This is a genomic window from Roseomonas sp. E05, from assembly GCF_030063475.1.
In the GTDB taxonomy this organism is placed as follows: Bacteria; Pseudomonadota; Alphaproteobacteria; order Acetobacterales; family Acetobacteraceae; genus Pseudoroseomonas.
The window spans coordinates 1-45,624 of the sequence record NZ_JASIRT010000039.1; the positions used below are offsets into that span (position 1 = coordinate 1).

At 71.9% G+C, this 45,624-nt stretch carries 42 protein-coding genes; 18 read left to right on the forward strand and 24 right to left on the reverse strand.

Annotated elements, in window-relative coordinates; translation table 11 throughout:
* Positions 1 to 997: 997 nt before the first annotated feature.
* Positions 998 to 1,507, reverse strand: coding sequence for a DUF6496 domain-containing protein (locus QMO56_RS23520; RefSeq protein WP_283529694.1), 510 nt, complete (start codon positions 1,505 to 1,507; stop codon positions 998 to 1,000).
* Positions 1,508 to 1,540: 33 nt separating this feature from the next.
* On the opposite strand from QMO56_RS23520, the gene QMO56_RS23525 reads away from it, so the two are divergent.
* From QMO56_RS23525 to QMO56_RS23565, 9 genes are all read left to right on the forward strand, one after another.
* Positions 1,541 to 2,083 (forward strand): (2Fe-2S)-binding protein, encoded by a 543-nt coding sequence (locus QMO56_RS23525; RefSeq protein WP_283529695.1) that lies wholly within the window; start codon positions 1,541 to 1,543, stop codon positions 2,081 to 2,083.
* Positions 2,080 to 3,096, forward strand: coding sequence for a xanthine dehydrogenase family protein subunit M (locus tag QMO56_RS23530; RefSeq protein ID WP_283529696.1), 1,017 nt, complete (start codon positions 2,080 to 2,082; stop codon positions 3,094 to 3,096). The genes QMO56_RS23525 and QMO56_RS23530 overlap by 4 nt, the downstream gene beginning before the upstream one ends.
* 10 nt (positions 3,097 to 3,106) lie before the next feature.
* Positions 3,107 to 5,344 (forward strand): xanthine dehydrogenase family protein molybdopterin-binding subunit, encoded by a 2,238-nt coding sequence (locus tag QMO56_RS23535; protein ID WP_283529697.1) that lies wholly within the window; start codon positions 3,107 to 3,109, stop codon positions 5,342 to 5,344.
* Between the two features lie 300 nt (positions 5,345 to 5,644).
* Positions 5,645 to 6,628, forward strand: a complete 984-nt coding sequence (gene hpnA / locus QMO56_RS23540; RefSeq protein WP_283529698.1) for a hopanoid-associated sugar epimerase — start codon at positions 5,645 to 5,647, stop codon at positions 6,626 to 6,628.
* Positions 6,625 to 7,788, forward strand: a complete 1,164-nt coding sequence (locus QMO56_RS23545) for a glycosyltransferase (RefSeq protein ID WP_283529699.1) — start codon at positions 6,625 to 6,627, stop codon at positions 7,786 to 7,788. Before hpnA ends, QMO56_RS23545 begins: the two co-directional genes overlap by 4 nt.
* The gene (hpnD, locus tag QMO56_RS23550) at positions 7,785 to 8,660 is read left to right on the forward strand and encodes a presqualene diphosphate synthase HpnD (protein WP_283529700.1); all 876 of its coding nucleotides are present in this window, start codon (positions 7,785 to 7,787) and stop codon (positions 8,658 to 8,660) included. The genes QMO56_RS23545 and hpnD overlap by 4 nt, the downstream gene beginning before the upstream one ends.
* 2 nt (positions 8,661 to 8,662) lie before the next feature.
* Complete coding sequence (gene hpnE, locus QMO56_RS23555; protein ID WP_283529701.1) at positions 8,663 to 9,931, forward strand: hydroxysqualene dehydroxylase HpnE; 1,269 nt, start codon at positions 8,663 to 8,665, stop codon at positions 9,929 to 9,931.
* Entirely contained in the window at positions 9,928 to 11,901 is a 1,974-nt protein-coding gene (gene shc, locus QMO56_RS23560; protein WP_283529702.1) for a squalene--hopene cyclase, read from the forward strand. The genes hpnE and shc overlap by 4 nt, the downstream gene beginning before the upstream one ends.
* Positions 11,898 to 12,584 carry a hopanoid-associated phosphorylase gene (locus QMO56_RS23565; protein ID WP_283529703.1) on the forward strand — a complete coding sequence of 229 codons (687 nt, stop codon included), beginning with the start codon at positions 11,898 to 11,900 and terminating at the stop codon, positions 12,582 to 12,584. Before shc ends, QMO56_RS23565 begins: the two co-directional genes overlap by 4 nt.
* Here the strand turns inward: QMO56_RS23565 and hpnH are convergent.
* A complete protein-coding gene (gene hpnH / locus QMO56_RS23570) occupies positions 12,507 to 13,655 on the reverse strand; it encodes an adenosyl-hopene transferase HpnH (protein WP_283529704.1) in 1,149 nt (382 codons plus the stop codon). The two genes, QMO56_RS23565 and hpnH, sit on opposite strands and share 78 nt — an antisense overlap.
* 16 nt (positions 13,656 to 13,671) lie before the next feature.
* Entirely contained in the window at positions 13,672 to 14,643 is a 972-nt protein-coding gene (gene ispH, locus QMO56_RS23575) for a 4-hydroxy-3-methylbut-2-enyl diphosphate reductase (RefSeq protein ID WP_283529705.1), read from the reverse strand.
* 309 nt (positions 14,644 to 14,952) lie between these two features.
* Between ispH and QMO56_RS23580 the strand changes: the two genes are divergently transcribed.
* Positions 14,953 to 15,555, forward strand: a complete 603-nt coding sequence (locus QMO56_RS23580; RefSeq protein ID WP_283529706.1) for an ABC transporter substrate-binding protein — start codon at positions 14,953 to 14,955, stop codon at positions 15,553 to 15,555.
* Positions 15,556 to 15,579: 24 nt separating this feature from the next.
* On the opposite strand, the gene QMO56_RS23585 is transcribed toward QMO56_RS23580, so the two are convergent.
* On the reverse strand, positions 15,580 to 18,174 hold the full coding sequence (locus QMO56_RS23585; RefSeq protein ID WP_283529707.1) for an MMPL family transporter: 2,595 nt from the start codon (positions 18,172 to 18,174) through the stop codon (positions 15,580 to 15,582).
* Between the two features lie 156 nt (positions 18,175 to 18,330).
* Between QMO56_RS23585 and QMO56_RS23590 the strand changes: the two genes are divergently transcribed.
* The 3 genes from QMO56_RS23590 (at position 18,331) to QMO56_RS23600 (ending at position 20,460) form a co-directional block, all read left to right on the forward strand.
* Positions 18,331 to 19,263, forward strand: a complete 933-nt coding sequence (locus QMO56_RS23590; RefSeq protein WP_283529708.1) for a ferritin-like domain-containing protein — start codon at positions 18,331 to 18,333, stop codon at positions 19,261 to 19,263.
* A 7-nt stretch (positions 19,264 to 19,270) separates the two neighbouring features.
* Positions 19,271 to 19,861, forward strand: a complete 591-nt coding sequence (locus tag QMO56_RS23595; protein WP_283529709.1) for a CDP-alcohol phosphatidyltransferase family protein — start codon at positions 19,271 to 19,273, stop codon at positions 19,859 to 19,861.
* A 395-nt stretch (positions 19,862 to 20,256) separates the two neighbouring features.
* Complete coding sequence (locus QMO56_RS23600) at positions 20,257 to 20,460, forward strand: cold-shock protein (RefSeq protein ID WP_283529738.1); 204 nt, start codon at positions 20,257 to 20,259, stop codon at positions 20,458 to 20,460.
* Between the two features lie 121 nt (positions 20,461 to 20,581).
* On the opposite strand, the gene QMO56_RS23605 is transcribed toward QMO56_RS23600, so the two are convergent.
* The 5 genes from QMO56_RS23605 to aepX form a co-directional block, all read right to left on the reverse strand.
* Entirely contained in the window at positions 20,582 to 20,893 is a 312-nt protein-coding gene (locus tag QMO56_RS23605; RefSeq protein WP_283529710.1) for a hypothetical protein, read from the reverse strand.
* Positions 20,894 to 21,079: 186 nt separating this feature from the next.
* Entirely contained in the window at positions 21,080 to 22,171 is a 1,092-nt protein-coding gene (locus QMO56_RS23610; protein ID WP_283529712.1) for a 2-aminoethylphosphonate--pyruvate transaminase, read from the reverse strand.
* Positions 22,161 to 23,165: a lysylphosphatidylglycerol synthase domain-containing protein gene (locus QMO56_RS23615; protein ID WP_283529713.1), complete on the reverse strand. Its 1,005-nt coding sequence runs from the start codon at positions 23,163 to 23,165 to the stop codon at positions 22,161 to 22,163. Before QMO56_RS23615 ends, QMO56_RS23610 begins: the two co-directional genes overlap by 11 nt.
* The gene (gene aepY, locus QMO56_RS23620) at positions 23,162 to 24,328 is read right to left on the reverse strand and encodes a phosphonopyruvate decarboxylase (protein WP_283529714.1); all 1,167 of its coding nucleotides are present in this window, start codon (positions 24,326 to 24,328) and stop codon (positions 23,162 to 23,164) included. The genes QMO56_RS23615 and aepY overlap by 4 nt, the downstream gene beginning before the upstream one ends.
* 10 nt (positions 24,329 to 24,338) lie before the next feature.
* Positions 24,339 to 25,991, reverse strand: coding sequence for a phosphoenolpyruvate mutase (gene aepX / locus QMO56_RS23625; RefSeq protein WP_283529715.1), 1,653 nt, complete (start codon positions 25,989 to 25,991; stop codon positions 24,339 to 24,341).
* Between the two features lie 121 nt (positions 25,992 to 26,112).
* On the opposite strand from aepX, the gene QMO56_RS23630 reads away from it, so the two are divergent.
* Both QMO56_RS23630 and QMO56_RS23635 read left to right on the forward strand, forming a co-directional pair.
* Complete coding sequence (locus tag QMO56_RS23630) at positions 26,113 to 26,877, forward strand: phosphocholine cytidylyltransferase family protein (protein WP_283529716.1); 765 nt, start codon at positions 26,113 to 26,115, stop codon at positions 26,875 to 26,877.
* A 113-nt stretch (positions 26,878 to 26,990) separates the two neighbouring features.
* A complete protein-coding gene (locus QMO56_RS23635; RefSeq protein WP_283529717.1) occupies positions 26,991 to 27,962 on the forward strand; it encodes a pirin family protein in 972 nt (323 codons plus the stop codon).
* Positions 27,963 to 28,211: 249 nt separating this feature from the next.
* Here the strand turns inward: QMO56_RS23635 and pcaD are convergent, their stop codons facing one another.
* The 9 genes from pcaD to QMO56_RS23680 form a co-directional block, all read right to left on the reverse strand.
* Positions 28,212 to 28,991 carry a 3-oxoadipate enol-lactonase gene (pcaD, locus tag QMO56_RS23640; RefSeq protein ID WP_283529718.1) on the reverse strand — a complete coding sequence of 260 codons (780 nt, stop codon included), beginning with the start codon at positions 28,989 to 28,991 and terminating at the stop codon, positions 28,212 to 28,214.
* A gap of 14 nt (positions 28,992 to 29,005) precedes the next feature.
* Positions 29,006 to 29,791, reverse strand: coding sequence for an ABC transporter ATP-binding protein (locus tag QMO56_RS23645; protein WP_283529719.1), 786 nt, complete (start codon positions 29,789 to 29,791; stop codon positions 29,006 to 29,008).
* A gap of 17 nt (positions 29,792 to 29,808) precedes the next feature.
* Entirely contained in the window at positions 29,809 to 30,621 is an 813-nt protein-coding gene (locus QMO56_RS23650; protein ID WP_283529720.1) for an ABC transporter permease, read from the reverse strand.
* Between the two features lie 4 nt (positions 30,622 to 30,625).
* Positions 30,626 to 31,648, reverse strand: a complete 1,023-nt coding sequence (locus QMO56_RS23655; protein ID WP_283529722.1) for an ABC transporter substrate-binding protein — start codon at positions 31,646 to 31,648, stop codon at positions 30,626 to 30,628.
* A 75-nt stretch (positions 31,649 to 31,723) separates the two neighbouring features.
* Complete coding sequence (locus tag QMO56_RS23660) at positions 31,724 to 32,701, reverse strand: amidohydrolase family protein (protein ID WP_283529723.1); 978 nt, start codon at positions 32,699 to 32,701, stop codon at positions 31,724 to 31,726.
* Positions 32,698 to 35,115, reverse strand: a complete 2,418-nt coding sequence (locus QMO56_RS23665) for a xanthine dehydrogenase family protein molybdopterin-binding subunit (RefSeq protein WP_283529724.1) — start codon at positions 35,113 to 35,115, stop codon at positions 32,698 to 32,700. Before QMO56_RS23665 ends, QMO56_RS23660 begins: the two co-directional genes overlap by 4 nt.
* A complete protein-coding gene (locus QMO56_RS23670) occupies positions 35,112 to 35,621 on the reverse strand; it encodes a (2Fe-2S)-binding protein (protein ID WP_283529725.1) in 510 nt (169 codons plus the stop codon). The genes QMO56_RS23665 and QMO56_RS23670 overlap by 4 nt, the downstream gene beginning before the upstream one ends.
* Positions 35,612 to 36,520 carry a xanthine dehydrogenase family protein subunit M gene (locus tag QMO56_RS23675; protein WP_283529726.1) on the reverse strand — a complete coding sequence of 303 codons (909 nt, stop codon included), beginning with the start codon at positions 36,518 to 36,520 and terminating at the stop codon, positions 35,612 to 35,614. The genes QMO56_RS23670 and QMO56_RS23675 overlap by 10 nt, the downstream gene beginning before the upstream one ends.
* Before the next feature lie 4 nt (positions 36,521 to 36,524).
* Entirely contained in the window at positions 36,525 to 36,854 is a 330-nt protein-coding gene (locus QMO56_RS23680; protein ID WP_283529727.1) for an NIPSNAP family protein, read from the reverse strand.
* A gap of 193 nt (positions 36,855 to 37,047) precedes the next feature.
* Between QMO56_RS23680 and QMO56_RS23685 the strand changes: the two genes are divergently transcribed.
* Positions 37,048 to 38,523, forward strand: coding sequence for a PLP-dependent aminotransferase family protein (locus QMO56_RS23685; RefSeq protein ID WP_283529729.1), 1,476 nt, complete (start codon positions 37,048 to 37,050; stop codon positions 38,521 to 38,523).
* A gap of 6 nt (positions 38,524 to 38,529) precedes the next feature.
* Here the strand turns inward: QMO56_RS23685 and QMO56_RS23690 are convergent, their stop codons facing one another.
* A complete protein-coding gene (locus tag QMO56_RS23690; RefSeq protein WP_283529730.1) occupies positions 38,530 to 39,729 on the reverse strand; it encodes a PLP-dependent aspartate aminotransferase family protein in 1,200 nt (399 codons plus the stop codon).
* 250 nt (positions 39,730 to 39,979) lie between these two features.
* Between QMO56_RS23690 and QMO56_RS23695 the strand changes: the two genes are divergently transcribed.
* Positions 39,980 to 40,291: a putative quinol monooxygenase gene (locus QMO56_RS23695; protein WP_283529731.1), complete on the forward strand. Its 312-nt coding sequence runs from the start codon at positions 39,980 to 39,982 to the stop codon at positions 40,289 to 40,291.
* 85 nt (positions 40,292 to 40,376) lie between these two features.
* Here QMO56_RS23695 and QMO56_RS23700 read toward each other — a convergent pair whose 3' ends face one another.
* The 5 genes from QMO56_RS23700 to QMO56_RS23720 form a co-directional block, all read right to left on the reverse strand.
* On the reverse strand, positions 40,377 to 41,183 hold the full coding sequence (locus QMO56_RS23700) for a hypothetical protein (protein ID WP_283529732.1): 807 nt from the start codon (positions 41,181 to 41,183) through the stop codon (positions 40,377 to 40,379).
* Between the two features lie 154 nt (positions 41,184 to 41,337).
* Positions 41,338 to 41,676 carry a Grx4 family monothiol glutaredoxin gene (grxD, locus tag QMO56_RS23705; protein WP_283529733.1) on the reverse strand — a complete coding sequence of 113 codons (339 nt, stop codon included), beginning with the start codon at positions 41,674 to 41,676 and terminating at the stop codon, positions 41,338 to 41,340.
* 27 nt (positions 41,677 to 41,703) lie between these two features.
* Positions 41,704 to 41,940 (reverse strand): BolA family protein, encoded by a 237-nt coding sequence (locus QMO56_RS23710; protein ID WP_283529735.1) that lies wholly within the window; start codon positions 41,938 to 41,940, stop codon positions 41,704 to 41,706.
* A gap of 39 nt (positions 41,941 to 41,979) precedes the next feature.
* Entirely contained in the window at positions 41,980 to 44,202 is a 2,223-nt protein-coding gene (purL, locus tag QMO56_RS23715) for a phosphoribosylformylglycinamidine synthase subunit PurL (protein ID WP_283529739.1), read from the reverse strand.
* A 47-nt stretch (positions 44,203 to 44,249) separates the two neighbouring features.
* Entirely contained in the window at positions 44,250 to 44,858 is a 609-nt protein-coding gene (locus tag QMO56_RS23720) for a transposase (protein ID WP_283529736.1), read from the reverse strand.
* Positions 44,859 to 45,029: 171 nt separating this feature from the next.
* On the opposite strand from QMO56_RS23720, the gene QMO56_RS23725 reads away from it, so the two are divergent.
* The gene (locus QMO56_RS23725; protein WP_283529737.1) at positions 45,030 to 45,536 is read left to right on the forward strand and encodes a winged helix-turn-helix domain-containing protein; all 507 of its coding nucleotides are present in this window, start codon (positions 45,030 to 45,032) and stop codon (positions 45,534 to 45,536) included.
* The last annotated feature ends 88 nt before the right edge of the window (positions 45,537 to 45,624 follow it).

Below are 45,624 nucleotides of genomic sequence, written 5' to 3' on the forward strand. Positions count from 1 at the left end.
TTCGCCATCCACGCCGCCGATGGCTCCACCGACCACCTCACCCTCCACGGCGTCACCAGCCTCGCCACCACCGACTATCTCTTCGCCTGACAAACGCCCCCGCCCACTCAGGCGGGGGCTGCAGCCCCCCCGGAAGCGCTGGGAGCTTCCGGGGGGTTCGCTTTGATCACTGCGCCGCGCGGAGATTGCTGGCGGCGCGGAGGCACACGGGCCCGTCCCCCCCCCATGGCCGCGACGATGGCCCGCCTGCCCGGCTGTGGTCCCGGGGCGGACATGGCGCGGCGGACCGTCACATGCGCTGCTTTGCGCACTTCTCCTGCCGGTGCCGGGGCGAAGGAACTGCGTATCCGGCCCGCCCCAGGCACGCCCCGGCCGCTGGTGGTCAGACGCCGAGGCCGCCGACGCCGCGCCTCAGAAGAGGATCGCGCCGGGACGCGGGGCAGCCCCGAGCATCCGCAGTGGCGGACAGCGTCGCGCCCCGGGCGAGGCGGCTGCGCGAGAAGTCTTCCCGCTGCCTCCCGCAGCGCCATGGCCTGGGCATGGTGGGCCCCGCGTGCCGGCAGGGCTGCCCTCCCAGCCGAGGGGACGTCCAGGGAAGGCTGCGCCAGGACCTGCTCGGCCTCCTCGATCTGCCGGCAATGGCGGCCCCCGGCCTGCCAGGCGCTCCGCGTGATGAAGGGGGGCGCAAAGAGGGATGAGAGCAGGGGGGTATCTGCTCCCATCCCTCTGAGAGGGTCCTCATCGGAAGACGTGGAAATGTGGCCAACCGGGGGAGACGGCCATCCCTCGCAAAAGGTTTACGGGATGTCGCGACATCCCGGCAATCCCCTGCGCAAGGGTTCTATGCTGTCTGCAAATCCTCCGGATTTCTCATCTCTGCCGGGAGGCGGAACGCCGATTTGCACGTTGCAGCCTATAAGAATGGCGACGCTCTGTCGGACACTTCCCGGAAAAAGATATGTCCAGAATCCAATCACAACCTGAAATTGCGTATTCCTCAGGCCTGATGCTCGCGCAAGGCGCGTTGCAGCGCGGCCTTGTCCATGTGCGAGCGGCCGGGAATCTGCGCCTTCTGAGCGCGCCGATAGAGTTCCGCGCGCGTGGTATCGTCCAGCTGGCTCATCCCCTCCTTCTGGGCCTGCGCGGTGCGGCCTTCCCGTTCCTTCCGCTTCGTCTCCCGCAGCTTCTTGCGATTCTCCTTGGGCGACTGCTGGTTCGAGGCGCCGGCCTCGCTGAGCGCGATGGCAATCGCCTGCTTCGGGTTCCTGACCTTGCCGCCCTGGCCGCGCTCCAGCTCGCCCTGCTTGTACTCATGCATGACGCGCGCGACGGTTTCCTTCTGCGCCTTGCTTTGCCTGGCTGCCATCTGATGCCTTCCCCTCGGGCCTGCGAACGGACCATCGCCTTGAACGGCCCGCGCGCGCCGGAGTTCCCACGCCGGCTCCCGCAGGCCGGAATCGCCGCCGCCCTGCAACCCGAACTGGCGGACAGGTTTTCCCTGTCGCACGATCCCCGCACCCCTGCAGCCCAGGACGTCACAATGCCTGTCAATCCAGCCACGCCTGGAGTGGCCGCTGCCCCGTCGGCAGGGTCCTCTCCCGTCGCGCACCATACTATCACGCTGACCGTCAATGGCACGCAGCGGCGGATGGAGGTCGCGCCCTGGACCACCCTGCTCGACCTGCTGCGCGAACAGATGGAACTCACCGGAACCAAGAAGGGCTGCGACCACGGCCAATGCGGCGCCTGCACCGTGCTGGTGAACGGTCAGCGCATCAATTCCTGCCTTGCGCTCGCGGTGAGCAAGGACGGCGCCGAGGTGGTGACGGTGGAGGGCCTGGCGATGGATGGCACGCTGCATCCCGTGCAGGCCGCCTTCATCGAGCAGGACGCCTTCCAGTGCGGCTATTGCACGCCCGGGCAGATCTGCTCCGCCGTCGGGTTGCTGAAGGAGGGACACGCACGGAACGCCGACGAGATCCGCGAACTGATGAGCGGCAATATCTGCCGCTGCGGCGCCTATCCGAACATCGTCGCCGCCATCGAGCAGGCGATGCAGCAGGCCGGAGGTTCCGCGCGATGATCCGCTTCTCCTATTCACGCCCCGGCGCGGTGGGGGAGGCGGTGCAGGCGGTCCAGGCCGATGCGGGCGCCAAGTTCATTGCTGGCGGCACCAACCTCGTCGACCTGATGAAGTACGATGTCGAGCGCCCGCGCCGTCTGGTGGATGTCGGCGCCCTGCCGGGCCTCGACCGCATCGAGGAGGCTGATGGCGGGCTGCGCATCGGCGCGCTGGTCACCAATTCCGCGCTCGCCTACGATGCGCGCATCGAGCAGCGCTACCCGCTGCTGGCCCGCGCCATCCTCTCCGGCGCCTCGCCGCAGCTGCGCAACGCTGCGACCACCGGCGGCAATCTGCTGCAACGCACCCGCTGCTACTATTTCTATGACACCGGCACGCCCTGCAACAAGCGCGAGCCCGGCACCGGCTGCCCGGCGATCAACGGCGTCAACCGCATCCACGCCATCCTCGGCACCAGCGAGCACTGCATCGCCACCCATCCCTCCGACATGTGCGTGGCGCTGGCGGCGCTGGAGGCGACGGTCGAGGTCACCGGCCCGCAGGGCGAGCGCAGCATTGCCTTCGCCGATTTCCACCGCCTGCCCGGCGAGCATCCGGAGATCGACACCACCCTCGCCCCCGACGAGATCATCACCGCCGTCCGGCTGCCGCCCCAGGGCTTCGCGACGCACCACACCTATCTCAAGCTGCGCGACCGCCAGTCCTACGCCTTCGCGCTGGTTTCCGTCGCCGCGGTGCTGGAGATGGAGGGCGACACCATCCGCGAGGCGCGGCTCGCCCTCGGCGGCGTGGCGCACAAGCCCTGGCGCGATCCCGCGGCCGAGGCGCTGCTGCGCGGCGGCCCTGCCACGCGCGAGCGCTTCGCCGAGGCCGCGGCGCTGATCCTGCAGGCCGCCAGAGGCTATGGCGACAACAGCTTCAAGATCGAGTTGGCGCGCCGCGCCATCGTCCGCGCGCTGTCGCAGGCCGCCGCCGGCACGCCGCAGCCCGTTGCCGACAAGCGCATCGCCTGAAGGGGCCGTCATGCCGAACAACGAAACCCATTTCGGTGCCCCGCGCAGCCGCGTGGATGGCCGGCTGAAGGTCACCGGTGCCGCCAAATACGCCGGCGAGTTCATCGCCCCCGACCTCGCCCACGGCTATGTCGTCTCCGGCGCCATCGCCAAGGGCCGCATCGCCGCCATCGACACCGCCGAGGCCGAGAAGGTGCCCGGCGTGCTGCGCATCTTCACCCACCGGAACCGCCCGACGACCGCCTGGCTAAACCGCAGCTATCGTGACGCGGTGGCGCCGCCCGGCGCTCCCTTCCGCCCGCTCTACGACGAGAACATCGTCTACAGCGGACAGCCGGTGGCGCTGGTGGTGGCGGAAAGCTTCGAGGCGGCGCGTGACGCGGCGGCCCTGGTGCGCGTCACCTATGAGAGCGCACCGCACGAGACCAATCTGCGCAACAGGCTCGCCGAGGCCTATGTGCCGCCGAAGGAGCGCGCCGGCATCGACCCGCCTCCCAATCCGCGCGGCGATGCCGGTGCTGCCTATGCCGCCGCTCCGGCCAAGGTGGAGAGCGGCTATCACGTCGCGCCCGAGCACCACAACCCGATGGAGCCGCACGCCAGCACCGTGGTCTGGGAGGGTGACGGCAAGCTCATCATCCACGACAAGATCCAGGGTGCGCAGAACACCCACGACTATGTCACCAGCGTGTTCAGCCTGCCGCAGAAGGACGTGCGCGTCCTCTCGCCCTTCGTCGGCGGCGCCTTCGGCTCCGGCCTGCGCCCGCAGTACCAGCTCTTCCTCGCCGTCATGGCCAGCCTGGAGCTGAAGCGCTCGGTGCGCGTGGTGCTGACGCGCGACCAGATGTTCACCTTCGGCTACCGCCCCGACACGATCCAGACACTGGCGCTCGGCGCGAACCCGGACGGGCGCCTGCAGGCCATCCGCCATGAGGCCATCGCCGGCACCTCGCCCTTCGAGGACTACCAGGAAGTCGTGGTGAACTGGTCCGGCCTCGCCTACCACTGCGACAATGTGGACCTGAAGTACAGGCTGGCGAAGATCGACACCTATACGCCGCTCGACATGCGCGCGCCGGGCGCGCCGCTCGGCATGTTCGCGCTGGAGTCCGGCATGGACGAACTGGCCCATGCCCTGAAGCTGGACCCGCTGGAACTGCGCCTGCGCAACTATGCCGAGATGGACCAGAACACCGGCAAGCAGTTCAGCAGCAAGGAACTGCGCGCCGCCTACCAGCTTGGCGCCGAGCGCTTCGGCTGGGCGAGGCGGAACCCGGCGCCGCGCTCGATGCGTGAGGGCCATGAGCTGATCGGCTGGGGCATGGCGACCGGCGTCTGGGAAGCCGGGATGCAGCAGGCCAGCGCCCGCGCCACCCTGACCGCCGATGGCAGGCTGGAGGTGGCGACGGCCACCGCCGATATCGGCACCGGCACCTACACCATCCTGACGCAGATCGGCGCCGACGCGTTCGGCCTGCGCATGGAGGATGTCACGGCGCGGATCGGCGATTCCTCGCTGCCCGCCTCGCCGATCGAGGGCGGCTCCTGGACGGCGGCTTCCGCCGGCTCGGCGGTGCAGGCGGCCTGCTACGCCGTGCGCGAGACGCTGTTCAGATACGCGCGCCGGATGGAGAACTCGCCGCTGGCCAATGCCGATTCCGACCATGTCCTCTTTGCCGAGGGCCGCATCGCGCTGCTGAACGATCCCTCCCGCTTCGTCACCATCGCCGACGCCATGCGCGCCGGCGGGGTGGACCGCATCGAGCAGGAGGAAACCACCGCGCCGGACAAGGGCGCGCTGTCCAGGTTTTCGCCCTACACCCATGCCGCCGTCTTCGTGGAGGTGCGGGTGGACGAGGAACTCGGCGCTGTCCGCGTGACGCGCGTGGTGGATGCCATCGCGGCGGGCCGGATCATCAACCCCAAGACCGCGCGCTCCCAGATCATCGGCGGCGTGGTCTTCGGCCTCGGCATGGCGCTGACCGAGGAGAGCATGCTGGACCACCGCCTCGGCCGCTTCATGAACCACAATCTGGCCGAGTACCATGTGCCCGCGAATGCCGATATCCGCGAGATCGACGTTCTCTTCGTTGAGGAGGATGAGAACCGGACGAACCCGCTGGGCGTGAAGGGCCTCGGCGAGATCGGCATCGTCGGCACGGCGGCGGCGGTGGCCAATGCCGTGTTCCATGCCACCGGCAAGCGCATCCGGGAACTGCCGATCACCATTGATAAGCTGCTCGACTGAGGCGGGGGCAGCCGCGCTTCACAGACCCCGCGAGTCCTGGGGGAATTCATTCCCCGGGCCTTTGTCCCGGGCCGCCGGAACCTGGTGGCGGCACCGCTTTGCGGGGCCCCGCCGCGCGATGTCCTTCACAGATTCGGGAGTCGACCATCCCCTGCGCTGGCGGGCTGCCCCGCCCGAGGTCAGAATGGCCGCCCGAGGTCGATGAGGGGATGCGCGACGGACAACGAGCGGAGTTTTTCGTGGGAGCACGGTGCCCGCACTGCGCCTGGGGCGGCTTTCGCCCTGCGGCCGGGGGATTCCGTGCTGGTCACCGGTGGCTCGGGCTTCCTGGGCTCGGCGGTCGTGCGGGTGCTGGTCGTCCGCGGGCTCCGCGTGCGCGCGCTCGTCCGTTCCACCAGCCCCGTGGCCAACCTGACGGGGCTGCCCTGCGAGACCGTCCAGGGCGACCTTGAGGACCCTGCCTCATTACGGGCCGCACTGCGCGGCGTCCGCTGCCTCGTGCATGTCGCGGCCGATTACCGTCTCTGGGCGCCCGATCCCTCCGTGATCCTGCGCGTCAATGTCGAGGGCACGCGGGCCCTGATGCGCGCGGCGCTGGCGGCCGGCGTGGAGCGGATCGTCCACACCAGCAGCGTGGCCACCCTGAAGGTCGCCGGCGCCACCGCGCCCGTGGACGAGACCGCCAGCCAGGCGCCGGAGGAGGCGATCGGCGCCTACAAGCGCAGCAAGACCCTCGCCGAGCAGGTGGTGCGGGAGATGGTCGCGCGCGAAGGGCTGCCGGCCGTCATCGTCAATCCCTCCACGCCGATCGGCCCGCGCGACATCCGCCCGACGCCGACCGGCCGCATGATCCTGGACGCCGCACGCGGCCGCATCCCCGCCTTCGTGGACACCGGGCTGAACTTCGCCCATGTGGACGACATTGCGCAGGGTCACCTCCTGGCGCTGGAGCGCGGCCGTCCCGGCGAGCGCTACATCCTCGGCGGCCAGAACCTGCTGTTGCGGGACCTGCTGGCCGAGATCGCGCAGCGCACCGGCCGCCGCCCGCCGCGCGTCAGGCTGCCGCGCGCGCCGCTCTTCCCCCTGGCCTGGGGCGCCGAGGCGGTGGCGCGGCTCACCGGCAAGGAGCCGCTGCTGACGCGCGACGGGCTGCGCATGGCGCGCTACCGGATGTTCTTCACCTCGGCCAAGGCGGAGCGCGAGCTGGGCTACCGCGCGCGTCCCCATGAGGAGGGGGTGGCCGACGCCCTGGCCTGGTTCCGCAGCGCGGGCTACCTGACATGACCCTCGGCGCGCTCCCCGGCCTGCTGGCGCTGGCCATCTGGCTCTATCTGCTGCTCGGGCGCGGTGGCTTCTGGCGGACGCGCCAGCGGGACGACCGCGACAGGCCGCCGGCGCCGGCGCGCTGGCCCGCCGTGATGGCCGTAGTCCCGGCGCGCGACGAGGCGGAGGTGATCGCGCGCTCGGTCGGCAGCCTGCTGCGGCAGGACTATCCCGGCGCCTTCCGCGTCGTCCTGGTGGATGACGGCAGCACCGACGGCACGGCCGCGGCCGCGCGCGCCGCCGCCGAGTCCCTCGGCGCCGGCCACCGCCTCGACATCCTCCCCGGCGCCCCTCTTCCGCGGGGCTGGACCGGCAAGCTCTGGGCCATGCAGCAGGGCGTGCGCCACGCCGGCGCGGCGGGCGAGCCGCCCGAATACCTCCTGCTGACCGATGCCGATATCGGCCATGCCCCGGACAACCTGCGCGCCCTGGTGGCACGCGCGGAGCAGGGCGGCTGCGCGCTGGTCTCGCTGATGGCCGAACTCTCCTGCGCCACCCGCGCCGAGCGCTTCCTGATCCCCGCCTTCGTCTTCTTCTTCCAGATGCTCTACCCCTTCGCCTGGGTGGCGCGGCGGGACCGCGCCCTGGCGGCGGCGGCGGGCGGCTGCATGCTGGCGCGCCGCGCCGCGCTGGAGGCGGCGGGCGGCATCGCGTCCATCCGCGCCGAGATCATCGACGACTGCGCCCTGGCCCGCCGCCTGAAGGCGCAGGGCCCCATCTGGCTCGGCCTGACCCGGCGGGCGGTGAGCCTGCGCCCCTACCAGGGCGTCGCGGAGATCGGCCGGATGGTGTCGCGCTCGGCCTATGCCCAGCTCGGCTATTCGCCGCTGCTGCTGGCGGGTACGCTGGCCGGCATGGTGCTGACCTATCTCGTGCCGCCGGCCCTGGCGCTCTCCGGAACCGGTCTGGCCCGCCTCCTCGGCCTCGCCGCCTGGGCGCTGATGGCGCTGGCCTTCCAGCCGATGCTCCGTTTCTACCGCGTCTCGCCGCTCTGGGGGCCCGCCCTGCCGGTGATCGGCGCGGCCTATGCGCTGTTCACCCTGCACTCCGCGCTGCAGGTCTGGCGCGGGCGCGGCGGCCAGTGGAAGGGCCGCGCACAGGCCATGGCGGGCCGCGCATGAGCCTCGCGACCCTCCCCGTGGCCCCTCCTGCGGCCGAGGCCGCCGCCCTCCAGGCGCGGCAATCCGGCAGTTCCTTCTACACGGCGATGCGGCTGATGCCGAAGGCCGAGCGGGCGGCGATGTTCGCCGTCTATGCCTTCTGCCGGCAGGTGGACGACATCGCCGACGACGCCGCGCGCCCGCGCCCCGAGCGCGCGGCGGCGCTGGACGCCTGGCGGGCCGACCTCGCCGCCCTCTATGCCGGCCATCCCGCTGACCGTCCTTTTGGCCGCGCCGCCTTCCTGGCGGAGGCGGTGCATCGCTTCGGGCTGCGGCTGGCGGATTTCCTGGCGGTGATCGATGGCATGGCGATGGACGTGGCGGCCGACATCCGCGCGCCGGACCGTGCGACGCTCGACCTCTACTGCGACCGCGTGGCCAGCGCCGTCGGCCGCCTCTCCACCCGCATCTTCGGCATGGACCCCGCGCCGGGCGAGGAACTGGCCCACGAGCTCGGCCGCGCGCTGCAACTGACCAACATCCTGCGCGACCTCGACGAGGACGCCGCCATCGGCCGTCTCTACCTGCCGCGCGAGCCGTTGCTGGAAACCGGCATCGCCACCACCGAGCCGCAGGCCGTCATCGCCGACCCGCGCGTGGACCTCGCCTGCCGCCCGCTGGCGGCGCAGGCGCGTGCGCATTTCGCCGCGGCGGAGCGCCTGCTGCGCGCGCGGCCGCGCGGCCGCCTGCTGGCGCCGCGGCTGATGGCCGCCGTCTACCAGGCCCTGCTGCGGGACATGGAGGCACAGGGCTGGGCACCGCCGCGGCAGCGCGTGCGGCTTACCAAGCGCCGCCTGCTCTGGATCGTCGCGCAGCGCGGCGTGCTGGGCTGACCATGCGGGTGCACGTCATTGGTGCCGGCCTCGCCGGGCTTTCGGCCGCCGTCGCGCTGGCCGCGCGGGGCATCCCGGTGGAACTCTCGGAGGCGGCGGCGCAGGCCGGCGGCCGCTGCCGCTCCTATCACGACGCCCGCCTCGGCATGGTGATCGACAACGGCAACCATCTCGTTCTCTCCGGCAACGCCGCCGTCGGCCGCTATTTGCGCGCCATCGGCGCCGAGGACCGGCTGACCGGCCCCGCCCGCCCGGACTTCGCCTTCCTGGACCTGCGCAGCGGCGAGGACTGGACACTCCGCCCGAATGCCGGACCGCTGCCCTGGTGGGTGCTGCATCCCGGCCGCCGCGTGCCCGGCACCCAGCCGCGCGACTACCTGGCGCTCGCCGCCCTGACCCGGCGGCACCCCGGCCAGCGGATCGGCGAGGTCCTGGCCTGCCGCGGCCCGCTCTGGGAGCGGCTGCTGCAACCCTTCCTGCTCGCCGCCCTCAACACCGAGCCGGAGGAGGGCGCCGCCGACCTCGCCGGCGCGGTGATCCGCGAGACCCTGGCGCGCGGGGGCGGTGCCAGCCTGCCGCGCATCGCCCATCCCAGCCTGGCCGCCGCCTTCGTCGATCCCGCCCTGGCGCGGCTGCGCCAGGCGGGCGCCACGATCCGCCTCGGCCGCCGCCTGCGCGGCCTGGACCTGGACGGGGAGCGCGTGGTGGCGCTCGCCTTCGCCGACGGCACCGTGCCGCTCGCGCCGGAGGATGCGCTGGTGCTGGCGGTGCCGCCCTGGGTAGCCCAGGACCTGCTGCCCGGCCTGACCGCGCCGGACACCTTCCGCGCCATCCTCAACGGCCATTTCCGCCTCGCCCCGCCGCCCGGCGCGCCGCGCATGCTCGGCCTGATCGGCGGCACGGCGGAATGGGTCTTCGCCTTCCCCGACCGCCTCTCGGTCACCGTCAGCGCCGCCGATTCCCTGCTGGACATGGAGACGGAAACCCTCACCGCCCGCCTCTGGCGCGACGTCGCCACCGCCCACCATCTGCCGGGCCCGCCGCCGCCCTGCCGTATCGTCAAGGAGAAGCGCGCCACCTTCGCCGCCACGCCGGCGCAGGAGGCGCGCCGCCCGCCCGCGCGCACGCGCTGGCGCAACCTGTTCCTCGCCGGCGACTGGACCGCGACCGGCCTGCCCGCCACCATCGAGGGCGCGCTGCGCTCCGGCGAGACGGCGGCGGCGCTCGCCCAGGCCCTGCCGCAGCGCGCGCGGGAGGCGGTGCCGGCATGACGGAGGCGCTGCTCCACCCCTCCGCCGACGAGGCGGGCATCACGCTGGACGAAGCGGAGGCCGGCCTGCGCCGCGCCACCGAGGCGCTGCTCGGCCTGCAGCGGGAGGACGGCCATTGGGTCTTCGAGCTGGAGGCCGACGCCACCATTCCCGCCGAATACGTCCTGCTGCGCCACCATCTCGGCGAGCCGGACGACCTCGCGCTGGAGCGCCGCATCGGTGCCTATCTCCGCCGCATCCAGGGCGCGCATGGCGGCTGGCCGCTGTTCCATGGCGGCGACTTCGACCTCAGCGCCTCGGTGAAGGCCTATTTCTGCCTGAAGATGACCGGCGACGATCCGGAGGCGCCGCATATGCGCCGGGCGCGCGCGGCCATCCTGGCGGCGGGCGGCGCGGGGCGCGCCAATGTCTTCACCCGCATCCTGCTGGCTCTCTATGGCGAGCTGCCCTGGCGCCGCGTGCCGACCATCCCTGTGGAGATGATGCTGCTGCCGCGCTGGTTCCCCGTGCACGTCTCGAAAATGTCCTACTGGGCGCGCACGGTGCTGGTCCCGCTGCTGGTGCTGCATGCCGTCCGCGCACGGGCGCGCAACCCGCGGGGCGTCCGCATCCCGGAGCTCTTCGCCCCCCCGCGCCGCGCTCCGCGCCGGAAGGCGCCGAGCCACCGCAAGCCCGGCTGGGCCGCCTTCTTCAACACGCTGGACGTGCTGCTGAAGCTGTTCGAGCCCTGCTGGCCGAAGGCGCTGCGCCGCCGCGCGATCGCCCGCTGCGTGCAGTTCGTCACCGAACGGCTGAACGGCGAGGACGGGCTGGGCGCGATCTACCCGGCCATGGCCAATGCCGTGATGATGTATGACGCGCTCGGCTATCCGCCGGAGCACCCGGACCGTGCCATCGCCCGCCGCTCGGTGGAGAAGCTGCTCGTCCTGCGCGAGGATGAGGCCTATTGCCAGCCCTGCGTCTCGCCGGTCTGGGACACCGCGCTGGTCTGCCACGCGTTGCTGGAAGTCGGCGGCGAGCGGGCCGGGGCGGCGGCGGCGCGTGGCCTCGGCTGGCTGAAGCCCTTGCAGGAGCTGGAGCTGAAGGGCGACTGGGCCACCCGCCGCCCCGAGGTGCGTCCGGGCGGCTGGGCCTTCCAGTACCGCAACGCGCATTATCCCGATCTCGACGACACCGCCGTGGTCGTCATGGCGATGGACCGCGCCCGCGATCAGCTCCGCCTCGGCCGGGACTATGACGAGGCGATCGCCCGCGGCGCCGAATGGACGGCCGGCCTGCAAAGCCGCAACGGCGGCTGGGGCGCCTTCGACGCCGACAACACCCAGCACTACCTCAACAACATCCCCTTCGCCGACCATGGCGCGCTGCTCGACCCGCCGACCGCTGATGTCAGCGCCCGCTGCATCAGCATGCTGGCGCAGCTTGGCGAGGCGCCGGACAGCCCGCGCATGCGCGCCGCGCTCGCCTATCTGGAGCGCGAGCAGGAGGCCGATGGAAGCTGGTTCGGCCGCTGGGGCGTGAACTACATCTACGGCACCTGGTCGGCGCTCTGCGCGCTGAACGCAGCCGGCTTCGACGGCGCCACCCCCTGCATCCGCCGCGCGGCGGACTGGCTGCTCGCCATCCAGAACCCCGATGGCGGCTGGGGCGAGGGCTGCGAAAGCTACCGGCTGGACTACAGCGGCTACGAACCGGCGCCCTCCACCGCCTCGCAGACGGCCTGGGCGCTGCTCGGCCTGATGGCGGCGGGCGAGGTGGACCACCCCGCCGTGGCGCGCGGCATCGCCTGGCTGCTGCGCATGCAGGACGAGACCGGCCTCTGGCCGCAGGAGGCCTATACCGGCGGCGGCTTCCCGCGCGTCTTCTATCTTCGCTACCACGGCTATCCGAAGTTCTTCCCGCTCTGGGCTCTGGCGCGCTACCGCAACCTGCGCTGCGCCAACCACACCCGCCCGGTGCACGGCATGTGAGGGTCCTGGTCGCAACCGGCCTGCGGCGGGAGGCGCGCATCCTCGCCGGGCCGGAGATCGAGGCGGTGGCGGGCGGTGGCGACGCGGGGCGGCTGGAGGCGGCGCTCGAAAGGCTGGCGGGGGAGGGGGCCTGCGGCCTCATCAGCATCGGCATCGCCGGCGCCCTGGCGCCCGGCCTTCACCCCGGCGACTGGCTGGTGGCCAGCGCCGTCCTGGATGGCGAGGCAGTCCTCCTCACCGACCCGGCCTGGACCGCGCGCCTCGCCGCCCGGCTGTCCGCCCGGCAGGGCACCTTCCTGGGCAGCGATGCGGTGGTCGCCGGGGCGGCGGAGAAGGTGGCGCTGCACGCGCGCACGGGCGCGGCGGCGGTGGACATGGAATCGCACATCGCCGCGCGGGTGGCGCGCCGCCACGGCCTGCCTTTCGCCGCCGCGCGCGTCATCTCGGATGCCGCGGATCGCAGCCTGCCGCCCGCCGCCCGCGTGGGGATGCGGCCCGACGGCGGGATGGACCTCGCTGGCGTGCTGCGTGCCCTCGCCGCGAGGCCGGGCCAGCTTCCGGCCCTGATCCGCACCGGCTGGGAGGCGGAGCGCGCCTTCCGGGCGCTACTCCGCGGCCATCGTCTTCTTGGAAGCCGCCTTGGCGCTGTGGACCTCGGCGAGCTTCCGCTCGACATGGCCTGAAAAGACGTATTCCGCCGGGCGCTGCCGGTCGAGCGGGATGTCCTCCGCCATCGGCCCCTCGGTGCGCACGCCGCGCATCGTCACGGCGAGTGCCTTCAGCGGGTGGCGCAGCGTGTCCTGCACGGCGGTCGCCTCGAAGCCGGAATGCACCATGCAGTCGGCGCATTTCTCATAGTTGCCGACGCCGTACTTGTCCCACTCGGTGTCCTCCATCAGCTCCCTGAAGGTCTTGGCATAGCCTTCGCCGAGCAGGTAGCAGGGCTTCTGCCAGCCGAACACGGTGCGCGTCGGGTTGCCCCAGGGCGTGCAGTGATAGGCCTCATTGCCCGCCAGGAAGTTCAGGAACATGGTGGACTGGCTGAACGGCCAGGCCCTGCCGCCCTTGCCGCGCGCGAGGATGCCGCGGAACAGCTCCTTGGTCCTGGTGCGGTTCAGGAAGTGCTGCTGGTCCGGCGCGCGCTCATAGGCGTAGCCGGGCGAGACGGTGATGCCATCCAGCCCCAGCGCCTTCATGTCGTCGAGGAAGCCGGCCACCTGCGCCGGGTCGGCGTCGTTGAACAGCGTGCAGTTGATGCTGACGCGGAAGCCCTTCGACTTCGCCAGCCGGATCGCCTCCACCGCCTTCTCATAGACGCCGCGCTGGCAGACCGACTTGTCGTGCATCGCCTGGTTGCCGTCGAGATGGATGGACCAGGTGAAGGCCGGGTGCGGCTTGTAGTCGCCGATCTTCTTGGCCAGCAGCAGCGCGTTGGTGCAGAGGATGACGAACTTCTTCCGCTCCAGGTAGCCCTGGACGATCTGCGGCATCTCCTTGTGCAGCAGCGGCTCGCCGCCGGCGATGGAGACCACGGGCGCGCCGCATTCGTCGATCGCCTGCATGCAGTCGTCATAGGAGAGGCGCTGGTTCAGGATCGGGTCGGGATAGTCGATCTTGCCGCAGCCGGCGCAGGCCAGGTTGCAGCGGAACAATGGCTCCAGCATCAGCACCAGCGGGTAGCGCTTGCGCCGCCGGAGATGCTGCCCAACCACATAGGCCCCGATCCGGGCCGCCTGCAGCAGCGGAATTCCCAAAACTGGCTTCCTTCTCTCAATCCGGCCGCATGGCCACCGCGGCGGGCATGGCCTGCTCGGCCTCATGGCTCCGCAGCTCGCCCGGCAGGCGGAACTCGATCTCTTCCCGCACGCCGCTCATCTGCGCAACCTCCACCTCGGCATGGCGGCGCAGCGCTGCGATCACGTCGAGGATCAGCTCCTCGGGCGCCGAGGCGCCGGCGGTCAGGCCGACCGTCCGTACTCCTTCGAGCCAGGCCGGGTCCAGCTCGCTGCCATCGGCGATCAGGTGACTCGGCAGGCCCTGCTCCAGCCCGATCTCGCGCAGGCGGTTGGAGTTCGAACTCTTGCGGCTCCCCACCACCAGCAGCAGGTCCACCGCCCCGCACAGCTCGCGCACAGCGGATTGCCGGTGCTGGGTGGCGTAGCAGATATCCGACACGTCCGGCCCCTGCAGGTCGCGGAAGCGCGCCTTCAGCGCCGCGATCACACCGCGCGTGTCGTCCACGCTCAGCGTCGTCTGCGTCACATAGGCCATCGGCATGTCATCCGGCAGGTCGAGCCGCGCGACATCCTCGGCGGTGGAGAGGAGGTGCACCGGCGCGCCGACCTGCCCGATGGTGCCTTCCACCTCCGGGTGCCCGGCATGGCCGATCAGCACCAGCGCGCGGCCGCGCGCCACATACTGCTTGCCCTGCGCATGCACCTTGGAGACGAGCGGACAGGTGGCGTCCAGCACCGGCAGGCCGCGCTGCCGGGCCTCGTCCACCACGCCCTGGGCGACGCCATGCGCGCTGAAGATCGTCACCGCGCCGTCCGGGATCTCCGTCAGCTCCTCGACGAAGATGGCGCCCTTCTGCTTCAGCTTCTCGACCACGTGCCGGTTGTGCACGATCTCGTGGCGAACATAAACCGGCGCGCCGAACTTCTCGAGCGAACGTTCAACGATCTCGATTGCCCGCACGACCCCGGCGCAGAAGCCTCGGGGCTGAGCTAGAAGAACCCGCATGCAGGCCTTTCCTCCGTCTTGGCGTGCCGCCGCCGAACAGCGGCATCCAAGCATTGCTGAGGACGGGAGGCGAGGAAAACCCGTCCGTATATGCCGTCGCGCCGTGCAGACTGGACTACCACGTCGCGCGCCGCGATGCTGCCCACCTTCACAGTTTCGCGTGCACCCTGCCGGCGGCGGCCGAGCGTTCCGCCTGGAACTGCTGTGCACAGGCGGTTCGGAACGCGCCCGGGCCCTGCGGGTTGCGTTCCGCCCTGTTCCCGCGCATCGCGCTCTTTTCTTTTCCCGCCCTGTGCTAAGCACGGGCCGATGAGCACTCCGCGCCGCCTCCTTCTCGCCCTTGCCCTGTCGCTGGCCGCGGCTCCGGCCGTCGCGCAGCCGGCGGACCCGGCCGCGGCGCAGATCGAGCAGTTCCACCGCAAGTTGCTGGAGGTGATGCGGCAGGCGAAAAGCCTGGGAATCGAGGGCCGCTATCGCGAGCTCGCGCCTGCCGTGCGCCAGGCCTTCGACCTGCCGGCCATGGCGCGGCTGGCGGTCGGCTCCCGCTGGTCCGGCTTCTCGCCGGCAGAGCAGGCGGCGGTGGCGGAAGCCTTCGCGCGCATGAGCATCGCCAGCTATGCGCGCAACTTCAGCGGCTTCAGCGGGCAGAGCTTCGTCATTGATCGCGTCGATGCGCATGGCGACGAGAAGGTGGTGGCGAGCCGGCTGATCAACCCCGGCGAATCCCCCGTGGACCTCACCTACCGCATGCGGAACGCCGGCGACGGCTGGAAGGCCGTCGATGTCCTGCACGATTCCATCAGCGAGCTCGCCATGCGCCGCTCGGAATTCTCCACCTCGGTGCGGCAGGGCGGCGCCGCCCTGCTGGTGCAGCGCCTGAACGAGCTGTCCGACCGCCTGATGCAGGGCTGAGCGCTCCCGGGCTCCGCTCTCTGCTCAGTCCTGCTTCGGCGGCCGCGCCAGCAGCGCCGGCTGCAGCAGCAGCGTGGCGGCCAGCACCCAGGCCAGCGAGAGCGCCAGCAGCTGCCCCATGCTCGCCGTGCCGGGATGGCGCGAGAGCCAGAGGCTGCCGAAGGCGGTCGCCGTGGTCAGGGCGCTGAACAGGATGGCGCGCGCCAGGCTGGAGGCCAGCAGCCCGCTCTCGCCCTGCCGCCAGGCCATGACGAAGTAGATGTTGAAGGCCACGCCGATGCCGAACAGCAGCGGCAGGGCGATGATGTTGGCGAAGTTCAGCGGCAGGCCCAGCAGCACGCAGGAGCCGAGGGTGAGCAGGCCGCTGAGCAGCACCGGCGCCACGGTCAGCAGCACGTCCCGCAGGCGCCGCAGCACCAGGGCCAGCAGCGCCGCGATGGCGAGGCCGGAGAGCAGCCCCGCCTCCAGGAAGGCGGCCACGATGCTGTCGGCCGCGCCCTGGATGGAGATCGGCGCCCCGGTGGCCTGCGGCGCCACCGCCTGCACCGCCGCCGAGAAGCGGCGCAGCACCGCGTTGTCGTTCGAATCGCCGCGCGGAAAGACCTGGATGCGGGCGCGCCCGTCGGGCGCCATCCAGTCCGCCACCAGCGTGTCCGGCAGCGTCGCCCGCGTCACCGGCCCGGCCTGCAGCAGCTCGCGCACCTGGCCGAGCAGGGTGCGCAGCGGCGGCACCAGCGCCGCCTCGGCGGCGGCGCGCGGGGCGGGCGGCCCGGCGGCGAGCTGCGCCAGCGCCCCGGCCAGCCGGCGCGCCGCCTGCGCCGGCTCCTCCGCCGCCTCGCCCGCCGCCTGGCGCAGCGCGGCGGCGGTGTCCGCCATGCTCCGCGCCACCTCGGCGTCGGTGGGCGGCGGCCGCACCGTGAGGGGGTCGAGCGTCAGCGAGAGCAGGTCCGCCGCGTCATGGACCGCCGCCAGCTTCGCCTCCTGGTCGGCCGGGATGAAGCTGCCCAGCGTCACCACCTGCGACACCTCGGGCAGGCGCGCCAGCCGTGCCGCCAGGGACTCGGCCTCGGGCAGGGAAGGGGCGAGCACGTCGATCGTGTTCGGCGTCCGGTCCGGGTCCTGCATCAGGTCGTGCAGGGTGGCCATCGACTCCGCCTCCGCGCTGCGCAGGTGCAGCGGGTTGAAGTCGAAGCGCAGCAACGGCATCAGCGCCAGGGCGATCAGGCCCAGCGCGGCCCCGCCGGCGATCACCGCGCGGCGGCGGCGGCGCAGCCAGGCGTCCAGCGGCGCCAGCGCCTTCCAGCCCACCTCCGCGCGCTCGCCCCGCGGGCGCAGCACCGCCACCAGCGCCGGCAGCAGCGTGATGCTGAGCAGGAAGGCGACGATCATGCCGGCGCCGGCGATGGCGCCCAGTTCCGAGACGCCGAGATAGCTGGTCGGCAGGAAGGCGAGGAAGCCCACCGCCGTCGCCACCGCCGCCAGGGCCAGCGAGCCGCCCACCGCACCCCCGGCAGCCCCCAGCGCCTCCCGCAGCCCGGGATGCCGGAGCCGCTCGGCCCGGAAGCGGACGCAGAGCTGGATGCCGAAATCCACCCCCAGGCCCAGGAACAGCGGAATGAAGGCCACCGAGATCAGGTTGAACCGGCCGGCGACCAGCAGTCCCAGCCCGGCCGTCACCACCAGCCCGAGCAGCGCCGTCGCCAGGATCGCCGCCACCAGCCGGGCGGAGCGCACCGCCAGCCAGAGCATCGCCACCAGCGCCAGCAGCATGGCGGAGGCCATGATCTCCGCGCGGTCGGCGAGCGAGGCGAACTCCTCATCCGCCATCGGCACCGGCCCGGTCAGGCGCACCGTCACGCCATGCGCCGGGTCCAGCGCCAGCGCCCGCGCCGCCGCCCGCAGCGCGTCGCTCGCCGCCTTGCCCGGCTGCAGGGCGGAATAGTCCATCACCGGCTGCACCAGGATGAAGCGCCGCGTCTGCCGTGGCCCCGGCTGGTCGCCGCTGACCAGCGCCTGCCAGGAGAAGAAGGCCGGCCGCCCTTCCAGCACCGCCGTGAAGGCATCCCCCAGCTTCGCCAGCGGGCGCTCGACCTGCGCCAGCCGCGCCTGGCCGCGATTCACCCCCTCCAGCACCGTGCCGAGCGCGCCCATGATGCCGCGCAGGCTCGGATCGGCCGCCAGCGGCCCGAGGAAGGGCTGCGCGGCGATCAACTGATCGAGCGTGGACTGCACCTCGTCCGGCGGCAGCAGCAGCAGCCCGTTGCGCGCGAAGAAGGGGCCGCCCTCCGGCCGCCGCACGCTGCGGAACAGCCCAGGCTCCGCCTGCAGCCGTTCGGAAAGGCGCGCCGCCGCCTGTTCCGCCAGTTCCGGCGTCGCGCCATCCACCACCGCCACGATCAGGTCCTGCTGCTGCGGGAAGGCGGCGTCGAAGTCCAGCTCGCCGCGCCGCCAGTCCAGCTCGGGCGAGATCAGCTCGGCGGTGTCCGTCGTCATGGCGAAGTTGCGGCTGGCATAGAGCCCCGCCGCGGCCGCCAGCACCAGCGCCAGCAGGATCGTGACCCAGGGATGGCGCGCGCTGGCGCTGACGATGCGGGCAGTCAGGGGCGTCCTGGTGGTCACATCGGCACCTTGCTGGCAGGGCGGGAAGCGCCAGGGGAGGGAACGGCGCCGCGCGGTCGGAAGCGGGGCCTCCGCTCCGGGCGGGTTGCGCTTCCCGGAAGGAGGGTCGCTAATAGGGCCCAAGGAATGGCCTTCGCCTGATCATCGGGTTCCCGCATGTCGTCAAGCCCTCCCCCGGAGTCCGTCGCCCTCGACAGCCCCACGGTCGCCAGGGCCGACCACACCGCGCGCCACTGGACCTTCGACCGGCCGGGGCCGGTGCGCGTCGGCAGCGATGCGCACGGCGCGATGTTCGCGCGGATGCTGCTGGAGACGCACAACCCCTACAAGCCGCGCGTGCTCGACTGGCCCAAGCTCGACCCCGAGGCGCACACCCGCCTGACCAGCCTGCCGATCTGGGACATCGCGGTGCAGACCGAGGGCCGCGCCTCGCTGCGCGTGCTCGACTATGCCGCCACCGTCGAGGACCCGCTGCTGCGCGAGGCCATGGTGATGGACGGCAACGAGGAGGCGCGCCACAAGAAGGTGCTCTCCAACCTCGTCGAGGCCTATGGCGTCATCCTGGAGCCGGAGCCGGAATACACCGGCTACCGCGACACCGAATGGGGCTGGATGCGCACCGGCTACAGCGAGTGCATCGACAGTTTCTTCGCCTTCGGCCTGTTCGAGGCGGCGCGCCGCTCCGGCTTCTTCCCGCCCGACCTCGTCGGCACCTTCGAGCCGGTGATCCAGGAGGAGGCGCGGCACATCCTCTTCTTCGCCAACTGGGCGGCCTGGCAGCGCGCGCGCCAGCCCTGGTGGCGCAAGCCCTGGTTCCTGGCCAAGACCGCCGCCGTCTGGGCGGTGCTGATCTGGGACCGGCTGGTGCTCGCCCGCAGCCTGGGCGGCGAGTCGAAGAACACCAACTTCACCGCCTCCTCCGACTCCATCGGCGTGGAGATGAGCGCGGCGGCGCTGATCGACATCTGCCTGGCCGAGAACGACCGCCGCCTCGCCGGCTACGACCCGCGCCTGCTGCGTCCGACCACCGTGCCCTTCTTCATCCGCATCGCCCGCCGCTTCATGCGGGACCCGAAGCCGAAAGCGTGAGCCCGACTTGAGCGCCAACACCGTCATCCATCGCATCGTCCGCCCTGCCGTGCGGCGCGTCGCGCCCAGCGGCGTCACGCCCAACCAGATCACCACGCTGCGCCTCGTGACCGGCCTCGCCGCCGCGCTGGCCTTCGCCGCCGCGCCGCCCTGGCCGGCCATCGGCGGCGTGATCTTCCTCCTCTCCATGCTGCTCGACCGCGCCGATGGCGAGCTGGCGCGGCAGACCGGCCAGTCCAGCCCTGACGGCCATGTCTATGACCTGCTCGCCGACTGCACCTCCAACGCCATCGCCTTCCTCGGCCTCGGCGTCGGGCAGGTGGCCGTGCTCGGCGCCTGGGGGCCGATCCTGGGCGCCCTGGCGGGGCTCGGCATCGGCGCGCTGTTCTGGCAGCTCCACGTCCTGAAGCTCGGCGAGGTGCGCGGCTGGAATCTCGCCCCCGGCATCCTGGTGGACCCGGACGACCTGATGGTCTTCGTCCCCCTCCTGCTCTGGATCGGCGCGACGGTGCCGATGCTCTTCGCCGCCGCGATCATCACGCCGGTGCTGGCCATCCTGCTCGGCCTTGCCGGGCGGCGGAAGCTGGGGGCGGGATAGAGCAGATCCCGTCCCGATGGCATCACCGGAACGGGCGAAGATGCTCGCAAAAACAAAATGGCTAGGGCGTTCCGCCTGCCGGCCGCGCCGGGGGGAGCCGGGCTCCCCTTTCGGCCTCCCCGCGGCCCGGAAGGATGAGGTGCCGGGTATCAGGGCGCCATCCGTCGAGGCTTGTCGGTTGAAAAGGCTCAATTCAGGCAGCCGCAAAAAGTAAATCTGAGAATTTCCTTGAAGAGAGGCGGGTGGGCGTCCATATTGGCGAAGTCAGTTTTTGGTTGGTTCGGTTTGCTTTCCGGCACGCGGTTCGTTTGCTAGGTTTGTTTCCGTCTCCCATTGAAGATGACCCGCTGCGCAATATTGTGCAGTGGTTTTCCGTTTTGGATCGGAAACACATCATGGCTATCGGCACCGTCAAGTGGTTCAACGCGACCAAGGGCTACGGCTTCATCCAGCCCCAGGACGGCTCGAGCGACGTCTTCCTGCACATCTCCGACGTTCAGCGCGCCGGCATGGACGTGCGTGAGGGCGACAAGATCGAGTACGACGTCCAGCGTGGCCAGCAGGGCAAGCTCTCTGCCGGCAATCTGCGCCAGGCGTAACCGGCTGGGCGGCGGCTCCGCCGCCCGCAGGAATATGCCGCAACGCAGCATGCTGCGTTAGGCCTCAAGCCCCGGCCGGGATAATTCCCCGGCCGGGGTTTTTGCGTTGCTGCCACGCCCCTCAGGCGAACTCCCCGCGCAGGAAGCCCAGTGCCGGCAGCGGCCGCCATCCCCTTGGCAGGTCGGCGCGGCGCACGGGGGAGACGCTGTAATGGGGCAGCGGCATGTTGGAACTGAGCAGGAAGCTGGAATAGGCCCGCACCTGCTGCTCCCGCCAGTGGCAGTCCGCGTCGGCGGCGGCGCGGCTCGGATAGATGTTGGCGATCCGCCGCTTTCGGCCCATGGCGACGATGACCGCCCAGAGCTTGTCATCGCGCACCCGGCTGAGGCTGACCACGTGCTCAGGGAGCGGTCCCTGGACTGGCTGGCTCATGCGCGCGGCCTCATCCATCCAGCGCCACCGGGGTGGCGTTCGGCTTCGGGCATGCATCGGCCCCATCTGTGGCTTGCCGGTGCGGCGCGCGGGGCCCGCCGCACCAGGCTTGTGGTGGGAGCATAGTGCTTCAAGGGATCAGCCAGGAACAGCCGTTTGGGTTCCCCACAGGCAGGTCAGACGCTCTCAAGCCGGCTCCAGCACCTCGGCCACCGCCACCAGCAGCCGCTCGAAATCCCCCCGCCCGATCGCCCCGATGCAGCCGATGCGGAAACTCTCCCCCTGCGTCAGCTTCCCCGGGTAGATCAGGAAGCCCCGCGCCGCCAGCGCCTCGTAGAAGGGCCGGAACGCCAGTTTCCGGTGGGCCGGCATGCGGAAGGTGGCGATGATCGGCGCCTGCACGGCCTCGTCGAGATAGAGTTCGAAGCCCAGCCGGCGCATCCCTGCCCAGAGCGTGTCGAAATTCTCCTGGTAGCGCGCGCGCCGCGCCTTCGGCCCGCCCGCGGCCTCCAGCCGGCGCAGCGCCTCCACCAGCGCGGCCACCACCTGCACCGGGGGCGTGAAGCGCCATTGCCCGTCCTTCTCGAAGCCTCGCCACTGCGCGTGCAGGTCGAGGCTGGTCGAGGGGCTGTTCCCCGCTGCCGCCGCCAGCGCCTCGCGCGCGACCAGTGCGAAGCCGATCCCCGGCACCCCCTCCAGGCATTTGTTGGAGGAGGCCAGCACGGCCGCCACCGGCACCGCCGTCAGGTCGATCTCCAAGGCGCCGAAGCTGCTCATCGCATCCAGCAGGAGGTGCCGCCCGGCCGCCGCGACCACGGCGGCGATCTCGGCGAGCGGGTTCAGGATGCCCGTGGTGGTCTCGCAATGCACCAGCGCGACATGCGTGATGGCCGGATCGGCCCGCAGCGCCTCGGCGAGGCGCGCCGGCTCCACCGCCCGGTCCTCCGGCCAGCGCAGCGCCACGACCTCGCGCCCCATGCGTTGCGCGATGCCCACCATCCGCTCGCCATAGGCGCCATTGACCAGCACCAGCAGCTTCTGCCCCGGCCCCACCAGCGTGGCGATGGCGGCCTCGACGATGAAGGTGCCCGAGCCCTGCAGCGGCACCGCCACATGGCGCCCCGCGCCGTTCGCGACGGCCAGCAGCCGCTGCCGCAACTCGGCGGTGAGCGCGATGAAGGCCGGATCGCGCGAGCCCCAGTCGCGCAGCATGGCGCGGCGGGTGTCGGGGTGGGTGGTCAGCGGCCCCGGGGTCAGCAGGATCGGCTCATCGCTCATGCAGCGGCTCCGTCGGGGTTGGCTCGGTTGCGGGCCGGGGCGCCATGACGTCCCAGCGCCAGGCGATCACCCCGGGGATGCCCAGCAGCACGTCGCGCAGCCGCCGCACCAGCACCAGCGCGATGGCGCGCTCCGGCGGGATGCCGAACAGGGCGCAGATCAGCACATAGCCGCCCTCCTGCACACCCAGCGCGCCGGGGATGAAGAAGCCGGCGCTGCGCACCGCCTGGCCCAGGCTCTCGATCACCAGCGCCTCGGCCAGGCCGGCCTCGATGCCGAGGATGCGCAGCGCCGCCCAGGTTTCCAGCACGCCGAGCAGCCAGGAGGCGAAATGCCACCCCCCGCTGCGCCAGAAACGCCAGGGCTGCCGGTAAAGCCGCACCACCGTGTCATGCAGCCCGGACAGCTCGCCCACCGAGGTCCAGCCGACCCGCGCCGCCAGCCCCGGCAGCAGCCGCTCGACCACCCGGAACAGTCCCCAGCGCTGCGCCGCGATGAACACCCCCGTCACCGCCGCCCCCAGCAGCGTGCCGATGACCGCCCATTGCAGCGTCGAGCCGCCGCCGCCATGCGGAATCAGCAGCAGCGTGGCCAGCCCGAGCAGGGAGAAGGCGATCTGCGTCGCCATCTCGGTGCCGAGATCGGTGGCGATGCTGGCGATCACCTTCACCTTGGCCACGCCCTTGCGAATCAGCAGCTGCGCCCGCACCAGCTCGCCCGCCGCCTGCACCACCGGCAGCAGCGCGTTGGTGGCGCCGCGAATCCAGCGCATCCGCACCAGCGCCAGCGCGCCAGGCCGGCGCGGATCGTCGATCAGCGGCGCCCAGCCGAGCGCCGAGGCGACGATCTGCGTCCCGTGCAGCGCCAGGACGGCCAGCAGCCCCCAGCCCGTCTCCAGCAGCAGGCGCAGGATCTCCGCCGGTTCATTGGCGGCGATCAGCGCGCCGGCGATGGAGAGCCCAACCAGCAGGCTGAGCCCGGTGGACCAGATCACGCGGCGGCCGGCGCCTGCGCGGCGAGGGGGCTCGCCAGGAAATCCTTGAAGCGCCGCGCCACCTCGGCCGGGCCCACGGTCGGGCGGCCGAGCCTGGCCATCGAGCCCGGCGCGATGCGCAGATGGATCAGCGCCGGCCCGCCCTGCGCCAGCGCCGCACGGAAGGCGGCGGCGAAACCCTCCAGCGAGGCGCAGCCGGCGGCATACTGATAGCCGCAGGCCAGGGCGATGGCGGCGAAGTCCACCGAGGCCGAGACCGTCGCCTGCCCGCCGGTGGAGTCATGCACGCCGTTGTCCAGCACCACATGGACGAGGTTGCGCGGCCCCTGGGCGCCGATGGTGGCGAAGGTGCCGAGCTTCATCAGCGCCGCGCCATCGCCATCCAGCACCACCACCGGGCGCTCGCTGTGCAGCGCGACGCCCAGCCCCATGCCGCTGGCCCCGCCCATGGAGCCCACCTGGTAGAGGTGCTGCGGCCGGTCGGCCAGGGTGAACAGCTCCCGCCCGCATTTGCCTGTCGTGGCGATCACCGCCGCCTCCTCGGGCACGACTTCCAGGAAGCGTTCCAGCACCGCCGCCCGCGTGGGGCGCGGCCCCTCGGCCGGGAAGTCGGCACGCCGGCCGGGGCGGGGCAGGGGGAGCGGACTCGGCTCCAGCGCCGCTTCCGCCACATCGTCCTTGCGCACCACGAAGGCGTAGGGAAGCTCCGTCGCCGCCATCCGCTCCACGGCATGGCGCAGCGCCGGGGCCAGGGCGCCGCGTTCGGCGGGGAAGGGGGCCTGCTCCAGCCCGATCAGCCGGATCAGGTCCTGGGTGATCTCCCCCATCACCACATGCTGCGGCTCGTCCGGGATGCCGGGCTCGCCGCGCCAGGTGGTCAGCAGCAGGGTCGGGATGCGGAAGGGCGCGTTCAGCGAGGTCAGCGGGTTCACCGCATTGCCGAGCCCGGAGTTCTGGCACAGCACCACCGTCCGCCGCCCGGCCAGCCAGGCGCCGGAGGCGATCGCCACCGCCTCGCCCTCGCTCGCCGCCCCCACATAGGCCAACGCGGGGTCGGAGAGCACGCCGTTGATCAGCGGCGTCAGGAAGCTGCAGGGGACGCCGGTGTAGAAGTCGAAGCCGGCGCCGACCGCCTCGCGGATGAAGTCCTCGGCCGTGATCATGCTCGCTCGCTCAGGTGAAGTTGCGTGCCTCGGCCAGGTCGGTCAGCGTGTCCACGTCGAGCCAGTGGCCGGTGAAGTATTTGACGCGCACCGGGTGCCGCGCCGCAAGCCGGGTCAGCAGCAGCGGCATGTCGGCGCGCTCCAGCAGCCCTTCCGCCTCCAGCGCGGCGATCTCCTCCCGCAGCCACGCCGCGCCGCGCGCGCTGAAGCGGGCGAGGCCCATCCACTCGCCGCAGACCTCCCCGGGCGCGAGATCGGCACCCATCCGCCGCAGATGCGCCGGCTGATCATCGAGATAGTCGCCGGAGAAGCGGTGGTCGGCCGCCACCAGGTCGCGCGGGCCGGGTGTCGGATGCGTCGCCGCCAGCGTGTCCACCGCGATCACCACATCGGCGCTGCTGGTCAGCAGGCTGTCCAGGATGTAGCGGCGGAACAGCACGTCGCCATAGACCACCACCGTCTCGCCACGGATCGCCTCGCGCGCGCAGGCCAGCGACCAGGCCTCGCCGGTCTCGGCGTGGCGGTCGTTGTCGAGCAGGCGGGCGCCCTGCAGCGCCACGGCCTCCTTGCGGTCGCCGCGCACCACGGTGATGTCGCGCACGCCGCTCTCGCGCAGCGTGCCGGCGAGCCGCTTCAGCAGCGACTGGCCGCGGATGTCCACCATGCATTTGGGCTGGTCCGGCGCCTGCCCGCCCAGCGCGCCGCCGGCGGCCGCCAGCACCACGGCGCCGGCGGCGGGCCGCGCCGGCAGGTAGCGGCGCTCCGCCTCCTCCAGCTCGGCATTGCCGGTGATGCGGAAGATGTCCTTCACCGTCGCCACGCTGCCCTCGACGCGCACCAGCGACTCGTCCTCGTGGATGCGCTGCGCCGTCTCGCGCATCGCCGCGATGGAGGACCGCATCAGGTGGTTGGCCCAGATGATGGTGGAGATGCCGGCCTGGCGGAACAGCTCCGTCGGCGTCGAATAGTACATGGTCGGCACGATCACCACCGGCGCGCGGCTGCCCCAGCGCTCGGTGAAGGCGAAGATCTCCTCGGCCGTGGACTTCTTCGAATGGATCAGGATCGCATCCGCCCCGGCCGCGTGATAGGCCTCGGCGCGGCGCAGCGCCTCCTCCATGCTGTGCCCGGAGATCAGCGCCTCGACGCGCGCGACCAGCACGAAGTCGTCGTCGGTCTGGCTGTCCTTGCCCGCCTTGATGCGGCCGCAGAACTCGTCCACATCGGCCAGCGGCTGCGCCTCGCCGAGGAAGGAGTTGGTCTTCGGGAAGAGCTTGTCCTCGATGCAGACGCCGGCGATGCCGCGCTCGCCGAGCTTGCGCACGAAGCGTCGCACATTGTTGAAGTTGCCATGGCCGGTGTCGCCATCCACCAGGATCGGCAGGCTGGTGGCGTCGGCCATGTATTCCAGCACGTCGAGCACCTGCGTCCAGGAGGCCTCGTTGCTGTCGCGCAGCCCGAGCGCCGCCGAGGTGGTGAGCCCCGAGGCCCAGACGCCACGGAACCCCGCCTCCTGCACGATCTTCGCGGACATGCCGTCATGCGCCTCCATCAGGAAGGAGAGCGAGGGCGACATGATCTCGCGCCGGAGGGCGGCGAAGCGCGTGTCGCGCGCGGGAATGGACGCGCCATCGCGCGCCGCCAGGGGCCCTGCACTGCTCAAGGCGGCTCCTCCATGCTGAACACACCGTGCGCAGAGCTAGCAGGCTGGCCGCCCTTGCCAAGGGCGGAACTGTCACCCTAGCTTCACGGAACACGGAGACCAGCATCGGGATATTTCCGGCTTGACGGCATTGCGCCCCGCTTCCGCGATCATCCTGGCGGCCGGCATCGGCCGCCGCCTCGGCGCCGCCGACGACCGGCCGAAGATCCTGCTGGAGTTCGGCGGGCAGACCCTGCTCGCGCGGCACCTGGCGGCGCTCGGCCTGCACGGCGTGGCGGAGGTGAGCATCACCGTCGGCCATCAGCGCGCGCTGATCGAGGCGGAGGTGGCGCGGCTGAACTGGCCGGGCCGCGTGCGCTTCGTCGAGAACCCGCACTACCGCGAGGGCAGCCTGGTTTCCCTCGCGGTTCAGGCGGAGACGCTGCGCGCCGGTCATCCGCTGCTGCTGATGGATGGCGACGTGCTCTACGACCCGCGCATCCTCGCGCCGCTGGCGGAGGGGCCGGACGAGAACCTCCTGCTGCTCGACCGCGAGATCGAGCCGGGCGACGAGCCGGTGAAGATCTGCCTGCGCGGCGACACCATCGTCGATTTCCGCAAGCAGCCGGAGCATGCGCATGACCGGCACGGCGAGTCGGTCGGCTTCTTCCGTTTCACCGCCGCGACGGCGGCCGCCCTGGCCGACCGCTGCGAGGCCTATCTCGCGGCCGGGCGCCGGCAGGTGGAATACGAGGAGGCCATCCGCGACCTGATCCTCGCCGAGCCGGCGCGCTTCCGCGCGGTGGACATCACCGCGCTGCCCTGGACGGAGATCGACTTCCCTGAGGACGTCACCCGCGCGCGGGAGGAGATCCTGCCGCGGCTGGCGGAGGCCGCTCCGCCCTGAGGCGCCGCCGCCGCGCGCACCGTCCCGCCGAAGTGAGGGATGCCGCAGCCCTTCCCCTTGCCGGGGGCGGGCCGCATCCCCGAGAGTGCAGCCCATCATTGATGGAGGGCGGCATGAGCGTCGAGAACGACCCTGCGGATGCGCTGGTGCCGATGCCGGAGGGCCTGGAGCAGGTGATCCTCCCCCGGGCGCACGACGTCGGCGGCTTCGAGGTGCGGCGGGCCCTGCCGGCGCGGGGGCGGCAGATGGTCGGCCCCTTCATCTTCTTCGACCAGATGGGGCCGGGCGAGTTCCTGGCCGGCAAGGGCCTGGACGTGCGGCCGCACCCGCATATCGGCCTCTCCACCGTCACCTACCTGTTCGAGGGCGCCATCCAGCACCGCGACAGCCTCGGCTCCGACCAGCCGATCGTGCCGGGCGACGTCAACTGGATGACGGCGGGGCGCGGCATCGCGCATTCCGAGCGCACCGGCGCCGAACTCCGCCAGAGCGGCAGCCGCCTCTTCGGCATCCAGTCCTGGGTGGCGCTGCCGAAGCGCACCGAGGAGACCGCTCCTGCCTTCGCCCACCACGCGGCGGCCAGCCTGCCGGTGCTGGAGGATGGCGGCACCCGGCTGCGCCTGATCGCCGGCGAGGGCTGGGGCGCCCGCGCGCCCGTCGCCACCTCCTCCGACCTGTTCTACGCCGACGCCACCCTCGCCCCCGGCGCCGCCCTGCCTTTGCCGGACCACCACGAGGAGCGGGCGGCCTATGTGCTGGAGGGGGAGGTGGAGGTCGCCGGCGAGCGCTTCGCCCCCGGCCGCATGCTGGTCTTCCGCGCCGGCGACGCCCTGGCGCTGCGGGCCGGCCCCTGGGGCGCGCGGCTGCTGCTGCTCGGCGGCGCGGTGATGGACGGGCCGCGCTACCTGTTCTGGAACTTCGTCGCCTCCTCGCGCGAGCGCATCGAGCAGGCCAAGGCGGACTGGAAGGCCGGCCGCTTCGCCCTGGTCCCGGGCGACGACAAGGAGTTCATCCCGCTGCCGGAGGAGCGCATCCGCCTCCGCGCCGGCACCCAGGCCACCGCGGCAGGCTCGCCGACGAGCTGAGCCGCCGTGCCGCGGCCAGGAGGGGCGCTGCCCCTCCGGACTCCCTCCTTCTTCTCTCGGTTTCCGGGTTCTGCCTGAGGCGACGTCATCCTGGGCTGCTCTGGCGGTGGTCGCCGCCGGGGCTGCTTCAGCCCCGGCGTGAGCGCATGCAGCCCGCACAACGAACTGATAGAAAAGAAAGAAGAGGGGGCTCCGGGGGAGAATTCATTCTCCCCCGGTCCTGTCCCGGGGCAGAAGTGAGGACAGGCCTCAGGCGGCGGCCTCCAGAAAGTCCCGCATCGGCGCGAGCACCGCCTCCGGCCGCTCCGCCAGGGGCAGATGCGCCAGCCCCGGCAGCACCACCAGCCGGGCGCCGGGGATGGCGTCGCGCAGCGCCTCGGCGGCGGCCACCGGCGTCGCCTGGTCCTCTTCGCCCACCAGCACCAGTGCCGGGCAGCGAATGCCGGGCGTCACGCCCGAAAGGTCGCAGGCGGCAATCGCCTCGGCGGCGCCGGCATAGCCCTCGGGCGCCGTGCGGCGCAGCATGGCGCGCAGCCCGGCCGCTTCCGGCGTGCCCTGGAAGCCCGGCGTCACCCAGCGGGCGCAGACCGGCTCCACCAGCGGCTCCATCCCCTCCCGCCGGGCCAGCGCCGCGCGCTGGTGCCAGAGCTCGACGGGCGGAATCGCCAGGGCGGTATCGCAGAGCACCAGGCTCGTCACCCGCTCCGGCGCCTGCGCCGCCATCGTCTGCGCCACCAGCCCGCCGATCGAGAGCCCGGCCACATGCGCCGCCCCGATGCGGAGGTCGTCGAGCAGCGCCAGCACGTCCGCCGCCATCTGCTCGATGCGGTAGGGGCCGGGCGGCACCGAGGTCAGCCCGTGCCCGCGCAGGTCGGGCCGCAGCACGCGGAAGCGGCCGGCCAGCGCCGCCGCCGGCGCGTCCCACACCTGCAGCCCGGTGCCGAGCGAGTGCAGCATCAGCAGCACGGGCGCCTCCTCCGGCCCGGCGACCTGGAAATGCATGTCGAGATCGCGGATGCGTCGGAACATCGGCCGTCCTTCCCTTACAGCGCCAGCGTCTCGCGGATGCGGGCGCGGATCTGCGTCCGCTCCGCCTCGCCGGCGCCGGCCATGGTCGCCTCGTAGGCGATGCGCGCCGGCCGTTGCAGCACCACGATGCGGCTGCCGATCTCCAGCGCCTCGCCGATCGAATGGGTGATGAACACCGCCGTCCGCCCGGTCTCGCGCACCAGCTCGGAGAACTCGCCGCGCAGCCGCGAGGCGGTGATCTCGTCCAGCGCCGAGAAGGGCTCGTCGCAGAGCATGATCGGCGCCTCGGTGGCGAAGGCGCGGGCGATGGCGACGCGCTGCCGCATGCCGCCGGAGAGCGCGTGCGGATAGTCCGCCTCGTGCCCGTGCAGGCCGAGCCGCGCCAGCCAGTGCCGCGCCTTCGCGTGCCGTTCGGCCTTCGGCACGTCCATCATCTCCAGGCCGAAGGCGGCGTTGTCCAGCGCGTTGCGCCAGGGCAGCAGCCGGTCGTTCTGGAAGACGATGGAGATGTGCCCGCGCAGCGCGGCGAAGTCGCGGAACGGGTCGTGCCCCTGCACCCGCAGCGTGCCGGCCGAGGGCGCCTGCAGCCCGGCGATCATGTTGAACAGCGTGGACTTGCCGCAGCCGGTCTTGCCGAGCAGCGCCACCAGCTCGCCGCGCCGCACCTCCAGGTCCACCGCGTCCACCGCCAGGAAGCCGCTCTCGCGGCTGCCGCCATACCATTTCGAGACACCCTCGAAGCGGATCTCCGCCGGGCCTGCCTGCCTCGCAGGCGGCGCCTGGTCGAACACCTCCGGCATGGCCACTCCCCCCGCGCTCACAGCGCGCGCTCCGACACGGCACGGTAGCGGAAGGCGGCGGCCTCGATGGCGCTGATCGCCCATTGCACCAGCAGCACGAACAGCACGAGCTGCAGCGTCCAGGCCATGGCGCCCGCCATGTCGAACAACTGCTGCTGTTGCAGCAGCTCGTAGCCGACGCCGCCCGTCGCCCCCACCAGCTCGGCCACCACGACGACGCGCGAGGCATTGCCCAGATTCACCTTCCAGGCCGTCAGGATGCCCGGCAGCACCGCCGGCCAGACCAGCCGGGAGAACATCTGCCAGCGGCGCGGCCGGAAGGAGGCGACCATCTCCGCGAGGTCGCGCGGGATCGAGCGGTAGGCGTCGAGCAGCTGGAAGGTGAAGGCCGGCAGCGTCGTCACCAGCATGATGAAGAAGATCCGCACCTCGGTGCCGCGGAACCAGATCACCGCGAAGACCACCCAGGAGAGCGCCGGGATGCCCTGCAGGAAGGTCAGCAGCGGCGAGAGCAGCCGCGCCGTCAGGCGCGAGCGGCCCATCAGCGCCGCCAGCAGGCCACCGAGCAGGAAGGCCCCGGCCAGCCCGCCCAGGGTGCGCGCCACGGTGGCCAGCACCTCGCCGAGCAGCTCGCCGGTGGTGAGGATGGTCGCCGCCCGGCCGAGGATCTCCGTCACCGGCGGCAGCAGGTAGGGCGGCAGCACCGTCGAGCCGGCCTGCCAGAGCGCGGCGAGCGTCAGGAAGGGCAGCACCGTCAGCGCGGCGCGGCCGAAGGACCCCGCCGCCGACAGGCCGGGCAGGCGAGGGGCGGGGGCGGTTCCGCTGGCCATCGTCTCAGCTCTCCTGACCGTCATGGATGGTGGCGCCCGAGGGCAGGCCGGGCAGCAGACCGACCTCCTGGCCGGCGCGGTAGACCGCCTCGATCTCCTTGCGGATGCTGCCGGCCATGCGGACGTTGAGGCCGAGCCGCTCGTTGTTGCGGATCAGATCCGCCAGCGCCTTCTGCTCGTCGGCGCCGCCGCGCCCGGCGGCGAGCCGCGCGCCCTCGTCCGGGTTGGCCAGCAGCCATTCGGCGGCCTCGCGGTACATCGCGTGCAGCTTCGGCACCAGCGGCTTGTTGGAGGCCACCCACTCCTGGTGCGCGGCGAGGCCGAGATAGGGGATCTGCGCGCTGCCGGCGAAGTCCTGCCAGTTCTTCGCGATGCCGAGGTCGAGCATGCGGATCGAGGGCTTGCGCGCCTTCAGCAGCGTATAGGCCGGCTCCCAGAGCTGCACCGCCGCGGCGCGGTCGGCCATGGCATAGGCGACGAGCCCCGGCGGCGCGGTATTGACCACGCGGAACTTGTCGGGGTCGGCGCCCTGGCGGCGGGCGAACCAGGCGAACATCGCGTAGTTCGTGGTGCCGCGCGCGGCGGCGAGGTCCTGCCCCTCCAGGTCCTTCAGCGTCCGGATGGCCTCGCGGTTGGTCACCGCGGCGCCCCAGTAGTCGAACAGGTTCAGCAGATAGACCGGCTTGATGCCGCGCTGCTCGGCGAGCCCGATGGTCAGCGGCGCCGCCGAGCCGCCGAGCTGGAACTCGCCGGTGTTGAACTGCGTGGCATAGGCGTCCGGCGTGCGCTCGACGAAGTCGATGTCGAGCCCCTGTTTCGCGTCCAGCCCGCGTTCCTTGATCACCGGCGGCAGGAAGGCGCCGAGCGAGGGCGCGCCGAAGACGGCGATGCGCAGCTTCCGCGCCGCCCCCTGGCCTCCCCCTTGGCCTCCCCCCTGGGCCAGCGCCGGCCGCGCCAGGGACCCGAGCAGCGCGAGCCCCGCGCCGCCGGCGATGACACCACGCCTGGAAAACCTGTTTGCGTCCATGGACGCGCCCTCCTCGTTCCGTTTCCAACCCGCCGCGGCCGTGCCCCCTCTGCGCGGGGCTTCGGCGCGGCGGCCTCAGCCGATGCGGAACAGCGCCGCCGCCGTGCCCGTCTCCATCGCCGCGCGCTCCGCGCCCTCGAAGCCCGCCGCCGCGATGATCGCGCGCGGCGCCAGGTCGCCGATCGGGAAGGGCATGTCGGAGCCCAGCATCAGCCGCTCCGCCCCCACCACCTCGGCGGCGAAGCGCAGCGCGCGCGGGTCGTGCAGGATGGTGTCGAACCACAGCGCGCGCAGGTTCGCCTCCGGATCGGCCAGCGAGGCGTCCAGCGCGTGGTTGCGCTTCAGCCGCCCCAGCACCATCGGCAGCCCGGCGCCGCCCACCGAGGCGACGATGCGCGCCCTCGCGTAGCGCAGCGGGTGCCCGGCATAGAGCAGCCGCGCCACGGCGATCATCGTGTCGGTCACGCGGCCGACCGCATTGGCCATGCCGTAGTCATGCACGCGGTCGTCGCCGCTCTCGAAGACCGGATGGATGAAGACCACCGCCTTCAGCCGGTCCGCCGCCTCCCAGAAGGGCGCGAGTGCGGGGTCGTCCAGCACGCCGCCGGTGCCCTTGGGCTGGGTGCCGATCATCACGCCCGGGCAGCCGGCGGCCATGGCCTCCTCCAGCACCTCGGCGGCGGCGGCGCCGTCCTGCAGCGGCACGGTGCCGAGCGGCACGAAGTGGCGGTCGGCCTCGGCGGCGGCGACGAGATGGCGGTTGATCAGCCGCGACCAGGCGGCGCCTTCCTTGGCTGGCAGCTCATAGCCGTACATGTCGAGCCAGCCGCCGACCACCTGCCGGTCGATGCCCTGCTTCGCCATCCACTCGCGCCGCGCGGCGATGTCGAGCAGCGGCTTGCCCACCGGCCGCGTCGGCTTGCTGCCGGCGAAGGAGAAGCCGAAGCCGGGCCCGGATTCCACCAGCCGCAGGCTGGGGAACTCGGCGGCGCGGCCGCGCACCTCCTCCAGCAGCGGGGGCGGCACCAGATGGGCGTGGCAGTCGATGATCATGCTGTCTCCTGCGTGGTCGTGTCGGCGATGGCGTCGGAGATCGCGGCCGGCCGCATCGGCAGCCGGTCGATATGCAGGCCGAGCGGCCGCAGCGCGTCGTTCACCGCCGAGGCGAGGGCGGCCGGGCCGCCGAGATAGCCGCTCTCGCCGCTGCCCTTCTGGCCGAAGACGGTGAGCGGCGAGGGCGTGCACTGGTGGACGATCTCCACCTCCGGCACCTCATGCGCCGAGGGCATCGGGTAATCCATGAAGCTGGCGGCGGTCGGCTGGCCGGTCTCGCGGTCGTAGGTGAACTCCTCCAGCAGCGCCGCGCCGATGCCGTGGGCGATGCCGCCCAGCGTCATGCCGCGCACCACGTCCGGGCTGATCACCGTGCCGCAGTCATGCCCGGTGATCCATCGGCGGATCTCCGGCTTGCCCAGCACCGGGTCGATCGCCACCAGCACCAGGTGGCACTCGGCGGAGTGGCAGGGGTACATGTGCACCCGCCCGTCCGCGGTCGGCAACTGCCCGCCGGTGGGCACCTGGTAGATGGCGCTGGCGGCCAGGCCGGGCTCGCTGCCCGGCGGCAGGCGGAAGAACTCGCGATGCGCGATCTGCACCAGCTCGGCCCAGTCCAGCGCCCGCCTGTCCGGCGCGGCGACGCGGCCGCCCTCATAGGCCAACGCCCCCTCCGCCACCCCGAGGTCATGCGCGGCGATGGCCATCAGCTGCGCCTTCAGCCGCCGCGCCGCCTCCACCGCCGCGCCACCCAGCATGATCGCCATGCGGCTGCCGACCGGCGAGTTGCTGGGCAGGCTGCCCAGGCTGTCCGGTCGCACCACGCGGATGCGCTCGGGGTCGATCTCCAGCACCTCGGCCACCGCCACCGCCACCAGCGTCTCATGCGCCTGCCCGGCGCTGGTGGTGTGCAGCGTGGCGGTGACGGCGCCGGTCGCGTCCACCGTCACGCGGCAGGAATCCATCCAGGTGGTGGTGCGGTTGTGCGGGTTGAGCAGCGGCTCGAAGGAGGAGTTGCCGCCCGAGGGTTCCAGCACGGTCGCGACGCCGATGCCCGCCAGCATCCCCGCGGCCCGCAGCCGGTCGCGCTCGGCGAAGATGCCGGCCGCCTCGGCCGCCGCCACCGCCTTGCCGAGCAGCGCATGGTAGTCGCCGCTGTCATAGGTGGTGCCGGAGGGAATGGTGTAGGGGAACTGCTCGGCCCGGATGAAATTGCGCCGTCGCACCTCCAGCCGGTCCAGCCCCAGCGCCTCGGCGACGCGGTCGATGCCGGTCTCCAGCGCGTAGTTGGTCGGCGCCTGGCCGAAGCCGCGCACCGCCTCCTGCGGCGTCTTGTTCGAGGTGACGGCGAGCGCGTGATAGGCCACCGCCCCGATCGCATAGGGGCCGACGATGGCGCCGATCGGCTTGCCGAGCTGGAAGGGCGAGCGCCCGGCATAGGCGCCGACATTGTCGAGCGCGCGCATCCGCATCGCCCGCACGCGCCCGTCCTCCTCGAAGGCCAGCTGCACGTCGAAGATGCGTTCCGGCCCCTGCATGTCGCCGCCGGTCATGTTCTCCAGCCGGTCCTCCAGCAGCCGCACCGGCGCATCCAGCAGCCGCGCCAGATGCCCGACCAGCACCGCATGCTTGATGCCGCGCTTCACGCCGTAGCTGCCGCCCACGTCGATGTCGTGGTGCACGCGCACGGCATTGCCGGGCAGGCGCAGCGCGCGGGCGATCTGGTCGGGGAATTTCGGCATCTGGATCGACGCCCAGACGTCCAGCAGTTCCAGCCCGTGGTCCCAGCGCGCGGTGACGCCGAAGGTCTCCAGCGGCACGGTGGAGCTGCGCCCCCAGACCACGCGGTAGGCGAGGCGGCGCGGCGCCGCGGCGAAGGCCGCATCCACCTCGCCCCAGACGAAATGGCGGTCGAGCAAAACGTTCGAGCCATGGTCCGGATGCACCGGCGGCGAGGCCGGGTCGAGCGCCGCCTCGCCATCCAGCACGAAGGGCAGCGGTGCGTACTCCACCGCGATCAGCTCGCGCGCATCCTCGGCGATGGCGCGGCTCTCGGCGACGACCACCGCCACCCACTCGCCGGCATAGCGCACCTGGCCGACCGCCAGCGGATAGCGGCGCACCAGCGGCGCATGGGCACCGTTCATCAGCGGCTCGATGGCGGCGGCCAGCTCGGCGCCGGTCAGCACCGCGCGCACGCCCGGCAGGGCGAGGGCGGCGGAGGCGTCGATCGCGACGATGCGTGCCGCCGGATACTCGGATTGCAGCGGCACCGCATGCAGCATGCCGGGCAGCGCGACATCGGCGGCGTAGTGGCCGTCGCCGGTGGCGAAGCGGCGGTCCTCGCGCACGCGCCGCTTCTTGCCGACATAGCGGAAGGGGCCGCGCAGGGGGGCGGTGGCGGGCGCGTTCACTTCGCCGGCTCCATCCGTGCCGCCGCGGGCCGCGTATTGGCGCTGCGCAGCCGCACCGCCGCCAGCTCGACCGCCTCGACGATCTGCCCATAGCCGGTGCAGCGGCAGAGATTGCCGGAGATCGCCTCGACGATCTCCTCGCGCGTCGGCGCCGGGTTGCCGGCCAGCAGCGCCTCGGCGGTCAGCACCATGCCCGGCGTGCAGTAGCCGCACTGCATGCCATGCGCCTCGCAGAAGGCGTCCTGCACCACGGAAAGCTCGCCCGGCGCCGGCGCCACCCCCTCGATGGTGGTGACGGCCGAGCCCTCGGCCTGCGCCGCCAGCACCAGGCAGGAGCGCACCGGCTCGCCGTCCAGCAGCACCGTGCAGGTGCCGCAGACGCCATGCTCGCAGCCGGCGCGGGTGCCGGTCAGCCGCAGCGTCTCGCGCAGGCAGTCGAGCAGGGTGCAGCGGTCCTCGACCTGCACCCGCCGGGCGCGGCCGTTCACCGTCAGAGTCAGTTCCATCGCTTCACCTCCCCGGTCGGGGCATTCGCCCAGGCGTCGCGCCGCGCGCCCTCCGCCGCCTCGGCCAGCGCGCGGCAGGCCAGGGCGGCGGCGGCGCGGCGGCGATAGGCGCCGCTGGTCCGGGCATCCTCCAGCGCCGGCAGCGGCGCCAGCGCCGCCTCCACCGCCATGCGCAGCACCTCCGGCTCCGGCGCCCGGCCGAGCAATCCCTCCAGCCGCACCCGCACCGGCACCTCGCCCATCCCGCCGATGCCAAGGGCGATCTCGGCGCAGTTCCCTTCCGCATCCAGCCGCAGCAGCGCGGCGGCGGCGGCGAGCGCATAGTCGCTGCGGCGGGCGCTGATCTCCTGGAAGCCGAAGCCGGTGCGCGCGCGCTCCGTGCGGCGGGGAAAGCGCAACCCGGTGACCATCGCCCCCGCCGGCAGTGCCGTGACCATGGCGGAGAGGAAGAACGCCCCCGCCGGAATGGCCTCCGCCGGCCCGCCGGCCACCAGCACCTCGGCGTCCAGCGTCACCGCCACCAGCCCGATCTCGGCCGAAGGGTCGGCATTGGCGATCGAGCCGCCGATGGTGCCGCGCCGCCGCGTCGGCGCATGGCCGACCCAGGGCAGGGCGCGGGCCAGCAGCGGCAGTTCCTCGGCCACCAGCGCGCTGCGCTCCACCGCCGCCTGCCGCGCCGTGGCGCCGAGCCGGATCTGCCCGTCGGCGCGCGCGATGGCGTCGAGCCCCGGCACGCGCAGGATGTCGATCAGCCGCGTCGGCCGCGCCAGCCGCATGGCCAGCATCGGGATCAGCGTCTGCCCGCCGGCCAGCAGCCGCGCCTCGGGGTCCTCGGCCAGCAGGGCGCAGGCCTCCTCGACCGAGCCGGCGCGGCGGTATTCGAAGGGCGCCGCCTTCATCGGCTCAGCCCAGCGCCAGCTCGGGGCGCAGCGCGGCGAGCACCGTCACGCTCTGCGCCTTCATCAGCGGCCCGCCGGCCTCGCGCTCGCTGGCGGCCTTGATGTCGCGCCACTCGGCATCGGCGTTGAAGCGGGCCCAGGCGGCCTCGCTGGCGGCCCCATCGGGGAAGCGGGTGAGATAGCAGAGCCGCCCGTCGGCCGGCTCGGGCGCGAAGACGCCCACCACCTCGATGCCATGGCGCGGGAAGATGCGCAGCACATGCTGCTCGAAGCGCTGGCGCAGGGCCTCGGCGCGGCCCTCCTGCGGCTCATAGATGCGGAGTTCGTAGCGCATGGTCCTCCTTGGTCCCGGCTCGGCCGGGCGACCCGCCCTTGCCGGGCGATGTTCGACGTTCCCGGGCTGAGGCTGGCGGAATGACCCATGCCTGTCAATGATCGAACTATGCCAATCATCAATCTTGTCACAGTCTGGATTGGTGCAATGCATCATTGTTGCACGCTGCGGCACGGCCGTTTAGACCGTCCGCATGGTGCAATCCGCCTCCTCCGCCCGCGCTCCCCATCTCGCCGAACCTCTCCCCATGCCCGCCGAGGCGCCGCACTGGATGCCGCGCCTGCTGCCCCAGCAGGGGCCGCACTACCTCGCCATCGTCGAGGCGCTGGCGCAGGACATCGCCGCCGGCCACGTGCCGCAGGGCAGCCGGCTGCTGCCGCAGCGCGAGATGGCGCAGCGCCTGGGCCTGGCGGTCGGCACGGTCGCCAAGGCCTATGCCGAGGCGGAGCGGCGCGGCCTCGTCACTGGCGCGGTCGGGCGCGGCACCTTCGTCAACCTGCCGCCCGCGGCATCCTCACGCGGCACCGTGGCGCAACTTCCCGCGCGCCTGCCGCTGCGGCCGCTGGACATGGGGCTGAACGCGCCGCCGCTGGAGGATGAGGCCGCCGTGCTGGCCGAGGCGATGGCGGCCGTGGCGCGCAGCGGCGCCATCGCGGCACTGACCGGCTACCTCCCCCATGCCGGCCTGCCCGCCCACCGCGCCGACTTCGCCGCCTGGATCGCCGCCGTGAGCGGGCTGGCGCTGCCGGTGGAGCAGGTGATGCTCTGCAACGGCGCGCAGCATGCCATCGCCGTCGCGATGATGGCGGCGCAGCCGCAGGGAGTGCAGAGCCTGGGCGTTCAGGCGCCGGGCGGCGTGCTGCTCACCGAGGCCGTCACCTTCCCCGGCATCGTCGGCCTTGCGGAGAAACTCGGCCACCGCCTGCACGGCGTCGCCATCGACGCCGAAGGGCTGGTGCCGGAGGCGCTGGACGCCGCCTTCACCGAGACCGGCGCGCGCCTGCTCTACTGCATGCCGACGCTGCAGACGCCGACCGGCACGGTGATGCCGCTGGCGCGGCGTCGTGCCATCGCCGCCGTGCTGCGCCGGCATGAGGCGCTGGCCATCGAGGACGACGTCTATGCCTTCCTTGCTCCCGGCACGCCGCCGCTGGCGGCCCTGGCGCCGGAGCGGGTGTTCTATGTCGACAGCCTGGCCAAATGCGTCGCGCCCGGGTTGCGGATCGGCGCGCTCGGGGTGCCGCCGGCCTTCTGCGCCCGTGCCAGCGCGGCACTGCGCAGCACCGGCTGGATGGCCTCGCCACTGACCGCCGCCATCGGCTCCCACCTGTTGCGCGGCGGCGAGGTGGCGCGCCTCGCCGCGCGCAAGCGGGAGATTGCCGCCGAGCGCTGGAACCTGGCGCGCGAGGTGCTCGGCTCCGTGCTGCCGCCGCCAACGCCGCCGGCCTTCCACCTCTGGCTGCCGCTGGCCCGCCCGCCGGCCGAGCTGGTGGCCGAGGCGGCGGGCCGCGGCGTCGTCCTCGCCCTGCCCACCGAGGCGCCCGGTGCGCCGCCGCCGCGCGGCCTGCGCCTCTGCCTCGGCGCGCTGGAACGCACCGCCGACCTGCGCGAGGCGCTGGCCGTGCTGGCCGCCATTCTCGACCGCGGCAGCGAGCGGGCGCTGGTCTGACGGATCTCAGCCCAGCGCCTGCGCGAGGTCGGCGATCAGGTCATCGGCATCCTCCAGCCCGGCCGAGAAGCGGAACACGCCTTCGCCCGCCCAGTCCCGGTAGGCCGCCTCCTGCGCGCCGCGCAGGCGGAAGGAGGCGCGCAGCAGGTCGTCGGTCGGGATGTAGAACAGCAGGCTCTTCGTCTTGCCGAGCGAGACGGCGTAGGAGATGACCCTGAGCCGCTCCGCCAGCCGCGCCGCGAGCGCCCCGCTGCCGCTGCGCGCGGAGAAGGCCAGCAGCCCCGAGAAGTTCCGCATCTGCCGCCGCGCCAGCGCATGCTGCGGGTGGCGTGGCGAGCCCGGCCAGAGCACCGAGCGGACCTTCGGGTGCTCCGCCAGGAAGGCTTCGAGCCTGCGTGCGTTCGCCTCGTGCAGCGCCATGCGCGGCGCCAGCGTCTCCAGCCCGCGGAGGGAGAGCCAGGCGTTGAAGGGCGCGAGCGCACCGCCGAGATGGATCAGCCCCTGCCGGCGCAGCGCCGCCATCCGCGCCGCGCCGCCGATGACGGCACCCCCCAGCGCATCGCCATGGCCGGAGATGTATTTCGTCAGCGAGTGCACGACATAGTCGGCGCCGAGCGCCAGCGGCCGGGTGCCAAACGGCGTGGCGATGGTGGAATCAACCGACAACTCCGCCCCGCCCGCATGTGCGATGGCGGCGACGGCGGCGATGTCGGTCAGCTTCAGGATCGGGTTGGCCGGCGTCTCGACATGCACCAGCCGCGTGTTCGGCCGCAGGGCGGCCTCCACCGCCGCGGGGTCGGCGGTGTCCACCAGCGTGGCGGCGATGCCGTGCCGCGGCAGGATGTCCTGCGCCAGCTCGGCCACGCCGGCGTAGCAGACATCCGACAGCAGCAGGTGGTCGCCGGCGGCGAGCCGGTCCAGGAACAGTGCGCTGACCGCCGCCATGCCGCTGGCGAAGCTGACCGCCGCCTCGCCGCCCTCCAGCGCCGCGAGGGTGCGCTCCAGGCTGTCGGCCGTCGGATTGCTCCAGCGGGTGTAGAAGTGCGGGGCATTCTCCGCGAGGTCGTTGGCCGAGAAGCCGATGGCGTCCGGATGCGTGAAGAAGCTGGCGGCGAGTTGCGGCGACGCGGTGACAGGCGCGCCAGGGCGCCGTTCCGTCTCGCCGGCATGGAGCGCCAGGGTCGCGGGGGCCAGTTTTTCTGCCATGGATCCTCCTTGCCTTTGCGGCATCCAACAAGGCCGGGGGAAGGAATTCCCCCAGACCCCCATCTTTTTTCTTCGAGTTTTGCCAACAGGCAGAAAGAAGATGGGGGGCTCGGGGGGAATTCTTTCCCCCCGATCTTTTTCGCCGCCGATTGGCAGGGGCCGGCAATCCGCCTAGCCTTGCGGCGCAGAAGAACCAGCGCCGCGACGCCCCGGCCAGCCGGGGCCGGCGCCGAGCCGAGGAGCGTCCTGCGTGATCCATGTCATCGCCATCATCACCGCCAAGCCGGGCATGCGGGAGGCCGTGCTGAAGGAGTTCCGCGCCAACATGCCGGCCGTCCATGCGGAGCAGGGCTGCATCGAATACGGCCCCGCGACCGATGCTGAGGGCATGGGCCGCATTCAGACCCCCTTCGGCCCCGACACCTTCGTGGTGATCGAGAAGTGGGAAAGCCCGGAGGCGCTGAAGGCGCATGGCGCCGCCCCGCACATGGCCGCCTATGCCGAGAAGACGAAGGAGATGATCGCGAGCCGCGTCATTCACGTGCTCTCCCCCGCGGCCTGAGGCACAGGCGCGCGCCACCGCGCTTGATAAGTTTTTATTCCTATGATATGCCTTGCTCGTCAGCGGGAAAGCTGCGGGCGGGCCGCTACACAGGGGGGGCGGTGCGCGGCGTGGCCGAAGGGGCGCGCATCCGCTGCCAGGCCATGGCCAGCACGACGATCATCAGCCCCCCCGCGACCACCGCAACGGCCGGGTTGAAGCCCCGCCCCAGGGTATTGGCGTAAAGGATCGCCAGCAGCGCCCAGGCGACCGCGCCGGCATACCAGGGCGAGCCATGCGCGGCCCAGAGCACGCCGAGCGTGAAGCCGCCGGCCGCGAGGAGGATCAGCACCGCCGCCAGGGTGCCCGCCGCGCCATCCACCTGGATGGCACCGCTGACCAGCGCCGCCCCGGCGATGTTGGCGAAGGCGGCGACCGAGACCCAGCCCGCCAGCATGCCCACCAGTGGCTGCACGATCCAGCGCTCGGGCCAGCCCCGGGCGGTGCCGCTGTGGACCAGGTTGCGGTTGATGAAGAAGGCGGTGAGGCTGGCGCCCAGCACCGCCAGGATGACCAGCACGAGGTGCCAGCCGTTCTCGGTGAGCTGGGCAAGCAGCATCCAGAGGATGGAGGCGGCGAAGGCGACGGCCAGCGGCCAGCCGAGGCGCCGCGCCGCCGGGCTGTCCTTGCCGCCATCGGGCAGCACCTGCCAGATGCCCCAGGCGATGGAGAGGGCGAAGAGCAGGCCCCAGATCGAGAAGGCATAGCCCTGCGGCACCACCGCCGTCTCGCTGCGGGCGGACATTTCCGCCTGGGTGTGGCCGATGCCGAAGACCGGCGCCATGGCTCCGACCAGCGGCTGCGCCAGCGGCAGCACAAGGTTGAGCAGGGTGCGAAGATCGTTGCGTGTCATCAGGCCCTTCCCGGAGCGAGGCGTGGCATAGGGCCGCCCCGGGGAGGGGCGCCGGCTGAGCAACGCACCAGCTCCGCCAGGGTTGGGCAGGACGCCCGGCGCCGCAAGGGGGAAGGCAAATTCCCCCCGGAAGCGAAAAGGGCCCCCTAAGGCTTTAAGCCGCCGCCTCGTGCGGAATGCCCTTCTCGTCCAGCAGGGCGGTCAGCTCGCCGTTCTGGAACATCTCCATGATGATGTCGCAGCCGCCAACGAACTCGCCCTTGACGTAGAGCTGCGGGATGGTCGGCCAGTTGGTGTAGGCCTTGATACCCTCGCGCAGCTCCATGTCCTCCAGCACGTTCACGCCCTTGAAGGGCACGCCCACGTGGCTGAGGATCTGCACGACGCGCGCGGAGAAGCCGCACTGCGGGAAGACCGGGGTGCCCTTCATGTAGAGGACGACCGGGTTCTCGGTGACCTCGGCCTGGATGCGCTCGAAGGTGGGATTGCTCATGGGTGCCTGTCCTTAGCCTTGAAAGGGCTATTGTGGGGGAGCGGAAGTCTGCAGGGCGAGGGCGTGCAGCGCGCCGCCCATGCGGCCCTGCAGGGCCGCGTAGACGAGCTGGTGCTGCTGCACGCGGGAGCGGCCGCGGAACGCCTCGGAAATGACGGTCGCGGCATAGTGGTCGCCGTCCCCGGCCAGGTCCTCGATGGTGACCCTGGCATCGGGGAAGGCCGCCTTGATGAGGGCCTCGATCTCCGCAGCCGACATGGCCATGCGCGCTTGCTCCTTGCTCCGGTTTCCGTCGGCGCCAGCCTAGCGGGCCATCAGCGCCGGCAGGAAGCGCTCGTGCGCCGCCCGCAGGTCGTCCACCGATATGGACCCGGCCCCCGGCAGAACCAAGGCCCCGCCGCCGGTCCGGCCGATGCGCCCCGCAGGGACGCCGGCCTCCCTGGCGGCGGCGAGCAGGGCGGCGGCATCGCGCACGCCGAGGACATAGCGGCCCTGGTCCTCGCCGAACCAGTAGGCATGGGCGGGGAGGGTGCCGGGCGCGGCCTCCAGGGTGGCGCCGGTGCCGCCCTCCATCGCCATCTCGGCCAGGGCGACGAGCAGGCCGCCATCGGCGACGTCATGGCTGGCGGCCACGGCGCCGGCCAGGATCTGGGCGCGGACGAAGTCGCCGTTGCGGCGCTCGGCGGCGAGGTCCACCGGCGGGGGGGCGCCCTCCTCGCGGCCGGCGATCTCGCGCAGCCAGAGGGACTGGCCGAGATGGCCGGCCGTCTCGCCGATCAGGACCAGGTCCAGGCCGGAGGCGAGGGCGTAGCCGACCGCCTGGCGCGCATCCTCCAGCACGCCGACGCCGCCGATGGCGGGGGTGGGGAGAATGCCCTTGCCCTCCGTCTCGTTGTAGAGCGAGACGTTGCCGGAGACGACGGGGAAGTCCAGCGCCGTGCAGGCGGCCGCCATGCCGCGCACGGCGGCGGCGAACTGGCCCATGATCTCGGGCTTCTCGGGGTTGCCGAAGTTCATGTTGTCGGTGATGGCGAGGGGCTTGGCGCCGGTGGCGGTGATGTTGCGCCAGGCCTCAGCCACCGCCTGCTTGCCGCCTTCCTCCGGGTCCGCCGCGCAGTAGCGGGGGGTGACGTCGGTGGTCATGGCCAGGGCGCGGGGGCTGTCCTCCAGCTTGACGATGGCGGCGTCCGCCGCGCCGGGGCGCTTCACGGTCTGGCCGCCCACCGTGCTGTCATACTGGTCCCAGATCCAGCGGCGGGAGCAGAGGTCGGGGCTGGCGATCAGGGTTTGCAGCGCCTCGGCGAGGCCCATCGGGCTCGGGACGGAGTCCGGGGGGAGGAGGGGCTGCTTCGGGGTTTCCGCCGTGGGGCGGTGGTAGAGGGGGGCCTCGGATTCCAGGGGGGCGAGGGGGATGTCGGCCTCGACGGCGCCCTGGTGGCGGATGACGATGTGGCCGGTGTCGGTCAGGCGGCCGATGACGGCGAAATCCAGCTCCCACTTGCGGAAGATGGCCTCGGCCACGGCCTCGCGGCCGGGCTTGAGGATGAGCAGCATGCGCTCCTGGCTCTCGGAGAGCATCATCTCATAGGCGGACATGCCGGTCTCGCGCTGGGGGACGGTGTCCAGCTCCAGCTCGATGCCGACGCCGCCCTTGCCGGCCATCTCGACGCTGGAGGAGGTCAGGCCGGCGGCGCCCATGTCCTGGATGGCGACGATGGCGTCGGTCGCCATCAGCTCCAGGCAGGCCTCGATGAGGAGCTTCTCCGCATAGGGGTCGCCGACCTGGACGGTGGGGCGCTTCTCCTCGGAATCCGCGGTGAACTCGGTGCTGGCCATGGTGGCGCCGTGGATGCCGTCCCGCCCGGTCTTGGAGCCGACATAGACCACGGGGTTGCCGATGCCGGCGGCCGCGCTGAGGAAGATGCGGTCCTTCGGGGCGATGCCGACGGTCATGGCGTTGACCAGCGGGTTGCCGTTGTAGCTCGGGTGGAAGTTGACCTCGCCGCCCACGGTGGGGACGCCCACGCAGTTGCCGTAGCCGCCGATGCCGCGCACCACGCCATCCAGGATGTGCTTTGTTCGGGGATGGTCGGGCGAGCCGAAGCGCAGGGCGTTCAGGTTGGCGATGGGGCGGGCGCCCATGGTGAAGACATCCCGCAGGATGCCGCCGACGCCGGTGGCGGCGCCCTGGTAGGGCTCAATGAAGCTCGGGTGGTTGTGGCTCTCCATCTTGAAGATGGCGGCCAGGCCATCGCCGATATCGATCACGCCGGCATTCTCGCCCGGGCCGTGGATGACCCAGGGGGCCTTGGTGGGGAGCTGGCGGAGCCAGACGCGGCTCGACTTGTAGGAGCAGTGCTCGGACCACATCACCGAGAAGATGCCGAGCTCGGTGAGGGAAGGTTCGCGGCCGAGGATGGCGAGCACGCGCTCGAACTCATCCGGCTTCAGGCCGAACTCGGCGGCGAGCTGGGCGGCGCGTTCCGGGGCCAGCGGGGTGGGGGCGAGGCGTGCGGGGGCGGACATGCCGGGCTTTTCGGCATCCGGCGCGCGCTTGTCCAGGGGTGGAATGGTCATGCCCAGCTCAGCCGCACAACACGAGGGATGCGGGCGCGGCCGCCGGCATCCCGCAAGAGGCGGGAGAGGCTGGAAAACCAGGCCTTGCAGCGGGACTTCGGGGCGCGGCCGGCGAGCAGGCCCAGGGGGAAGGGCAGGCGGGCGAGGGTTTCGGACAAAAGGGGATCGGGCAGGAGCCAGGGCGGGCCGGGCAAGGCCGAGCGCAGGCCGATGCGGCGGATGAGCAGCAGAAAACGATGGCCGAGGATGCGGTGCGCGCGGCGGGCGGCGCGGAGGATGAAATACTCGATGGCGCGCAGGGGATGGGCGGGGGCGGCCTCGGCCAGGGCCTCCAGCAGGCGCTGCCAGAGGCCGGCATGGGTGAGACGGCGGAAATAGCGCGCGATGGTGTCGGGCTTGCCATAGGCGCCCGGAACCTCCCGCCAGGGGGCATGGGTGCAGGCGATGTGGAAGATGGCATCCATCCGCGCGCGCAACTCCGGGATGGGGCGGCCCTGGGGGGAGCGGTGCAGGAGATAAGGCAGGAGCGCCGCCCATTCCGAGTCGGAGAGCCTGGACCAGGGACGGGGCGGCGTCAGACGGGGGGAATGGGGGAGAGGGCGCATAGGAGGGAGTGTAGCAGGGCGGGAGGGAATAGGCAAGTTTTCCTACAAAATGGCTTTACTTTTGTGCCCCTAACCTTTCCCGCAAGAAGGCTACTGCAAGAGAAACGTGAGTGGGCTGACAGGGAAGTTAAAGTTGCTTACGGTTCTAAAGCTGCCCTCGAGGATAATGCCTTGCCGGTCCCAGATTACCAGACGCTCATGTTGCCTGTCCTGCGCATAGCGGCAGAGGGTGAAACACGAGTACCTCAGATGGCAGAGCGGATCGCGAATGATTTTGCACTTACGGATACTGAGCGTGACGAGATGCTGCCAAGCGGACGGCAGCGGCTTCTGCATAATCGAATCCATTGGGCGAAATTCTACCTGACGAAGGCTGGGCTGATCGAAAGTCCCGGCCGTGGCCGCTTTCTGGCCAGCGGTTCCGGCTACGCGCTCCTGGCTCGCAACCCAGCCGCGATAGATGTTGATCTCCTCAAGACCTACCCTGCGTTTCTTGCGTTCTACAACGGTAACGGTGGAGGGGTTGGTCAGGAGGAACAACCAGTGGCCAAGGCTGCAACCGCCTCGGAAGCAACGCCTGAAGAGCAAATAGATGCTGCCCACTCGTTGATCCATTCAGCGCTTAAAGCCGACCTTCTTCAGCGAGTACTAGGCGGTGGTGACGATTTCCTGATCTGAGGGATTCCGCTGCTGAGCGGGGCGTGATTCAAGGCTGGCTTTTGGAGGCTGGCCTGGATGAGCGCGGACCCGGATGCGTTGCGCGATG

What these genes read in the sequence shown, in the direction of transcription:
- QMO56_RS23605 (WP_283529710.1), bottom strand. Translation starts at nt 20,893, where the DNA reads ATGAGCCAGCCAGTCCAGGGACCGCTCCCTGAGCACGTGGTCAGCCTC.
- QMO56_RS23645 (WP_283529719.1), bottom strand. Translation starts at nt 29,791, where the DNA reads ATGCCGGAGGTGTTCGACCAGGCGCCGCCTGCGAGGCAGGCAGGCCCG.
- QMO56_RS23680 (WP_283529727.1), bottom strand. Translation starts at nt 36,854, where the DNA reads ATGCGCTACGAACTCCGCATCTATGAGCCGCAGGAGGGCCGCGCCGAG.
- QMO56_RS23720 (WP_283529736.1), bottom strand. Translation starts at nt 44,858, where the DNA reads ATGCGCCCTCTCCCCCATTCCCCCCGTCTGACGCCGCCCCGTCCCTGG.
- hpnE (WP_283529701.1), top strand. Translation starts at nt 8,663, where the DNA reads ATGCGGGTGCACGTCATTGGTGCCGGCCTCGCCGGGCTTTCGGCCGCC.
- QMO56_RS23670 (WP_283529725.1), bottom strand. Translation starts at nt 35,621, where the DNA reads ATGGAACTGACTCTGACGGTGAACGGCCGCGCCCGGCGGGTGCAGGTC.
- QMO56_RS23610 (WP_283529712.1), bottom strand. Translation starts at nt 22,171, where the DNA reads ATGAGCGATGAGCCGATCCTGCTGACCCCGGGGCCGCTGACCACCCAC.
- QMO56_RS23545 (WP_283529699.1), top strand. Translation starts at nt 6,625, where the DNA reads ATGACCCTCGGCGCGCTCCCCGGCCTGCTGGCGCTGGCCATCTGGCTC.
- QMO56_RS23710 (WP_283529735.1), bottom strand. Translation starts at nt 41,940, where the DNA reads ATGGCCATGTCGGCTGCGGAGATCGAGGCCCTCATCAAGGCGGCCTTC.
- QMO56_RS23525 (WP_283529695.1), top strand. Translation starts at nt 1,541, where the DNA reads ATGCCTGTCAATCCAGCCACGCCTGGAGTGGCCGCTGCCCCGTCGGCA.
- ispH (WP_283529705.1), bottom strand. Translation starts at nt 14,643, where the DNA reads ATGCGGGTTCTTCTAGCTCAGCCCCGAGGCTTCTGCGCCGGGGTCGTG.
- QMO56_RS23675 (WP_283529726.1), bottom strand. Translation starts at nt 36,520, where the DNA reads ATGAAGGCGGCGCCCTTCGAATACCGCCGCGCCGGCTCGGTCGAGGAG.
- aepY (WP_283529714.1), bottom strand. Translation starts at nt 24,328, where the DNA reads ATGATCACGGCCGAGGACTTCATCCGCGAGGCGGTCGGCGCCGGCTTC.
- QMO56_RS23660 (WP_283529723.1), bottom strand. Translation starts at nt 32,701, where the DNA reads ATGATCATCGACTGCCACGCCCATCTGGTGCCGCCCCCGCTGCTGGAG.
- QMO56_RS23685 (WP_283529729.1), top strand. Translation starts at nt 37,048, where the DNA reads ATGGTGCAATCCGCCTCCTCCGCCCGCGCTCCCCATCTCGCCGAACCT.
- QMO56_RS23690 (WP_283529730.1), bottom strand. Translation starts at nt 39,729, where the DNA reads ATGGCAGAAAAACTGGCCCCCGCGACCCTGGCGCTCCATGCCGGCGAG.
- pcaD (WP_283529718.1), bottom strand. Translation starts at nt 28,991, where the DNA reads ATGTTCCGACGCATCCGCGATCTCGACATGCATTTCCAGGTCGCCGGG.
- hpnD (WP_283529700.1), top strand. Translation starts at nt 7,785, where the DNA reads ATGAGCCTCGCGACCCTCCCCGTGGCCCCTCCTGCGGCCGAGGCCGCC.
- QMO56_RS23655 (WP_283529722.1), bottom strand. Translation starts at nt 31,648, where the DNA reads ATGGACGCAAACAGGTTTTCCAGGCGTGGTGTCATCGCCGGCGGCGCG.
- grxD (WP_283529733.1), bottom strand. Translation starts at nt 41,676, where the DNA reads ATGAGCAATCCCACCTTCGAGCGCATCCAGGCCGAGGTCACCGAGAAC.
- QMO56_RS23580 (WP_283529706.1), top strand. Translation starts at nt 14,953, where the DNA reads ATGAGCACTCCGCGCCGCCTCCTTCTCGCCCTTGCCCTGTCGCTGGCC.
- QMO56_RS23600 (WP_283529738.1), top strand. Translation starts at nt 20,257, where the DNA reads ATGGCTATCGGCACCGTCAAGTGGTTCAACGCGACCAAGGGCTACGGC.
- QMO56_RS23635 (WP_283529717.1), top strand. Translation starts at nt 26,991, where the DNA reads ATGAGCGTCGAGAACGACCCTGCGGATGCGCTGGTGCCGATGCCGGAG.
- QMO56_RS23700 (WP_283529732.1), bottom strand. Translation starts at nt 41,183, where the DNA reads ATGACACGCAACGATCTTCGCACCCTGCTCAACCTTGTGCTGCCGCTG.
- purL (WP_283529739.1), bottom strand. Translation starts at nt 44,202, where the DNA reads ATGTCCGCCCCCGCACGCCTCGCCCCCACCCCGCTGGCCCCGGAACGC.
- QMO56_RS23530 (WP_283529696.1), top strand. Translation starts at nt 2,080, where the DNA reads ATGATCCGCTTCTCCTATTCACGCCCCGGCGCGGTGGGGGAGGCGGTG.
- QMO56_RS23535 (WP_283529697.1), top strand. Translation starts at nt 3,107, where the DNA reads ATGCCGAACAACGAAACCCATTTCGGTGCCCCGCGCAGCCGCGTGGAT.
- QMO56_RS23590 (WP_283529708.1), top strand. Translation starts at nt 18,331, where the DNA reads ATGTCGTCAAGCCCTCCCCCGGAGTCCGTCGCCCTCGACAGCCCCACG.
- shc (WP_283529702.1), top strand. Translation starts at nt 9,928, where the DNA reads ATGACGGAGGCGCTGCTCCACCCCTCCGCCGACGAGGCGGGCATCACG.
- QMO56_RS23650 (WP_283529720.1), bottom strand. Translation starts at nt 30,621, where the DNA reads ATGGCCAGCGGAACCGCCCCCGCCCCTCGCCTGCCCGGCCTGTCGGCG.